This is a genomic window from Hymenobacter mellowenesis (assembly GCF_030581005.1).
Lineage (GTDB): Bacteria > Bacteroidota > Bacteroidia > Cytophagales > Hymenobacteraceae > Hymenobacter > Hymenobacter mellowenesis.
Genome location: NZ_JAUQSX010000004.1, coordinates 168,058 through 225,728, shown reverse-complemented (window position 1 = coordinate 225,728; position 57,671 = coordinate 168,058). Strand labels below are relative to the sequence as shown.

Here is a 57,671-nt window from a genome sequence, read left to right as displayed (position 1 = left end):
GCGGCCCGAAATCGCCAGCGGCTTCTCGTTCTTCACGGCCAACACGCCGGGCTATCAGCTCGACATCAACCGCGAGCAAGCCAAAAAGCTAGGCGTCTCCATCTCCGACATTGCCACCGCGCTGCGCACCTACCTCGGCTCGGCCTACGTGAACGACTTCACGCTCTACGGCCGCAACTTCCGTGTGGTGGCCCAGGCCGATAGCAGCTACCGCGGCGACATTGCCAACATCGGCCAGTACTACGTGCGCAACACCGCCGGCGCCATGGTGCCCCTGAGCAGCGTGACGAGCTACAAGCGCACCGAAAGCGCGCCCCTCATCTCGCACTACAACCTGTTCCGCTCGGCCGAAATCAACGGCAACCCCGCCCCCGGCTACAGCTCCGGCGATGCCATCAAGGCCCTGCAGGACGAGGCCGCGAAGTCCTTGCCCCAGGGCTACGGCTACGAATTTTCGGGCTTGAGCCGCGAAGAATTGCTGGCCAGCGGCCAGACTATCTACATCTTCGCGCTGTCCATTGCCTTCGTGTTCCTGTTCCTGGCCGCCCTTTATGAAAGCTGGTCTGTGCCGTTTTCGGTGCTGCTGGCGGTGCCGGTGGGCATCTTCGGGGCCATTCTGGCGCTGTTTTTCCTGCCCAAGCTCACCAACAACGTCTACGCCCAAATCGGCATGATTACGCTGATTGGCTTGTCGGCCAAAAACGCCATTCTGATTATCGAATTCGCCAAAGAGCGGGTTGACAAAGGCATGCCGCTGGTCGATGCTACGCTCGAAGCCGTGCGCCTGCGCCTGCGCCCCATCATCATGACCTCGCTGGCCTTCATCCTGGGCATTGCGCCGCTCACGTTCGCGTCCGGCGCCGGCTCCCTGGCCCGCCAGACCCTGGGCTGGACGGTGCTCGGCGGCATGCTGGCGGCCACGTCGCTGGCCATTTTCATCGTGCCGGTGCTCTACGTCATCATCACCCGCTTCGCCTACGGCAAGGAAAAACTGGCCGAGCTGGAGAAAAACTACAAACCCGACGAGGAGCACGGCGGCCACAAGGAAGAAGGCGAGAAAGGCCCCGCGCCGGAGCCCAGCCCGGCATAGCCAAAGGCATCTGTTGAGTTGAATGAGCGGGCCGAAGCATAACCAAAAGGTTGTGCTTCGGCCCGCTCGGTTTTATAAGGTGCCTAAAGAACGATGTAGGGGCGGGGCTTGCCCCCGCCCGGCTATTCACGCCGTTGCAACGGTGCCGTTCAATGACCGGGCGGGGGCAAGCCCCGCCCCTACTTCCCGCCAAAAAAGCAGGCCGGCACGCCCGCCACGCCCGGCTGCACGGCAAACACATTGCCGCTCAGCGGAAACTCCCGCAGCTGCGCCGCCGTGAGCCCGCCCCGGGCGCTGGTGATGAAAAGTGTAGCGAGCCCCGGCCCGCCGAACGCGCACGACGAGGTGAACGGCGCGGGCACCGTGATGGCCTGAAGCAGCGCGCCCGTGGCGGGGTCGTAGCGGTGCAAGGCGCCAGCGCCCCACAGCGCCACCCAGAGCATGCCCTCGGTGTCGATGGTCATGCCGTCGGGGCCGCCGGTGCCTTCGGGAATGCGGACGACGACGCGCGGGTTGGCAATGCTGCCCGTCCGGTTATCGTAGTCGAAGGCCTGCACGGCCAGCGTGGGCGTGTCGATGTAGTACATTGTAGCTTGGTCCAATGACCACGCGATGCCGTTGGAATTGGTGATGCGGCGGAGCATTACGTGCATGCTGCCGTCGGGGTCGAAACGGTAGAGGGTGCCGGCGTGGGGGCGTAGCATTAGGTCGAACGTACCTACCCAGAAGCGGCCCGCCGGGTCGCACTTGCCGTCGTTGAAGCGCAGGTACTGGTCGGTGATGGGGTCGGCTAGGCGGGTGAGGTGGCCGGTGGTCAGGTCGATTTCGTGGATGCCGGTTTGCAGGGCCACCAGGGCGTTACCGTTGCGCAGGGGCACCACCGTGCCAATGCGCTTGCCCACCGGGTAGCGGCGGTCGTCGCCTGTGGCGGGGTCAAAAACATGCAGCGCCCGGCCCTCAATATCCACCCAATACAGCCGCTCCGTCAGCGGGTTCCAGAGGGCGCCTTCGCCTAACGGCGCCTGTGCGTGCAGAATGGAAGTGGCTTGCATGGCGCGGAACGGTTACGATTTTTTCAGGCCGGCGAGATGGTGCTGCAATACGGCGGCCTGTCCGGTCAAGGTCACTCCCTCGGCCGTTTTGGTTTGCACGGGGCATTGCTTATCAACGCCCAGCGCGTGAAGCGCGGCCCCGTACAGGGCCACCAGCACTGACTCGCCGGCCAGCGTAATGCGAGCGGGCGTGTGCGCCAGCAGGTCGTGGCATTCGCTGCCAATAAGCAGGCCGCTCAGGTAGAAATAATTTTCCGGCTTACTGGCTTTCTTGAACAAGTCGTTGGTGCGAACCAGAAAGGCATTGTGCAGCAAATTGGCCTGCTGGCTGTCGTGCACGCCTTTTTCGAACCATGTGAGGTTACTTCCCTCTTCGAGTTTGCCGCCTTCTTCCACCGAAGCTGCCAGGATACTTTTGGTGGAAAGCAGCGAGAAAAACTCGCCGGTCATGTGGGTTTTCAGGCTGATGGCCTGGCCGTTTTGCACCAGCACATGCTTGGCGTGCGTGCCCGGATGCAGGAACAGCTGCTTCTCCGGCACTTTTTCGAAGCGGCAGCCTACCAGTTGCACTTCCTCGCCGCGCATTACATCATCGTCGCTTTTCACTCCCGAAATCAGCAGTACAGCGTGCTTAAAGTCCAGTGTCGGCGCCAGGATTTTGACGGCCAAATCGGAGCCGTCCGTGGAAAACGGCAGCGGCTTGTACGGCACCTCCAGCATGCCGATGGTAGACGAGGCCATGCCCGAAATCACCACCGGCACCTCATCCAGCGTGGTTTTCACGGCTTCCTCCAGCTTTTTCAGATGCTTTTGAATGATGGCCCGGTAGAACACCACGCGCTGCTCGGGCGGCTGGCCCGCTTGCTTCCAGAGCTCGGCCGTGGCGGCGTTGCCTTCCTTGGAGCTTTCCTCGGCCAGAATCTTCAGTGTCTCGCGCTCCACGAGGCGCAGGCGGAAGGAAGAAGTACCCCAGTCACAGCTGAGGAAGGTGGTGTTTAAATCCATTTGAAACAGAATTTTAGAACGTCATGTCGAGCGCAGTCGAGACATCTCGCGTGCCGATGTAATCTTTTCAGTGATTGAGTTAGTGGTAGCACGCGAGATGTCTCGGCTGCGCTCGACATGACGTTCTTTTTTCACAAAACTCCCTACCACTCCGCTACGCTGCCGTCGGTATTCCGCCACACCGGGTTGTGCCAGTTATGCCCAATGGCAGCCCGCTGTCGCACATATTCCTCGTTGATTTCAATGCCCAGCCCCGGTCCTTCCGGGATTTTACAATAGCCGTTTTCATAGAAGAAAACCGACTTATCAACCAGATAGTCGAGCAAGTCATTCTCCTTGTTGTAGTGAATACCCAGGCTTTGCTCCTGAATGAAAGCGTTGTGGCAGGTGGCGTCCACCTGCAGGCAGGCGGCCAGTGCAATGGGCCCCAGCGGGCAATGCGGCGCCGCGGCCACGTCGAAGGCTTCGGCCATGCCGATGATTTTCTTGCACTCGGTGATGCCGCCGGCGTGCGAGAGGTCGGGCTGGATGATGTCGACGTAGCCGTCAATAAAGAGCTGCTTGAAATCCCAGCGCGAAAACATCCGCTCGCCGGTGGCAATGGGGATGGAGCAATGGTTGGCGATGTCGCGCAGGGCCTCGTTGTTTTGGGGCAGCACGGGCTCCTCAATGAACATGGGGCGGTAGGCTTCGAGCTCTTTGGCCAGCACCTTGGCCATGGGCTTGTGCACGCGCCCGTGGAAATCGATGCCGATGCCCAGGCCCGGCCCACCGGCCTCGCGCACGGCCGCCACGCGGGCCAGCACGGCGTCAATCTTCACGTAGGAATCAATGTAGCCCATCTCGTCGGTGGCGTTCATTTTGATGGCCGTGAAGCCCTTGGCCACCATATCGGCCGCCGCCGCGCCCACATCGTGCGGCCGGTCGCCGCCAATCCAGGAATACACGCGCATGGTGTCGCGCGCCCGCCCGCCCAGCAGCTGGTGAATGGGCGCATTGTGGTACTTGCCCTTGATGTCCCACAGCGCCTGGTCGATGCCGGCGATGGCCGACATGAGGATGGGGCCGCCGCGATAGAAGCCGCCCCGGTACATCACCTGCCAATGGTCTTCGATGTTGAGCGGGTCCTTGCCGATGAGGTTTTCCATGAGCTCGGCCACGGCGGCGGCCACGGTAGCGGCCTTGCCCTCAATCACCGGCTCGCCCCAGCCCACGAAGCCGGTGTCGGTTTCAATTTTGAGAAACAGCCAGCGCGGCGGCACTTGGAAAAGTTCGAAGCGGGTGATTTTCATGGGGTGAGTGAGGGGATGGGAATGAATTATCGAGAACGGTCATGCTGAGCGCAGCCGAAGCATCTCTACCGCTTCGTTGTCTCGATTGGATTATTACTGCGGTAGAGATGCTTCGGCTGCGCTCAGCATGACCGTTCTTCTATCTCTTCATCTGAAAAACTACCCTTTCGCCACAACCGCCACAAATGCCCGCGCCTTTTCCGTGAGCTGCTGCAGGTATTCCTCCGTCATCGGCGGCTTGGTGTCCACCAACGAGCTTCCTAAGCCAAACGCCTTGGCCCCGGCATCGGCAAAGCCCTTGATGTTGTCGAGCGACACGCCGCCGGTGGGCATGAGCGGGATGTGCGGCAATGGCCCGGCAATGTCCCGGAAGTAGCTGGCGCCACTGGCTCCGGCCGGAAATACCTTGATGATGTCACCGCCGTATTCGTAGGCTTTCAGGATTTCGGTAGCGGTGTAGGCGCCGGGGATGCTGACGGCGCCATAGCGCTTCGTCATGCGGATGGTTTTCTTGTTGAGCGTGGGCGAGATGATGAATTTCGCCCCGGCCAGCAGGGCGGCCCGGGCCGATTCGGGGTCGAGCACGGTGCCGGCGCCTACCAGCAGTTGGCCTTCCATGGCCTGCGAGATTTCAGTGATGGAAGCCAGCGCGCCGGGCGAATTCAGGGTGACTTCCATCATGCGAACGCCGCCGGCGTGCACGGCCCGGGCTATTTTGAGCAGGTCGGCCGGCTGGGCGCCGCGCACGATGGCGACAACCTTGTTTTCGAGAATGTGAGCGAGAGGATTCATAGCGGGTTTGGAAAGGCGCGGTGTGGCGGCCCTCTGCCAACGTAGAAGCACGAATTCAGGTTAAGTTCATTTGGCGGGCCGAGTATTGAGCCGCCGCCCGTGAGCCGCAAGCCGGCCGGCACCAACACAACACACGGGGACGGATTGGAGTAAGCCCCAAGCGACAGGCCGCCGCTCCACCTCCTGCCCACGTACCCTCCTACCCTCATACCCCAAAACCATGGGTCCTCAATTCCTCTTCGCCACCGGCATCGAAAACAGCAACCCCACCATCCAGAACGGCAAGCACCGCGTGGATGAGCTGGAAAAATGCAAGCACTACCAGTACTGGCAGAAGGATTTCGACCTGGTGGAAGAGTTGGGCATCTGCTTCCTGCGCTACGGGCCGCCCATTCACACCACGTTCCTGGGGCCGGGCAAGTACGACTGGAGCTTTGCCGACGTGACGTTTCAGGACCTGCTGCGGCGCAACATCGCGCCCATCGTGGACTTGTGCCACTTCGGCGTGCCCGACTGGATTGGCAACTTCCAGAACCCCGAGTTTCCGGAGCTATTTGCGCAATATGCCCGGGCGTTTGCGCAGCGGTTTCCGTGGGTGCAGCTCTACACGCCGGTGAACGAGATGTACATCTGCGCGCAGTTTTCGGCCCGCTACGGCTGGTGGAACGAGCAGCTGAGCGGCGACCGGCCCTTCGTGAATGCCCTCAAATACATCGTGAAAGCCAACGTGCTGGCCATGCAGGCCATTCTGGAGGTGCGGCCCGATGCCATTTTCATCCAGAGCGAGTCGTCGGAATACTTCCACGCCGAAAACCCGGCCGCCATCAAACCCGCCGAAACCATGAACGCCGAGCGGTTCCTCTCCCTCGACCTCAACTATGGCAAGCGCGTGAACAGCAGCATGTACGAGTTCCTGCTGGACAACGGCATGACCCGCGAGGAGTACCACTTCTTCCTCGACAACAAGATGAAGCGGCACTGCATCATGGGCAACGACTACTATTACACCAATGAGCACCGCGTATCGGCCGACGGCAGCACCCGCGCTTCGGGCGAGATATTTGGCTATCACGTCATTACTTCGCAATACCACGACCGGTATCGCCTGCCCGTGATGCACACCGAAACCAATATCTGGCAGGGTCCGCACGGCGACGAAGCCGTGAACTGGCTCTGGAAAGAGTGGGCCAACGTGCTGCGCGTGCGCAACGACGGCGTGCCCATGGTGGGCTTCACCTGGTACTCCCTCACCGACCAGGTGGACTGGGACACCGCCCTGCGCGAAGACAACGGCCGCCTCAACCCCGTGGGCCTCTACGATTTAGACCGCAACATCCGCCCCGTGGGCACGGCCTACAAGCAGATTATCGAGGACTGGCGGCAGGTGCTGCCCTCCCAAAGCGTGTGCCTGCAGGTGCCCATCGTGATGCCCCAGGACAGCAACGACGCCTGGGCCCGCGAACAAAAACAAGTCGTGAAAGCAGCCACCGCCGACCAGTCGACCACCGCCGCGAATGCGGCGCCGGAGTCGTAGGGGCTTTGTTCTCACGTGGCGCCTCACCCCCCAGCCCCTCTCCTCAAGGAGAGGGGAGCCAGCCGTCAGAAACATATCCGGTGTCCCCTCTCACTGAGGAGAGGGGCTGGGGGGTGAGGCGCTTGGCCGCGCCGCCCCAACAATCATTCAACCCATCCCAAACCCTATGCAAACCCGTTTTACCGATAAAGTCGCCATCGTCACGGGCGGCGCGAGCGGCATTGGCTTGGCCGTGTGCAAGCGCCTGGCCGCCGAAGGCGCCCGCGTCGTTATCGCCGATTACAACCAGGCCAACCTCGACGCCGCCGTGCCCGAAGTGAAGGCTGCCGGCGCCCCCGATGCCTGGGGCAGCCTCTGCAACGTGTCGGTAGAAGAGCAGGTGGCCGCCACTGTGGCCGGCACACTGGAAAAGTTCGGCCGCCTCGACGTGGTGGTGAATAACGCCGGCCTGATGCAATTCAAGCCCTTGGAAGAGCTGACCGGCGACGATTGGCTGCGCATCTTGAACGTGGATTTGCTGGGCGCTTTTTTCTTCACCAAACAGGCGTTTCTGCACATGAAGCCGGGCGGCGCCATTGTGAATGTAGCCAGCATTCACGCCATCGAAACCAGCCCGCTGGTGGCGCCCTACGCGGCAGCGAAGGCCGCCATGCTGTCGCTCACCCGCTCGTCGGCGCTGGAAGGCAAGCCTAAAGGAATTCGTACCAACGTCATTCTACCCGGTGCCATTGATACGCCCATGCTCTGGGACAACCCTAACGTGAAGTCCGGAGTTGAGGTCATCGACAAAAACGACGTGGGCCGGCCCGAGGACGTGGCTGCCACCATCGCCTACCTGGCCTCCGACGATGCCGCCTTCGTGCAGGGCGCCGAGGTGCGCGTGGACGGCGGCCGGCTGAACCGGCTGTAGCGTGGACTCTGCGAGTCCGCGCCTGGGCGAACGTTCTGCAGTGCGCGTACTCGCAGAGTCCACGCTACGGCAATCCGGCACGGCGCTTGTAATACGGGCTTCGACACCCGTCTTTCCTGAGCTATGAAAACCTCCTCCTTCGCCGCCCTGCTGCTTTTTTCGCTGATTTCCTTTAGCGCCTCAGCCCAGTTTCGGCTGTCCGACCTGAAAGATATTCTCACTAAGCAGGCCGGCACCCGCACCACCACGAACAGCAGCGGCGTGGGCGGCCTGAGCAGCACCGAAGCCGCCAGCGGCCTCAAAGAAGCCCTGCTAATGGGCATCGGCAAGGGCGCCGACCAAGCCTCGCAAACTGACGGCTTCTACCTCAACCGCCTCATCCGTATCCCGTTCCCGCCCGATGCCCAGCGCGTGGCCACCACGTTGCGCAGCATCGGCTTGGGCAGCCAGGTCGATAAGTTCGAGCTGAGCCTGAACCGCGGCGCCGAGGACGCGGCCCGTAGCGCCAAGCCCATTTTCATCTCGGCCATCAAAAGCCTCACCTTCACGGATGTGTGGAACATCCTGACCGGCCAGAAAGACGCCGCCACGCAGTTTCTGAAGCGCACCACGTCTACGCAGCTGGTGTCGGCCTTCTCGCCCATCATGCAGAAAAGCCTCGACCAGGTGGGCGCCACCCGCTACTACACCCAACTGGCCACCACCTACAACCAGATTCCGCTGGTGCAGAAAGTGCAGCCCGACCTCAACCAGTACGCCACCGGCAAGGCTGTGGACGGCCTGTTCACGCTCATTGCGCAGGAAGAGGCCAACATCCGCGAAAACCCTGTGGCTCGCACCACCGAGCTGTTGCGCCGCGTGTTCGGCAGCCGCAGCTAGCGGAGAGAATAATTCTTAATCACGAAAAAGGCCCTCCAATGCATTCGGAGCGCCTTTTTTGTTGGGTTGCCAAACCGCTGCTAATTGCGCCTAATCTTGTCTTTTCGCCCTCCCGACGCATCTGTGGCCGGAACGGGGCTGGCCAGGCTATTGAGGTATTCTTCGAGGTTGGTGTAGCCACTGCTGCCGGTGCTGTTGCGGTCGCGCGCGTCGGCCGGGTTCAGGCCGTGGGCGGTTTCCCAGGCGTCGGGCATGCCGTCGTGGTCGGCATCGGGCGGGGCGGTGCCGCCGCGGTATTCGGGCCAGCCGCCTACGTCGGCCTGCGAGTCGATGATGCCCTGGCGCAGGCCGTAGGTGGCGCTGCCGCCTGGGCTGCTGCCGGTGGCGGTGCCGGTGCGGGTTTCTTGCACAATGCGGGCATCCACAGCGTCGCGCACGGGCAGGGTAGCGCCGGCGCCGGCCAGCACGCTCTGGTAGGCCGCCTCCGCCGTTTCGGTGGTGACGGGGGCCAGGTTGGGCGTGGCGGCGGCTTGTCGGAACCGGGCAAGATTAGCGGCAGTATTCGGGTAGTAGTGCAGCCGGATGCTGCGCCAGTTGTCGGCCGTCACGGCCCGGTGGCCGGTGTCGTAGTTGCCGGCCGCGTACACGGTGGCCACGGGCTTATCGGGCGCGGCGGGGTCGTAGGCCTGGGTGATGTCGAAGATGATGGCGGCCTTGTCGGACGGGGTGGCGGGGCCGCCTTTGTAGTAGTTGTTCACCAGGTTCAGCTCGCCGCGCCCGCCGGGGATGAGCAGCTCGTTGCCGTAGGCGGCGTGCATGTTGCCCCAATTGTAAATCACGTTGTTGCGGTAGTCGACCACGGCCGTGGTGTCGTGGGCGCGGGCGCCGTTGAAGCGGATGGCGCGGCTGTGGTGGTGAGCCACCAGGTTGTGGTGGTAGGAGGCGTACTGCCCGCCCCACACGCCGGCGTAGCCGTGGTCGCCCTTGCCGTTGAAGGAGGAGTTCAGACTCTCGCTCACCAGGCACCACTGCACGGTGGAGTACTTGTTGTCGTAGAACGTGGCCGCTTCCTCTATCGACCAGCTCATGGAGCAGTGGTCCACGATGAAGTTCTGGCTGTTTTCCAGGTTCAGGCCGTACACCCCCGCCACGTTGGCCCCCGACAAATTGCCGGGCCGCGAGCGCAGGTAGCGCACGATGATGTTGCGGCCGTGCAGCTTCACGCTGTAGTTTTTCAGGCAGATGCCGTCGCCGGGGGCCGTTTGGGCCGCAATGGTGACGTTGGAGCGCGTGGGCTTCAGCGCCGATTTCAGCTCGATGAGGCCGCCCACCCGAAACACGATGGTGATGGGCTCGCCGGGGTATTGGCTAAAGGCGTCGCGGAAACTGCCCGGGCCCGCGTCGGCCAGGGTGGTGACTTCCACCACCTGGCCCCCACGACCCCCGGTGGCAAAACGGCCGTAGCCCTCGGCCCCGGGAAACGCCACTAGCTGCGCGCGGCCGGGCGCCACCGCCGCCAGCCCCAGCCCCAAGCCAAGCGCTAAGGCGCGGAAATGAAACAAAGAATTCATAAACGAAGTGGAAAAAGCGAAGCACAAAGCGCCGCGAATAACGCACCCACAAGTTTTCGCCGCGGGCGGCGCTTCGGCCTATAGCATCTTAGCTGCTTCCTGGCCCGGGCTAACTACTTCGGTCCCGGCCGACGCTCATTCGGAGGCACAGGGCCTACGCGGCAATGGCGTATGTTTGCGGCCCCCACCCCGTAACTGTACGTCTCCTATTCGCTATGTCAAAAATTACCATTCGCAGCCTGGCCGAACTCGAAGCCCAAGCCGGGCAGGAGCTGGGCGTGTCCGAGCCGCATACCATCACGCAGGAGCAGATTAACCAGTTTGCCGCCGCCACGCTCGATTTTCAGTGGATTCATACCGACCCGGCGCGGGCGGCGGCCGAGTCGCCGTTCAAGGCCACCATTGCGCACGGCTACCTCACGGTATCGCTGCTGCCCTACCTCTGGGAGCAGATTGTGGCCATCGAAAACCTGAAAATGCAGGTGAACTACGAAATCGAAAGCCTGCGCTTCAACCAGGCCGTGACGGTGGACAGCCAGGTGCGACTGCGCGCCTCGCTGCTGTCGGTAGCCAACCTGCGCGGCATCGCCAAGGCCCGCGTGGGCGTGACACTGGAAATCGATGGCCAGAAAAAACCAGCCTATACGGGCGTGGTGACGTTTCTGTATCACTTCCAAGACTAGCGCGCAGCGGTTAAAAAGAGGGAGCGGAGTTTCGCAGAGTATGATACCTCTGCGAAACTCCGCTCCCTCTTTTTAACCGCTGCGCGAAAATCAGGCTGCCTCTTCCGGCACTTCATCGCCCGCGTACACCGGCTCCATGTCCTTTTCCTCGTCCTCTGTAAACAGCCGCGAGCGGATGAGAAACCGCACACCGAGCGGGATTTCCAGCGAGAAGCTGGCGCCGCGGCCCTTCACCACATCCACCATGAGCTGGGTGTGTTTCCAGTAGGCAAACTGGCTGGCGCTCATGAAGAAGTCGCAGCCGTGGATGCGGCCTAGCCACACGTCATTACTGCCCACCCGAAACTCGCCCTTGGCGAAGCACATGGGCGAGGAGCCGTCGCAGCACCCGCCGCTCTGGTGGAACATGAGCGGGCCGTGCTCGTCGCGGAGCAGGTCGATGGTAGCTTCGGCGGCGGTGGTGACGAGGACGCGGGGCGTGGGCATGGGTGAGATTGGGAATGAGTTACCGCTTGCGGCGAAAGGTGTAGGTGATGCCCGTCCGGTCTTCGCGCACCAGCACTTCCTGGTCGGGCGCGACGGTGCCGGAGTTGGGGCGGCTCTGCCACGTGTAGGCTAGTTGGCGGTCGGCGTCCCAGTAGCGGTGCTGGTTGCCTTTGCTGACAATGCTGTTTTGCATGGCATTGGGCATGCGGTCGGTTTTGAGCGGTTCGTCGAATGGCGTGGCCGAAGGCTGGGCTTCTGACTTTTCCGTTTTCCAGTCCGGGTTTTTGGCGCCGGGCACGGGCAAGAGCTGGGCATGGGCGGCGGAGGCGCCACCAAATAATGCGAGAAGGATGAACAAGCTTTTCATGGAGCTGGCGCAATAAGTTTTAGTCAAGACGCGCGACAAAAGAAAAGGATGCTTACATCGCAACGATTTAAATTAGAACGTCATGCTGAGCGTAGCCGAAGCACCACTACCGTGCCCTCTGTCATGCTGATGAAGGAAGCATCTACTCACGTTCCAACGTGGTAAGGTCCTTCGCTCCGCTCAGGATGACAAGTTGCGCGGTAGAGATGCTTAGGCTACGGTCAGCATGACGTGCTATTTCCCAACGTTCTGGTTATCTCAGGAAATCAGCTACATCAGCGCCTAGAAGAAGCCCAGCTTCTGCTGGCTGTAGCTGATGAGCATGTTCTTGTTTTGGCGGTAGTGGCTCAGCATCATCTTGTGGTTTTCGCGGCCGAAGCCCGAGGCTTTGTAGCCGCCGAAGGGCGCACCGGCCGGGTAGTCGTGGTAGCAGTTCACCCACACACGGCCGGCCTCGATGGCGCGGGGCACCTGGTACAGCTCGTGGGCGTCGCGCGTCCACACGCCGGCGCCGAGGCCGTAGAGCGTGTCGTTGGCAATTTCAATGGCTTCTTCTACCGTACTGAACGTGGTGACGGACACCACCGGGCCGAAGATTTCCTCCTGGAAAATCCGCATCTTGTTGTGGCCCCGGAACATGGTGGGCTGGATGTAGTAGCCCTCGCCCAGCGCGCCGTCTTCCTGGGTGTAGGCGTCGCCGCCCACCAGCACTTCGGCCCCTTCGGCCTTGCCGATTTCGAGGTAGCTCAGGATTTTCTCGAACTGGTCGTTCGAAGCCTGCGCACCCATCATCGTATTCATATCGAGTGGGTTGCCCAGCTTGATGGCTTTCACGCGCTCGATGACGCGGGCAATAAAGTCGTCGTAGATGTCTTCGTGAATAAGCATCCGCGAGGGGCAAGTGCAGATTTCGCCCTGGTTCAGGGCAAACATCACGGCGCCTTCGATGGCTTTGTCGAGGAAGTCGTCGTCGGCGTCCATCACGCTCTTGAAGAAGATGTTCGGCGACTTGCCGCCCAGCTCCATCGTCACGGGAATGAGGTTTTCGGCGGCGTACTGCATGATGAGGCGGCCGGTAGTCGTCTCACCCGTGAAGCTGGCCTTGTTGATGCGCGGCGACGAGGCCAGCGGCTTGCCGGCTTCCAGCCCGAAGCCGTTCACCACGTTGATGACCCCGGGCGGCACTAGGTCCTGAATCAGCTCCATGAGAATCATGATGCTGGCAGGGGTTTGCTCGGCGGGCTTCATCACCACGGTGCAGCCGGCGGCGATGGCGGGGGCCAGTTTCCAGGTGGCCATCAGCAGCGGGAAGTTCCAGGGAATAATCTGGCCGATGACGCCCAGCGGCTCCTGAATATTCATCGACACGGTGCTGCTGTTCAGCTCCGTCACGTTGCCTTCCTCGGCCCGAATCACGCTGGCGAAATAGCGAAAATGGTCGATGACCAGCGGCATATCCGCGTAAGTGGTTTCACGGATGGCCTTGCCATTCTCGACGCATTCCACGGCGGCGAGGTGGGCGAGGTTTTCCTCGATGCGGTTGGCGATTTTATTGAGGATGTTGCTGCGCTCGGTGGCGGAGGTTTTGCCCCAGGTTTTGAAGGCTTCGTGGGCGGCGTCGAGAGCCAAGTCGATGTCTTCCTTGGTGCTACGAGCTACTTTGGTGAAGACTTTGCCGTCGATGGGCGACGGGTTATCAAAGTACTGGCCCTTCACGGGCGCTACCCATTTGCCACCGATGAAGTTGTCGTAGTGGTTCTTGAACTGGGGGCGGGCCACCACGGTGGTGGTTTCTTCGAGAGTTTCAGCCATGGCTTTTAGATAGTGGGAATTAGGTGAAATGGAAACGATGTAAAGGTCCCCTTTTCCTTTGCCGGCCGGTTGTGGTATTGTCGCAAAGAGTGCCGAAATTGTCGCAACTTGCCATACCAACTCCGTGTTGGGAGTGTGTACTCCCTCACCAACTGCGCTTCTCCATGCCGACCCGTGTCCACTTGCCCGCCGCCGTTGCCCCGCTCGCCCTCGAACGCCTGCACTCGCTGGTCGAAAACCGCACGGTGTACAACCTGGAGGGCTTTGAGCTGAACGTATTCGAAACGCACCGCGCCGCTCACCGCGTGCCCCTGCGCCTCGAAGGCCTGGCCCTGACCACCATGCTGCGCGGCAAGAAAGTGATGCACCTGCCCGGCCGCGAAGCCTTTGACTACCTGCCCGGCGAGAGCGTAGTAGTGGACAAAGACGAGCTGATGGAAATCGACTTCCCCGAGGCCTGCCTGTGCCAGCCCACGCAGTGCCTGGCCGTGACCATTGCGCCCGATACCATCCGCCACACCGTGGATTTATTGAACGAGCGTTACCCCAAGGCCGAGCCCCACCACGCCTGGGCCATCGAAGGCCCCGAATACGCCCACCTCACCAACACGCCCGAGCTGACCGACACGCTGGGCCGCCTGGTGGCCGTGTCGCGCACTTCGGACATCAACAAAGACGTGTTGGCCGGCTTCACTTTGCAGGAGCTGCTGGTACGCCTGATGCAGACGCAGGCCCGCCAACTCATTTTCCACGACTACGCCCGGCACCTCACCACGCACCGTTTTGCGGCCGTGGTGGGCTACATCAAGGACCATCTTTCGGAAAACCTGACCATCGATAAGCTTAGCGCCCTGGCCTGCATGAGCAAGGCCACGTTCTTCCGGGTGTTCAAGCGCGAGTTTGGCATTACGCCGGTCGAGTATATCATCCGCGAGCGGCTGGGCGAAGCCAAGCGGCTGCTGCGCCACCCGCTGGCCAGCGTGGCGGAGGTGTGTTTGCGGGCCGGGTTTAATAATTTGTCGTACTTCCAGGCGCTGTTTAAGAAGTACGAGGGCGTGACGCCGGGGGCATACAAGAAGCAGCTGGCGGCGTAGACACTTTACACTGGAATGAAAAAGGCACGTCATGCTGAGCGCAGTCGAAGCATCTCTACCGCAATAAGTAAATAAATACTCTTCGCGGTAGAGATGCTTCGACTGCGCTCAGCATGACATTTTGTATTAATTCTTCACTTATACGCTGATTCACAGCAGCCCCAACTGCGCGGCCTGCCGGATAAGCAGGGCCGTATTGTTCACCCCGAACTTGGTGAGCAGGTTGCGGCGGTGGGTTTCGATGGTGAGCAGGCTCACATGCAGGTTGTCGGCGATGTGCTGGCTGGTATGGCCGTCGGCGATGGCAGCCAGCACCTCTTTTTCGCGGCGGGTGAGCAAGGGCGCGGCGGGCGCCGTGGGCGTTTCGAGCAGCAGGTGCTGCACATCGTCGCTGAAGTACTTTTTGCCGGCGTACACCTTCGTAATGGCCTCGGCCAGTTCTTCGGGCAGGGCATTCTTGAGCACGTAGCCGGCCGCGCCCGCCTGCATCATGCGCGTCACGTACAGCTTCTCGTTGAAGGTGGTGAGGGCCACAATTTTCAGATTGGGCAGCTCGGCGCTGAGCGTTTGGCACACGTCGAGGCCGCTGATGTCGGGCAGGTTGATGTCGAGCAGCAGCACATCGGGCCGCAGCTGGCGGGCGGCGGCCAGGCCCTCGGCGCCGGTGGCGGCCACGCCCACCACGGCCACGTACTCGAGGGGTTGCAACAGCGCTTTCAGGCCCTCGCGCACCATGGCGTGGTCGTCGACGATGAGAACGTGGATGGGCGACATGGCTATTCGGGCTTGAGGGTGAATTCGATGGTGACGGCGGTGCCCTGGCCGGGCTGCGACTGCACCTCCAGGGTACCGCCGAGGTAGTCGACGCGGGCTTGCAGGCTGCGCAGGCCCACGCCGGCGCTCAGGGGCCGGGCGGCGGGGTCGAAGCCCCGGCCGTCGTCCTCCACCACCACCTGCACCTGCTGCTCGTGCCGGGCGAGCTGCACGATGACCTGCCGGGCCTGCGCGTGCTTGAGCACGTTGTTGAGCAGCTCCTGCACCAAGCGGTACACCACCAGTTCGGTGCGCTGGGGCAGGCACTCGTCGAGACCAAACACGTCGCACTGCACCCGCAGCTGGCTCTGGCTTTGGGCAATGGTGTCGCAGAGGTCGCGCACGGCGGCGGGCAGGCCGAAGGTGAGCAGGGCCTCGGGCATGAGGTCGCGGGCCACGCGGCGCATCTCCCGGATGGAGCTGTCGAGGTGCTCGATGGAGCGCGTGAAAAGGTGGGCGCTTTCGGGCGTGAGCACGAGGTTGCCGCGGGCGCTGCCCAGGTAGAGCTTCACGGTGGAAAGCATGCCGCCGAGGCCGTCGTGCAGGTCGCGGGCCAGGCGGCTGCGCTCTTCTTCCTGGCCTTTGAGCATGGCCTCGGTGGCCAGCAGCTGGCGCTCCTGGTGCAGGGCGGCAATCTGGCGCGCCTGCGCCTGCTGGCGCTGGCGCTCGCGCTGCCGCCGCTGCCGCAGCACCAGGTAGGCGATAGCGCCCAGCAGCAGCAGCCCGCCCACCAAGCTGATGTAGAATAGATTGAGCGCCCGCTGGCGTTTCAGGTCGGCCTGCTGCAGCTGCTGGGTTTGGCGCAGGACGCGGATTTGCTGCGTTTTCTGGCGGGCCTGGTACTGGTTTTCGAGGGCGTTGACCTGGGTTTTGCTGGCGGTGGCGGCCAGGCTGTCCTGCAGGCGGTGGGCCTGCTGGGTGTAGCGCAGGGCCAGCGGGAAGTCGCGGGCCTGCTCCTCCAGAGTAGCCAGTGCGGCCAGGGTTTCGCTTTCGGTTTGGGGGTCGTGCGTTTGGTGGAAGTAGCGGCGGCCGGCGGCCAGGTTCTGGCGAGCGGCGGGGTAGTGGCGCAGCTGGGTTTCGGCCTGGCCCAGCGCCAGCAGCAGCTTGGCGGCCGACGCCGGGTCGGCCTTGGCGCGCATCAGGGCCAGGGCGCGCTGCAGGTCGGCGCGGGCCTGCTGGGGGCGGCCGGCGGCCTGGTGGTAGGCGCCCAGAATGGTGTAGTATTCGCCTTTGAAAGGCTCGGCCTTGCCGGCGGCTACCAGCCGGGCGGCTTTGTCGAGGTAGCTTTTGGCGGCGGGCAGCTGCTTTTCCAGCGTTAGCTGCTCGGCCATGTTCAGATACGCCACAATGAGGTAGGGCGCGAAAGGGGCCGGCTCCTGGAGCGCAATGGCGCGGCGCCAGTAATATTTGGCCTTGTCGGGTTGCTTGAGTATGCCAAAACGGCTGCCCACGTTGTAGTAAATGGCCCCCAGCAGGGCGCTGTCGCCGAGCTGGCCGGCGTAGCGCGCGCCCAGCAGGTAGGCCTGCACTTCGCCCGCAAAATTGCCCTGCTTGGCCAGCAGCGTGCCTTCGTTCACTGATATGGAAGCCAGGGTTTGGAGCACCTGGCGGCGCGGGTGCTGCCGGTAGAGCGGCGCCAGCACGGCGCGGGCGCGAGCGTTGCAGGCGGCGGCGCGGGCGTCCTGCCCCAGCAGGTTGTAGAAGGTGCCCAGGTTGAGCAGCGTCTGGGCCTCACCCAGCGCGTAGGGGCCGCGGCGGGCATAGCGCAGGGCCTGCAGCAGGTGCGCGTGGGTACGGGCCGTGTCGGTGGCCTGGTACTGGGCCGAGAGCAGCAGGCTGAACTTGGTCCGCATCGAGTCGGTGGTGGCGCGGCGCAGCTGGCGCGTCAGGCTGTCGACCAGGGCCGGGCTCTGGGCCGCGGCCGGGCCGGACCACAGGCCCGGCAGCAGGAGCAAAAGGCTGCCGCGCAGCAACAAACGAAGCATGGACCGGCGGAATAAGTGAGGCATCGGGGCAGACAAACCTAGCAGGTAGCGCGGCGGCCATTGCCATGCACCGGCAAAAATACTGGTTTACCAGTAGGCCAAAATCCCCGTTTCCGGGGAAATGAACGGGTTTTGACGGCTCTACCTTTGTCGGGCAATCCCGGACCATCTTTCCGGCGGCCTCCCTCCTTCCCATGAAAACGCTTACTTCCCTCCTGCGGGCCGGCGCGGCCGCGCTGCTGCTCGCCGCCCCGGCCCGCGCCCAAACCCCCATCGCCAACGCCTCCTTTGAAACCTGGGCCGGCACGCCCGAAAAGCCCGCCGGCTGGCTCACCACCGACGACGTGTACGCGGCCGTGTTTGGGGTGCAGGTGGCCACCGGTACCGTGCGCAAAAGCCCGGCCGCCCACAGCGGCACCTTCGCGGCGCAGCTGCAAACCACCACGGCCCAGGGCCTGGGCACCAACGCGGGCACGCTGGTGCTGGGCAGCGCCCTCAGCATCAACGCCCAGTTTGATTTTGAGAAAATTGGCCAGCCCTACACCGGCCGGCCCGCCAGTCTGCAGTTCTACTACCGCCTCAGCGGCCCCCTCACCGATTCTGCCGGGGTGGCCCTGGAGCTCACGCGCCGCGTGAACGGCCAGCGCGTGGTGGTGGGCTACGCCGGCCAGCCGGGCCGGGCCGGCTACCCGCTGCCGGCCCTGGCCGCAGCCTACACGCTGGCCACGGTACCCATTCAGTACGTCTCGAACCTGCCGCCCGACTCGGTGCGCATCAGCTTCACCTCGGGCGAAGCCGATGTGCTAACGGCGGGCACCACTTTGCTCATCGACGACGTGGCCCTGGTGGGCGGCACCCTGCCCACCCGCACCGCCCGCGCCGAAACCGCCCTGCTGGCCTACCCCAACCCCAGCCCCGACGGCCGCTTCACCCTGCAGCTGCCCGCCCCTACCGCCGCCGCCGAGGTGCGCGTGACCGATGCCCTGGGCCGCGAAGTAGCCCGCGAAGCCTGGGCCAACGCGCCGCGCCGCAGCCAGGTGCTCAACCTCCTGGCGCAGCCCGCCGGCCTCTACACGGTGCGCGTGCTGACGGCCGCCGGCCTGGCGGTGTGCCGCATCAGCATCCGCTAGCCCAACAGCTTTGCCAACGCCCCCATTCCCGGTCCGGCGTCCTCAACCCATTCATTCTTACTTTCACTGCGCTGCATGTTCCTAAAATTCTTGCTCCTACTGAGTGGTTGCCTGACGGCTTCCGTGGCCCTGGCCCAAACCGCCACTCCAACCCTCGACGCCCCCGAAGCAGCCAAGTGGCGGTTTTTCGCAGAAGCCGGTCCCAAATTCAGCCAGTTCAACAGCACCTACCACAGCACCAACGTCCTGGCTTTTGTGTCCGGCGGCTACCCGAGCGAGTATTCGCGCGAGTTTCAGGTTGATAACACCTACGCGGCCTTTGCCGGGGTGAAGGCCCTGCGCTTTCTGTCGAAGCACCTGGCGGCGTCCGGCGGCGCCGGGCTCGACATGCAGCAAATCGACTTCACCACCACCACGCGCGGCCGGTTTCCGCCCTTCCGCACCAGCCAGGGCGAGCACGTGGTGCGCCTGCTCACCCGCCTGCGCGTGGATGGCGGCCTGCACTACGCGCTGGGGCTGGGCACCGGCAGCCACCTGCTGGCGGGCCTGAGCCTGGGCCAGCAGGTGAACATGTCGCGCCAAGGCTACAGCTATTCGTTTGTGCAACCCGAGCTGAGCTTCACCCACGGCAATGTGCTGGTGTCGGCCCGCGCGTCTTTCATGCCCTACAACACCACCCTGCCCGACATAGAGGAAATCAGCCGCCGCGACGACCGCCCCGTGGTGGAGCGCAACGAGTACCGTGTGAGCGAGTTCAGCTTGTCGCTGGGTGTGAAGCTGTAGTGCGGCGCGGCCACGCCCCCCGCCGGCAAATGCCGCCGAATGCCGCCGGGCGGTTTTCACCCATTCATTGTTTTTCATGAAACGCATGCCCACCTTTTTTCTGCTTGTTTCTTTACTGATGGCGGGGGCTATGTCGGCGGGGTGTGCCCGGCGCACTTTCGAGGGGCAGGCGCTGGCCCCGGCCGCGCTGGCGGCCCACCGCACGGTGGCCATTCTGCCCTTTGCGGTGGAGCTGGAGCGGCTGCGCGACGTGGTGGCGCACCCCGGGGCCTGGGCCGATACCGCGGCCCAGCTGGCCGCCAATCCGTTGCAGCAGGCGCTGAGTGCCGAGCGCCGGCAGCTGGGCTACCAGCTGCAAGCCGCCCTCCAGGCCGAACTCATGCACCAGCAAGCGGGGCGCCCCGCCACCAGCGCCTTCCAGAACCCGGCCGAAACCAACCAGCGCCTGGCCCGCGCCGGCATCACCTACGAGAATCTTCCCACCCGCTCGATGGCCGAGCTGCGGACGGCCCTCGGCGTCGACGCCGTGCTCACGGGCCAAACCTACATGCGTCAGCTGCTGCCCGGCGGCGTGAGCATCGCCGTGTTTGTGCTCAGCAACAACGGCGCCAACCCCATGACCGACAATACGGTGCGCACCGGACTCAACATTTACGACACCCAGAGCGGCCAACTCGTGTGGCGCTTCGACCACGAGCTGCGCGGCAAGCCCAGCACCAGCCCCGTAGCGCTGGCCAAGGCCCTAGTGCGCGATATGCAGGACGGCTTTCCGTATTTTAAAAAGTAGCGCGGCGGCGGCAGGACGCGCGACGCCTGCTGGCGCAATAAGCTTTCGGGGTATCCGGGTTAAAACACCACGCTGTACGGCTCATCAGCCAGCTTTCGAACATCCTGGTGCAGCTCCACGCCTAGGATTTCGTGCACGTTGGCCCGCATGCGGTTCGACATTTGGGTGAGCGGGAGGTCGTTGCTGTCCTTGCCGAAGGGGTCTTCGATTTCGTCGCCAATCATCTCCACGCCCAGCAGGGCGTAGGCCCCGAACATGGTGATGGGCACCGTGAGCCACACATAGGTATCGAGCAGATTGAAGGGCATGGTGAGGATGAACACCGTGACGAAGCCCTTGATGAAATAGCTGTAGGAGAACGGAATAGGTGTACCTTTGATGCGCTCGCAGGCCCCGGCCACGTCGAGCAAAGCCTCGTGGTGGCGCTGGATGGTGATGAGATGCGTGGGCAGAATAACCTCTTCGCGCAGCAGCCGCTCGTAGAACTCCTGGAGCATGGCCGCCAGGCGGGAAGGCACGTGCCGCACGGTTTGCAAATGCTCAATAAAACCGGGCTCAACGGCTTCCAGCTTTTCGAAGCGGACGCCTTTGCGCAGGTGGCCGTCGAGGGCAATGGGGAAGTTGGAGAGCAGCCGGGCGAGGTAGGTGCGGGAAGCGTGGTCGTGGGCCGGGAGGCGGGCGTGGAGCAGGCCGGCCAGGTTGCGGCAGTTGTTGGTGAGGTGGCCCCAGAGGCGGCGGCCTTCGTAAAACCGGTCGTAGGCCGTGTTGGTCCGGAAGGCCAGCAGCAGGCTGAGCAGGATGCCCAGAAACGAGAAAAACTCCTTGTCGACGGGCACGTTCAGGCGCTCGAAGTGGGTGACCAGGGCCGTGACGGCGGTGGCATAGAGCCCCACGAACAGCACCCGTTTCAGCAGCAGGCGGATGATGCCGGAGGCGCGCAGGTGGCGCAGGGCCTCCCACCAATCGGAGGATTTGTAGACAATCATATCGGGAAGCGACGGCGGCTTGCGGGCCGCTGCACCGGTCAAAATTACGCCGTTCTATCGGCGCGAGCGGCGCAGCGGCGGCTGGCGGCCGGGCAGGCGGGTTATTCTTCTTTGGCGAAGCGCAGCACCTGCTCGTTCACCCGCACGAGGCTGATGCCGGTGGGCAGCGCCCGCACGTCGAGGGCGTGCGCCTGGCCGCCGGCCAGCGAATAGCGTGCCAGCAAGCGGCCCGCCAGGTCGTGGATGGTCACGGCGCACGGGCCGGCGGGCAGCCCGCTCAGGTCGAGCGTGGCGGTGCTACGGGCGGGGTTGGGGTACAGGGCAACGGGCAACGCCGCCGCGCCGCCAAACTGCACCACCCGCACCGGCGAGTACGTGGCCGTGCCATCGGTATCAACCTGGCGCAGGCGGTAGTAGAGCCGCCGGCCCACGCGGCGGGCCTGCTCATCGGCGAAAGCGTAGCGGAAACCGGCGCTGCTGGTGCCGTGGCCCGCCACGCGGCCCACCGGCCCGAACGCCTGCCCATCCACCGAGCGCTCGATTTCGAACCGGTCGTTGTGCAGCTCGGAGGCCGTGGCCCAGGCCAGTTGGGCGCTTGCCCCCGCGGCCACGGCCGTGAACTCACTCAGCGTGACCGGCAGCGGCGTGGCGGTGGCGAAGTTGACGGGCGTGGCGCTCGGCGCGTCGGCCTTGCGGTTGGCGGGCAGGGTGCCGCCGTCGGTGGAGCGGTCGGCATCGAGCACCTGGTCAGGCGAAATAAGGGTGCCGTCGGCCAGCATCTGGTAGCCCGCGTTGGGGCGCGCGGTGGCGGTGCTGGCGTAGGCCGTGTTGAATGCCTGGGCGGGCACGGCACTGGCCGACGCATACGTGACGCGGACGGTGAACGTGATGCCAACCGTTTGGCCGGCCTGCAGGGCCTGGGTGCCCAGCAACAGGCCGGTGGCATTGCCCTGGCCCGTGAAACCGGCATTGGCGGCGCTGGCGGGCAGGTCGCCGGTCAGGGCCGGGGTTTTGACAATGGCGACGCTGGTAGCGCCGGGGAAGGTGGTATTGGTACCGCCGGCCGAATACAGGAACTCGTTGACCTGCACGTTGGGCGTTTCGGCGGCGCTGGTGTTGCGCAGCCGGATGGTGTAGGGCACGTCGTAGACCGTGGGCGTGCGGCGCGTGACGGTGCCGGCGGCTTTCACCACGTCGAGGGCCTCCGCGGGGAAGGCACAGCTGGCCCCGTCGCCCTGCGAGGAGGTATTGGCCGTGCCAATGGCGGTGCTTTGGCCGGTGCTGAGATTGTAGAGGTAGAAGGTGCCGCCGTTGCCCGCGCCGTAGAGCGTGCCGGTGGCGTCGAAAAACAACGAGCCCATGTCGTCGCCGCTGCTGGCCGTGCTCAGCACGGTCACGGGCTTGCTGGCGTTGGCGCTGGCCAGGTCGATGCTGTAGAGGTCGTTGGGGTAGCGCGAGGTGTAGAGCAGGCCCGAAGCCGGGTCGAAAGCAATATCGCCGCATTTCACCGACTGGCTCAGGGCCACGGTGCTGGCCGTGAAGGCCTTCAAATCGGCCCGGTAGAGGGTACTGGTCGTGTTATTGGCCAGGTAGTAGTTGCCCTGGTTGTCGGCGGTGGCGGAGTTGAAACCCGCGCCGGTGGGCAGGCCCGGCACCTTACCCAGGTTGCGCACGCCGTCCTGGCTGAGCTGGTACAGGTTGTAGGGGCTGTTGATGCCAATGGCGTACAGATAGCCGTCCTGCCCACTGAGGGCCAAGCCGTTCACTTGCTCGCCGGTGTCGTAGAGCAGGTTGGCCGCGTAGGTAATCTGGCCGCCGGCACTGGTGCTGCGGCTCAGGCGGTAGAGCTTGGCCGTGGTGCCGGACTGGCTGATTTGGAAGAACTCGCCGGTGCATACAAAGGGCCGCCCGCCCACGCGCAGCCGGATGGTGGCCGGGCTGCTCGGCGCCCCGGCCCGGTCGTTGACGGTGTAGGCCACGTCCACGTCGCCGGTGTAGCCGCTGGCGGGCGTAAAAGTCACGTCGCCGGTGCCGGGGTCGGCCAGGAGCACGCCTTCGGGCAGGGTGCGCTGGGGTTGCACGCCGGCCTGGGCCTGGTCGAGGTCGAGGGTGGCGTAGTCGAAGCCGCTGGCGGCTACCGCGTCGTTGGCGGTAGGCCGGAAAGTGCGGGCCGTCTGGTAGGTGATGAGCACCACGTCGTCGTTGGCGAGCGGACCCACTTTCACGGTGATGGCAGCGGTGCCGGAAGCCTGACCCGCCGCGTCGAGCACGATGTAGGAGATGGAAGTGGTTGTGCCCGTGAAAGTAGCCCCCGGCGTGAAGGTGACGTTGCCGAGGTTGTCTACATCGAACCGGCCGTTGCCAGTGGTGCGCGTGATGGCCCGCACGCCGTTGCCGGCGTTGCCGTCCAGGTCCACGGTGGCGGGGTCGGGCGCGCCGGTGTCGTTGGCCGTTACGGAGAAGGTGACCGGGGTGCGGCCGGCGGTAGTGGCCTGGTCGGCCACGGCCGTGGGGCGGGCCCAGGCCGCCGGGCTCACGCCCAAAAAGAGGCCCAAAAGCAGGCCGATATTGCGTAGCTGATTCATCATATCAATAGAGCAAGAATAGCAGAAGATTAATAGCACCGAATCCGATGTCGTTACCCGCAAAGATACGCCCCTCCTATTTGCTGGGTGCAATTATGTTTTTACACGTTATTGCTATTCTTTACAATTTGAACACTTTTTATAACTAATTAAAATAAAAGTTCAATTCTGAACCTCTTTATCGAACAGTCCGGCCGGACGGGCGCACGGCTTGCCGGCACTTGCCTAACGCCCACCCGGCCACCGGTCCGCCGCAACTATCCCGGTCCCGGCTTGTTGGCAAACCGTTCTACCTGGGCAGCAACTCGCCCGCTTTTCATTTCATGCCCGAGCTTATTTCAGCCCCTGTTTCAGTGCCCTCGCCCCATCACCCGGCCCCGCTTTTGAGCAATGCGCTGGTTTGGCTCATGGCCCTCACCTGCGGGCTGGTGGTGGCCAACATCTACTACAACCAGCCGCTGCTGGCCGCCATCGGCCGTACCTTCCATAAAACCGACAGCGGGGCCAGCCTGACGGCCACGGCCACGCAGGTGGGCTACACGCTGGGCATGCTCTTCGTGGTGCCGCTCGGCGACATGCTGGAGCGCAAGCGCCTGATGCTGCTCATGCTGCTGGGCGCGGCCGGGGCCATGGCGCTGGCGGCGTGGGCGCCCACGTTTGGGCTGCTGGCGGTGGCCAGCGTGCTCATCGGCGTGCTGTCGGCGGTGCCGCAGCTGCTGGTGCCCATGGCCGCGCACCTGGCCCCCGAGGCCGAGCGGGGCCGCGTGGTGGGCCGGGTGATGAGTGGGCTGCTCATCGGCATTCTGCTCTCGCGCACCGTGAGCGGCTACGTGGGGCTGCACCTGGGCTGGCGGGCCATGTTCGAAATCGGGGCCGGGCTTATGGTGGCGCTGGTGGCCCTGCTGGCCTGGCAGCTGCCGCGCGACCAGCCCACGTTCACCGGCTCGTATGCCTCGCTGATGAAGTCGCTGGGCACGCTGGTTCGGGAGCAACCGGCCTTGCGGCGGGCGGCGCTGGTGGGCGCGTTCCTGTTCGCCGCCTTCAGCGTGTTCTGGACCACACTGGCCTTTTACCTCGAAGGCCCCCGCTTCCACTACGGCTCCGACGTGGCCGGTTTCTTTGGGCTGATTGGGGCATTTGGGGCTCTGGCCGCGCCGCTGGCCGGCAAAACGGCCGATACCCGCGGGTCTGACTATACCATCCGGCTGGGCATCTTGCTGGCGCTGGGGGCCTACGCGGTGCTGGGCTTCGGCGGGCTGTACGTGGCCGGGCTGGTGGTGGGCGTCATCGTGCTCGATGTGGGCGTGCAGGCGGCGCACATTTCCAATCAGTCGCTCATCTTCTCGCTCGTGCCCGAGGCCCGCAGCCGCCTCAACACCGTGTACATGACGGGCTACTTCACCGGCGGCTCGCTGGGCTCGGTGCTCGGCGGCCTGGCCTGGACGCATGCCGGCTGGCCGGGGGTGTGCGGGCTGGGCGCCGGGCTGGCGGGCGCGGCGTTTCTGGTGAGCCGGTTCTACGGGCGTAAGTAACCTCGGCGGCGGGCGTTACTCAGCAACGGCAGTTGCCAAGCGTGCCAGACAGGTTTTCAGGCTGGCCTGCCAGTGCGGAATGGCCAGGCCCAGCTGCGTTTTGGCCTTGGTCTTGTCCATCACCGAAAACGCCGGGCGCGTGGCCTTCGTGGGGTATTCGCTGGTGCGGATGGGCACGGTCCGAACCGTGGTGCCACTCAGCTCGAAGATGGCCGTGGCGAAGTCGTACCACGACGTCACGCCCTCGTTGCTGTAGTGGTAGAGGCCAAATGCCTGGCTCTGGCTTTCGATGATGCTCAAAATAGCCTCGGCCAAATCGATAGCGTAGGTGGGCGTGCCCACTTGGTCCCAGATGATGCGCAACTCGTCGCGCTCCTGGCCCAGCTTGAGCATGGTTTTCACGAAGTTGCCCGCGAATTCGGAGTACAGCCAGCTGGTGCGCAGAATGAAATACCGGTCCGTGAGCGTCGCAATCACCTGCTCGCCCTCCAGCTTGGTGAGGCCGTAGGCGCTGATGGGCGCGGTGTCGTCGGTTTCGGTGAGGGGCTGGTTGCCGGTGCCGGCAAACACAAAATCGGTCGAAATCTGGATGAGTACCGTGCCGTGCTCGCCGCACAGCCGGGCCAGGTTTTCCACGCCGTCGCGGTTGATGCGGCGGGCCAGCTCCAGCTCGTCTTCGGCCTTGTCCACCGCCGTATAAGCCGCACAGTTGATGACGTAAGCCGGCTGGTGTTGCTCAAACAAGGCCGTGAGCCCGGCCACGTCCAGAATATTGGCCTGCGCCTCGGGCAGAAACTCCAGACCGCCCACGTTCCGCTCCCGCGCCACGTGCGCCAAGCACTGCCCCAACTGCCCGGAGGCCCCAAAAACCAATACCTTACCCATAATCAACGCGGCTTTGCTTACTCTTTTTCGAGGCGCAAGTTAGCGTCGCCGGGCGGGCGTTTGTTGTCGATGGGGACGAAACGCTGCTCCCGGGGCTGCTTTTCGCTCAGGTATTTCCAGTAGCGCAGCGGCATGTGGCGGCGGTGCAACTTCAGGTTTTTACGCTCCGGAATGTTCACGTGGTCGAAATACGCCTGCCAGAGCAGCCGGAACAGCGGCTCCCGCTCGTCAAGCACCGTGGCCGAAATGTCGCTTGATTTGGTACCCGCCGCGTTTTCAAACTGCACCACGTCGGTGCGCGTCAGGTCATAATACAGCCCGTAGTGGCGGCGGCGGTCATAAATCAGCCAGCGCTGGTCGGCGTAGCGCTTGGTGAAGTGCGCGGCGATGAGCGGCAGCACATCCATATCCGGCTCGATGGTGGCGTGAAACAGCTCGTCCTGCGTTTTCTCGAAGCGCACGAAGGCTTCCATGCGGTGCTTCTCCCGAAACATCATCTGGCCCAGGCGCTGCACGCGGCGCACGTCGGCGTTGGCGTAGTTCTCGGCAATGTCTTGCCCGGCGCGCAAGGCCAAATCCACGTACCGGAAAATCAGCAGCTCCCGGTCCGCATCCTCGCTCAGAAACACGTGGTAGAGGCGCGTGCGGGCCTCGGGGTCCATCGTTTTCAAGAGTCCCTCCCACACGCGGGCAGCCTGTGCCTCATCGGTTTCGCGGTGGGCCAGCTGGGCAAACAGGCCGGTTTGGGCCGTGGCCTCGGGCTGAATGCTGTTGGGCGCCGCCCGCCAGTCGTACACCGTGAACAGCACCGTGAGCAGACCCTCAAACGTGCCGTCGTAGGTGTAGTCGCGCGGTGCGGCCGTGAGCAGGGGCGCGCCGGCGCGGCGCGGGGCGGCAGGCGCCAGGGCGGTGGTGGGGCGGCGGATGGGTTTCAAGGGCATGGTAGCGTGGACTCTGTGAGTCCGCGCATGACAGGCGCAGACAAACGGATGGAAACGCGGACTCGCAGAGTCCACGCTACAGTCCTTACGCCGCCTGCTGGCGCTGCTCGCCGCCCAGCTGGGCCTGGTGCCGGGCGCGGGCCTCGTCGTGCAGCTGGCGCACCAGCGGCATCAGCTCGCTGATGCGGCAGACGCAGGAAAGGCGGGAAACTTTGTCCGACGATTGCGTGGGAAGAATGGGCTGGTTTTGGCGGTGAATGACTTTCATGACAGAAAAAAAGATGTCGTTTTGGATGCCGCCCAGGCTGCTTTTCGACAGCGAAAGTTGGCCGTTGGAAAAAAGAGCGTCGTAATTCATTGCGATTAAGAAGCCTGCGCAAACAGGTCGAGTTGTTGGGTAACGAGGGCGGAGCGCACCGAGCCGGCGCCGAACAGAATCTGGCGGCGCACCTGCTGCTCGGTCAGCTCGCCGATGAGGGGCTGGTGCTCGCCCTGGCAGGTGAGGAAGTATTTGGCCCGCTTGAGCACCACGCCCAGCTGGCGCAGCGTCTCCATGTTCAGCTTGGCGAAGCGGCGGGCGGCCACGATGCGCTTGGCCGAGCGCGCGCCCACCCCCGGGATGCGCAGTATCATTTCGTACTCGGCCGTGTTCACGTCCACCGGAAACACGTGGCGGTTGCGCAGGGCCCAGGCCAGCTTGGGGTCGATTTCGAGGTCGAGGTGCGGGTGGGCGGGGTCAAGGATTTCGTCGGCCTGGAAGCCGTAGAAGCGCATCAGCCAGTCGGTCTGGTACAGGCGGTGCTCCCGGATGACCGGCGGCTGCGTCACCTGCGGCAGGCGGGCGTCATCGGTCACGGGGATGTAGCCGGAGTAGTACACGCGCTTCAGCCCGTAGCCCTGGTAGAGCGAGTCGGTGAGCTTGATAATTTGCAGGTCCGTTTCGGCACTGGCGCCCACGATGAGCTGCGTCGTCTGGCCGGCTGTGGCGAAGTTGGGCACTTTCTTGAAAAGCGCCTTTTCCTCCTTATTCTGGGCAATGCCGTCCCGAATCTGGCTCATCGGGGTCAGGATTTCCTGGTAGTTTTTCTCCGGCGCCAGCGTGGTCAGGGCCAGCTCCGACGGCAATTCGATGTTCACGCTGAGGCGGTCGGCGTACAGGCCGGCCTCGGCAATCAGCTCCTCCGAAGCGCCGGGAATGGTTTTGACGTGGATGTAGCCGTTGAACTTGTGCTCGGTGCGCAGCTTTTTCACGATGCGCACGAGACGCTCCATCGTGTAGTCGGGGCTGGAGAAAATGCCGGAACTCAGAAACAGCCCTTCGATGTAGTTGCGACGGTAGAAGTTGATAGTCAAGTCCACCACTTCATCCACGGTGAAGGCGGCGCGCTTCACGTCGTTCGAGCGGCGCGACACGCAGTAGGCGCAGTCGAAAATGCAGTGGTTGGTGAGCAGGATTTTCAGCAAGCTCACGCAGCGACCATCCTCGGTATAGCTATGGCAAATGCCCATGCCCTCGGCGTTGCCGAGGCCTTTGTTCTCGTTTTTGCGCTTGGCACCGCTGCTGCTGCACGAAGCATCGTACTTCGCGGCATCAGCTAATATGCTTAGTTTCTCTTGAATGCGCTCGTTCATGAGGAAGGACTTGCTTTCGGGCTTAAAAGTAATAAACAGCGGCCGTAATGGCACAATGATTTAAGCTAATTTTTTTGGGAATAGTTTCTTTTTTCGAGAAAATACCTCTTTTGTTTTGCACCCGGTTTTTAGTAAAACCGGCGTCGTTGGCAGCAAGTGCCTGTTTGGACAAACTGCACGAGCACCGGAATAGGATTGAAGCTTTAAATTGGTCGATGTAGGGGCGAGGCTTGCCCCCGCCCGGCTATTCGCGCCGCCTCAACGGTTCCGTTCAACGACCGGGTAGGGGCAGCCCCTGCCCCTGCCCAGTCAACCAATCCGGCCCCTTGTGCAACGTGCGCAGCCCACGACGGCTCCTTTTCGTAATTTGCAGCGTTACGCCCCATTATGAGCTTTCGAGGTTGGTTTCTGTTGCTGTTTATGCTGCTGGGTTTCGTGGCCCGGCCTGTAGCGGCGCAGACGTTTGACCCGCGCTCAGCCATTCCGCCCGACTCGCTGAAGGCGGCCGAGGAAATCCTGCCCCACCGCGCCGACTCCCTGCGCCGCCGCTTCGACGAGGAACGCATCCTCAACCGCCTCAAGGCTTACTCGCGCCGCAAAACCATCGTCGGCAAAGCCCTTTCGGGCCTGCTCAACTTCACCCAACGCCAGGAAGAGCAGGCCGGGCTCGATGCCGTGCTGCTCAACCGGCAGTTCGACCAGCACAACTTCAAGATTGTGCGCAGCATCAACATCCGCACGCTCGATGCTTTCGGCTACAGCCTGTCCGACTCGACGCGCATCCCGCGCTCGTTCTGGGAAAAGTCGGGCAACACGCTCCACATCAAAACCGCCCGCTCGCGGGTGCGGCAGGTGCTGCTGTTTCGGCCGGGCCAGCAGCTGGAGCCCCAGGCCCTGGCCGAGTCGGAGCGCCTGCTGCGCCAGACGCCCGAAATCCTGGACGCCCGCGTGCTGGTGAACGAGCACAGCAGCACCCGCGACAGCGTCGACATCACGGTGCTCACCACCGACGTGTTCAGCATCACGGCCGGCTACGAGCTGGGTTCGGCCACGGCCGGCCTCATCACCCTCGGCGACGACAACTTCCTGGGCCTGGGCCACCAGCTCGAAAACGAGTACCGCTACGGCCGCGGCCTGAGCACCGAAAACGGCGAAAACCCGCAGCAATGGTCCTACGAGGGCCGGTACACGGCGCCGTTTCGCAACTTCGTGTACGGTCAGGCTCGCTACCGCAACGAGTACAACTACCGCGCAGGCGGCGTCACGCTCAAGCGCGATTTCTACTCGCCCAGCGCCCGCTACGCCGGTGCCATCAGCTTCGACAGCTACTCTCAGAACGTGGCCCTGCGCACCCCGCCGCCCGGCCAGCCCTACATCTACTACCCGCTGCGCTCGCTGGTGCAGGATGCCTGGGTGGGCCGCTCGCTGCGCCTGCGCTCCTACGACTTAGGCTACGAAAACCCCGGCCGCGTGATTGTGGCGGCCAGGCTGCTGCGCACCCAGTTCAGCGCCGTGCCCCAGCCCGACCCCAGCACCGGCATCGAGCCGCCCGACTACCACGACGGTACCCTGATGCTGGGCACCGTGGGCTACTCCGTGCGCCGCTACTATAAGGACCGGTACTTGTTCGGCTTTGGCCGCACCGAGGACGTGCCGGCGGGCACCCTGCTCAGCCTCACCGTGGGCTACGACGTGAACCGCGTGGTGCCGCGCCGCTACTTGGCCGCGCGCGTGGCGGCGGCGGGCTTCAGCATGCGCAGCGGCTACCTGCTCGGCGCCGTGGACCTGAGCATTTTCCAGCGCATGGACCAAACCCGCGGCTGGGAACAGGGCGTGCTGAGCACCGAATTCACGTCCTTCACCAAGCTCTACCACCTCGGCAACTGGCAGTACCGGCACTTCCTGAGCAGCAAGGGCACCATCGGCATCGACCGGCGCCCCGGCGACCTGCTCCAGGGTATCACCAACGACCGGGGCCTGCGGGGCTTTTCGCCGGCCTCGCCGGTGCTGGCCACCAGCCGCTTCGTGGTGAACTACGAAACCACCTTGTTTACGCCGCTCTCGCTGCTGGGCTTCCGGCTGGCAGGCGTGGCCTTCGCCGATGCGGCCTGGGTGAGCGACCGTCCCGGCGGCGGCTCCCCGTTTGGGGGCGCGCCCTACACGGGCTTTGGCCTGGGGCTGCGCTTCCGCAACGAGTTCACGGCCCTGCGCACGTTCCAGCTGCTCATCGGCTACTACCCGCGCGGCATCGCGGCGCCCAACGGCGTCCGCATGTTCGAATCGACGCGCGAAACGGTGACGTTCACCGACTTTGGCCTCGGCTCGCCTGGCACCGCGCCGTATCAGTAAGGGGACAGGAAGTGCCGTCTGAACGACGTAGGGGCGGGGCTGGCCCCCGCCCGGCTATGCGCGCCGTTTAAACGATTTCGTTCAATGACGGGCGGGGGCCAGCCCCGCCCCTACGTTGTTCAGACAAAACAACTACTCCATTAAAAGCAAAAGCCCCGCCTCTAAATGAGGCGGGGCTTTTCGTTCACTTAAAATAAAGCACTCGTTAGCAACACACTTGATAAAATAGGTTAAAACCGAATAGCTGGAACTCACATTCCGATAGTGGTATAAAGCAGCCAGTTTTGCGGAAGCTTGCTGGCCGGGAAAAATAGGCTGGCCGTTGTCGGTGGGCCGGTTTAGCGGTCGGCGGTGAAGGCGATGGGCACGGTGCAGGCCACGCGCACGGGCTGGCCGTTTGAGCGGGCGGGCTCCCAAGGCGGCATCATCCAGACGAGGCGCAGGGCTTCGTCGTTGAGGCCGCTGCCGGGGCCACTGATGACGTGGGCGTCAACGACTTTGCCCTTGGCATCGAGAATAAAATTAACGAATACCCGGCCCGAGACACGCCGCTGCAACGCCACTTGCGGGTAGCGGATGGATTTGGCGAGGTAGGCGGTGAAGGCCTTGTCGCCGCCCACGAACTGGGGCCGCACTTCGGGGTTGATGAACACCGAATCGGGGCTGATGGTGGGTGCGGCCGGCACCATGGGGGGCACGGGCGCGGCGGCCGGCGCATTCACTACGGCCGTGTGCCGCGCCTGGGTGGAGGCGTAAGGCCCCGTTTGCGCCTGGCTATGGCCGGTGGTCAGAAACCCCAACAAGGCCATGAACGAAAAAAAGCGTAAAGAATGGGTCACAGATTGATGAGTTGAGATGAGAGATATAGGATTGACTCAGCTAAGTGCCTTCTAACTTTTAACGAAATAAAGATACAAAATGTTTTTATAAAAATTGTCTTTTCGCCAGAAAAAATCTTTTCAATCTTTAATACAAAGCAACTCTATTAGTGCACTTATATCACTTCCTTTTATCAAAAAACGGGTTTTAACCGCTTTTTAAGCACTTATTAACGATGCAAAAATACACGCTTTTATCATTTTATAAATGTCCGACAGGTTATTTTTTCGTGGTTTTCCATTTAACTATTTCAAGATTTATCAGAACCAGCATATTGCCGATACAGGGTTTGGCCTTCGTTATGAACAAGTGTGTATTTCGCAATAAATAGCAATAATCCGCTACGAGGCTGCGGATTGGCGGTGTACTGGTGGCATCTTTCCTTTGCAAAGAATCTGGCGCCGGGCCGACGCTTGTTGTTGCTTTCTTGCCTCGTGGGCAGGGCTGGCCGCTGAGTAGCTGACGGCTTGTTTCCTTTTCCAGACTCCTGTTATTTAATGAATGACCAGAAAACATCCTGGCGCTGTGCACCGGCAATTCGTGCCGCAGCCAGCTGCTGCACGGCTACCTGGCCGAAGCCCTGGGCAAATGGGCGGCGGTGTACAGCGCGGGGTGGAAATACACGGCCTCAACCCGCGCGGTGCGGGTGATGGCCGAGGATGGCGTGGACATCTCCGGCCACGCTAGCAACCACGTGGACGAGTACGCCAGCGTACCCTTCGACTGCGTTGTTACGGTGTGCGACCACGCCAACGAGGTGTGCCCGGTGTTCCCATCGTTGGCTCAGAAGCGGCACCACAACTTCCCGGACCCCGCCAGGGCGACGGGCAGCGAGGAGGAAACAATGGCGCAGTTCCGCGCAGTGCGCAACCAGGTGAAGGCCTACGCGCAGGATTTTGTGCGGGAAGCATTTTAGCCGGAAGTATCCTCGTGCGGCGCGATGACTATTCTTATTCTATGAAGTAGCCCTCAGCCCGTCATGTTGAGCGCCGCCGAGACATCTCGCGTGGGGTGGTAAACACTAACGATTGGGTTACTTCGACACGCGAGATGTCTCGGCAAGCTCGACATGACGGGCTGTAATATTGCTCCTTCCTCTCTCCTACCCTTCCTTCTCTCGTTCTATTCCCATGCACTTACTTCCCCTCATGGCCGCGCACTGGCCGGCCGTGCGCGCCATCTACGCCGAGGGCATGGCCACCGGCAATGCCACTTTCACCACCGAGCCGCCCGCGTGGGAGGCCTGGGATGCCAGCCACCTGCCCACCTGCCGCCTGGTGGCCGCCGATGCGGCGGGGCAGGTGCTGGGCTGGGCGGCGCTGTCGCCGGTGTCGGGCCGCTGCGTGTATGCGGGCGTGGCCGAGGTGAGCGTGTACGTGGGCGCTGCGGCCCGGGGGCAGGGCGTGGGGCGGGCGCTGATGAATGCGCTGGTGACCGAATCGGAGCAAAACGGCTTGTGGACGCTGCAAGCCGGTATTTTTCCCGAAAACACGGCCAGCCTGCGCCTGCACGAAGCCGTGGGCTTCCGGCCGGTGGGCCGCCGGGAGCGCATCGGCCAGCTGCACGGCCACTGGCGCAACACCCTGCTGCTGGAGCGCCGCAGCGCCGTGGTGGGCACTACTGATACTATTTTGGCCTGATGCAACCAACGCTAAGAACCTGCCTGCTGGCCGAAGTGCTGGGCACGGCCATCCTATTGATATTCGGAACGGGCGCGGCGGTGGTCGATGCCCAAACGCACGCGCTGGGGCACGGCGGCGTGGCGGCGGCTTTCGGGCTGGTGGTGTTCATCATCATCCAGAGCCTGGGCGAAACCAGCGGCGCCCACGTGAACCCGGCTGTGACGGTGGCCTTCTGGGCCATGGGGCGCTTCCCGGGGCGGCGGGTGCTGCCCTACGCGCTGGCGCAGCTGGCGGGCGCGGCCCTGGGCAGCTTTTTGGTGAAGCTCATTGCCGGGCCGGGCTCCGACCTGGGGGCCACGCTGCCGGCCCACGGCGCGGGGCAGGCGCTGGGCATCGAGGCCTTCCTCACCTTCTGGCTGATGCTGGTGATTTTCCGGGTCACGTCGGGCTCGAAGGAGGTGGGCATGCTGGCGGGGCTGGCCATCAGCGCCACGGTGGCACTGGAGGCGCTGGTGGCCGGCCCGCTCACGGGCGCGAGCATGAACCCGGCACGCTCGCTGGCTCCGGCGCTTTTTAGTGGGATTTGGACGGACTGGTGGGTGTATGTGGTGGGGCCGATGGCCGGCGCGCTGCTGGCCGTGGCGGTGGATAGGGGCTTGCAGCTGCGCCGGGCGGCGGAAACTGCATAAGCATACGCTCCGGACGCAAAACGAAGAAGTCCCGGCTACTTGCCCGGGACTTCTTCGTTTTACAGTTTTTCTACTTCCCTTCCGCCGGCTTGCCGCCCAGCAGGGCCCACGCTTCGTCCGGCACCACCTGCGGGTACCGCTCCTTGAAAAACTGAGCTGCTTTGGGAAACTTTGCTATCCGGTCTTCGAGGGCGAAGGGTATCCAGTTTTTGCCGAAATGCTCTTGCCAGAGTTCGTCGAGGAGCCAGGGTTTAGAAGTAACATTTATAATGTAGCCCGCCGGATACACTTCTTCTTCTAAAAGAGGCATTTCACGGGCAGAGTCTTGGTCGTAAGGGTGTTCTTCCCTTTTGCTCCTCTCATCTAATTCATCAGTGTCATAATTATTCACAACAACAGCCGTCCTAAGTCTATGTGGCGAATCTGTGGCAAGTAATAGTCCTGCCTTCTGCCATTCAACGAACAAATGCGGCAAGCCTCTAAAATGCCCCTCCTTCCAGAGCATTTCACTACCTACATCAATCTTTACAAAATCAGAATGATAGAGGAATTGCCTTTTTGCGGGGTAATTCCTAGTGTTTTTTGTTGGAATAAAATCAAATTTAGCACAAACACCACTGCCAAACCACCGAATCTTAGATGAGAAGACGAATGCATCTTTGCTCAAAGAAAATTTTATCGCAGAGCTAGAATAATATAGTGCATATTCTATTGGCTGACCATGTAATAACGTCTGTAATTGCAAACCATAACCTTGTTTACAACAAACAAACTCTCCAATGCCTCTTTCAATCCAAGGATGTAATGACATTTCAGCAAGCTTTGGGTCAGTTATATATTCTGGACCATTGAAGTAAATGCTTGCTAGCATTTCTTGGACCATATCACGCACAAGCTCCCTTGCAAATGGTTTATCATCATTTCTCAATTGGTTGCGTTGCAAGTTTAGTGGTAGCTTACCATCAGGGTCGATAATTGAAAGGTTTGGATAAGCCATAATGCTTTCCATATACCGTCTGCCTTGACTCCAGCGTCGGGGCGACCAATGATTTGAAGCTTCATCGGTTATACCACCACCTGCAGTGGAATCTGAGATAAATATTCCATTACATGTCAATCTTGGCGCTGGATTAAAAGTCCAGTATACATCATATGGCAGCTCAGAGCTAATCCGACGCCACCCTCCAATTTGCAAATTGACTCCTCCTCTATTAGCTTCTACAATATTCCTGTTTTTAGCATCTGAAAATTTGCGTATTAACGTCGGATAGGCAAAACAATACCAATCCCAGTTCTTAGGCCTTACTTTCGATTCCTTACTACTAACAAGCTTCTCATACTCCTCCTTAGAAACATTTACTGTAATTACTGTCCCAACTTTTAGGTCAGTATTCTTTATTAGCACTATCGTTTTATTACCCAAATTGGTCTTAAAAGCATAACCTACTGAAGCGCTAATATGCTTTGTTTTTACATCTATTGTGCTACCGATTAAAAATGCTGCTAATGCTCCTACTCCGAATCGACCTGAACGCAGAACTTTTGATTTGACGACTCCCAAATCATCTATTTCAAACATCGTTTTCCAGTGCGAATTCTGCCTATACGATGCACCAGCTCGCAAAAAATAATCTCGAATAGTTGCCTCGGCCATCCCGATACCTCGGTCTGAAATCGTCATCACCGCATAACTCTTTTCCTCATCAAACGGCCCAAGTTCCACCACAACATCTGCCTCTTGCTCCCGCCGCGACACGCCCGCATACTGAGGATTATCCAGCACAAACTGGTCGTACTCCCGCACAGCGTCAATAGAGTTCTGCATCAACTCGCGTACACCATAGCTGGGGTCGTCGCCATAGAGCGGGCCGATGAGTAGCTTTAGCAGTTCGGCCCGCGCCACGTCGAAGCGGATGCGGTCGGGCACGTAGGGCACCGTTTTGGCGAACTCGGCTACGTCGTCTAGGTTAGAGCGCACCCGACGAAAGGTGAGGCCCAGGTTTTTCAGCTTGGGTTGCAGGCTGTAGACTTCGCCAAGTACCGCCCACGAGCTATCCAGTTCCTGCTGAATGCCGGCCAACCATTCCTTCAAGCGCAGGAACACGGCTACCTCCTGCGGGTACGCGTCGATTTGAAGGGATTCGAGGTCGTCGGTTTTGTCGGTGATGATGATGTCGGAGAGGTGCGCCTTGTGTTCTACTTGCGACACCAGGCTCCGAATGTCCTTGTACTCAAACACCCGTTCCGACGTCCGGTCGCCCTGAATCTGGATGTAGTCGCCCACGCGCAGCAGGGCCATCAGGTACACCGCGTGCACGTTGCGATAGTCGCGGTGGGCGAAGGTGCCGAAGTGCGGCGTCTTTTTCAGGTAGTCGAGGCCGGAACGCAGGGGCAGGCCGTGGCTGCGGGCCACGAGGCCCGCGAGGTCGCGCCACTGTGGGGGCAGGTCGTTGAGGGTTAGGTAGGCGCCGGTAGTGCCCGGCACGCCGTACAGCGCCATCTCGTGCGCCAGCCGGGGGTGGTGCTTCCGAATGAACTCCCCAATGAGCAGGTTGTCTGTTTCGGTTAGGTTCTGCCAGTGCTCGAACGGGTCGCGGACCTGGGCCCGGGGCGCGCCGGTTTCGTCTTTGCCGAACACGTTGGCCAGCATGGCATCGTCCCAGCGCCGGGCCAGAAACATAAAATCGGCCCACGTCTGCCCCCAGCCGGCGCGGTCGAAGAACGGCAGGTGCGCGTACTGGTCCGGTCCCTTTATCAGGTTCCAAAACCCCGCTTTGGACAGATGCAGCGCACTGTCGTGCAGCAACACGGCGAGAATCAGCGCCGCCGCGTCGTCTTTGGAAAACGCGGGTTCGGCCGTTTCGGGAATGAGGTTCGCCACCGTAGCCAGCACCTGTTCGATGTGCTGAATGCCGTGGTTGGTGTAGTCCGGGAAAAAGGTCTGCTTGCTTTCATCGAACCACTTGCCGAACTCTTGCAGGGCCTTTCGTACCGCCGGCTCGTGGGTCGCATCACGGAGTCGGTCTTCTAAAAAGGCGGGCAGATTAATCTTAGCGGGCATCGGGTGCAAATGTGGTTGGATGGGTTTCCAAACTTAACACCCGAATCCCCGCTCCCGCCGCTACCCCCGCTGCACCAGCCGCGTCACCTCCTGGCTGGGGCCGATGGTGGCCACGCTGCCCGCGTTGAAGCGCAGGAAATCGGCCTCCACGCCGTCGGAGAAGATGACGCCGCCGCTGGGCATCAGCGACTCGACGTGCAGGGGCTGGCGGGCGCGCAGCCGCCCCGCCACCAGGCCGCACTGCGTGCGCTGGCTGCGGAAGGGCTCGCGCACCACAAACAGCAGCTCGTCGGGGCGCAGCGGGGGCTGCTCGGCGGCCTGGTCGTGGCCCAGGAAGTCTTCGAGGCCGGCGGCCATGTTGAAGATGGAGCTGAGCCAGCCGGTGCTGCCCGCCGGCGTGGCCACGATGATGCCCGACGAGGAATGCTCCTCGGTGGCTTCCTCAAACGTGAGGCGGTAGCGAGCCGAGACGTGCGAGGCCGCCCCGATGAACAGGTCGTTGAAGGCGAGCAGGCGTTGGCCGTCCTGCAGGGTGGCCTGGGCCAGCGGCTGGGTGCGAATGGGCACGTCGGCCCCGCGCACGAGGGCCTGCACGGCCGCCCGGCAGGTGTCGGGACGGAATGGGAGCAGCACGCCGTCGTAGCGGCTGGGGTCGGGGTTGACGGCCACCAGGGGCCGGCCGCGCACGTACTTGGCGGCGTTGGCTACCAGGCCGTCCTGCCCTACGACGACGACCACTTGGTCGTCGGCGAAGATGAAGGAGGGCAGGAATTCGCGGTCCACCACCTTGCTTTTCACCACCTGGGCCAGCTCGCGCTGCACCTGGCTTACGGCCAGGTCGAGGGCAGCCTGCTCGGCTTCGTAGTCGCTGAAGTTGCCGCCGGCGCGCTCCACCACGAAGCGGGCCTGGGCGGCGGTGTTATAGCGGGCCTTGAGCTGTTCGAGCCGGGTTTTGGCCCGCACGATGATGGCGTATTCGATTTTGGGCATGATGGGGACGGGCGGCGGCTGGTTAGTGGAATGGGAAAACCAGAACGTCATGCAGAGCGCAGCGAAGCATCTCGCGTGCTACCACTAATCTTTTTTCAACGCTTGAGTTACTACCACACGCGAGATGCTTCGCTACGCTCTGCATGACGTGCTTAGGTACCCAATACCCTACCGGCGCGTGGGCTTGGGCGCGTCCGGGGCCGGCGCAGGCGTATCGCCCAGCAGGTTATCGAGCAAATCGGGGGTGATGTTGAGGGTGCCGATTTTGCCGGCGTTTTCGGCTAGCTCGCGGAAGGCCAGGGCAATGTTGAGGCGCGGGTCGGGGTTGTTTTGCAGGGCGGTGAGAGTGCGCCAGTCCAGGTCGCGGAAGGGGCGCAGGGTGGCTTCGGTGACGTAGCCCTGAGCGTCGGCGGCCTGGCGCTGGTTGGCGGTTTGCTGGGTGAGGAGGTCGGCACGGCTGGCTTCCACGGCGATGTCGGCCTGCACCTGCAGCTCGCGCAGCTTGCGGTCGTTGGCGGCGCGCTGGAGCTGGGCTTCGGAGCGTTTCTCGTCAATCTGCTTGCGCTTTTCCTCCACCGCGATGTCGGTGTTCAGCTCGCTTTCCTTGATGCGCCGCTCCTGCTCCACGGCGAAGTTGCGGCGCTCGTAGATGGCCTGGTCGGCTTCCTGCTGCAGGCGCTCGCGGGCGTCGGCCTCCAGGGCGCGCTCCATTTCCGGGGTGGCTTTCACGGCCAGAATGTTCACACCCAGCACCTCGATGCCCAGCTGGGCCACGGCCGGCGAGCTTTGCAGCCCGGCCTGAATCTGCTCCTCAATGAACTTGTTGGAGCGGATGGCGTCCTTGAGCGTGAGGCTGTGGGCGTAAGCCGAGGTGGCGGTCTGGGCCTCATTCACGAGGCGCTGGTTGAGCTTTTCGAGGTCGTTTTTCTTGTAGATGCCCAAGCTGTTCACCGTGAAGTCGAGCAGCTCGGCCAGCTGGCGCGGGTCGCGCACGCGGTAGCTGAGCTGGCCCTGGATGGTGATGCTCTGGTAGTCGGCCGTGGTTTCGTTGAAGATGAAGGGCAGGTCGTTGGAAGCCAGCGGTACGGCCGCGATGGAGCTGTTGAAGGTGGAGTAGAAAAAGGCCAGCCCGCGCCCCTCGCGCACCACCTTGCCGTTTTTGTACTGGATAACGTAGGTTATCGAATCGAATTTGGCGTACCCAAGACCGAACATAGCGACAGGAAAAGTGGAGGCTCAAACTTACGTAAATCGGGGTTGGCGTCGCTAGATATCCCAAGTACGGCCAATTCCTAGCTCTTTCGGTACCATTGCTTTGCCCGCTGCCACGGCTGCTGAGCAGCAGTTGGCAGGGAAGAAGCGTATTCGTAGCGGCCTCCCAATGCTAACAAAACCACTGCTACCGCATCCGAGAGATAATTGGACGCACCTATACCATGCCAGGTTTCATAGCCCGTTAATCCTGCTATTGACATCAACGTGAATCCACCGCCTGCTATCTCGCTCGATACCTCAGCCATACACGCTGGGTCTTCCTCAAAATTTTCACAGGTGATTTCCTCCCCCGTTAGCTGTTTCAACTCAGTGATGACTGTTTGCAGTGAAGGGATTCCGTTCTCAAAATAAAATTTGCGCGATATTATTCCCATGGTTCAATTGTACAAGTATTCGGTGCTGCATGCAATGAAGTGCGTCTAAATAAGAAAGTACGGTGACAAAGCTTATAGTCAGCTCGCACATTTTCTCCCGATCTTTGCCCTTTCACCCCACAATACACTTGCTATGGCCAGCCTCCTCCTCGGCGATTACAACGACCTCGAAGTAGCCCGTGAAACCAGCATCGGCCTCTACCTCACCTCCGACGACGGCGACCTGCTGCTACCCGAAAAGTACGTGGAGGCTGGCACCCGCGTGGGCGACATCGTGCGCGTGTTCGTGTACCGCGACTCGGAAGACCGCCTCATTGCCACCAACCTGCGGCCCCTGGCGCTGGTCGACAGCTACGCCGCCCTCACCGTGAAGGACCACGGCCCGGCCGGCGCCTTCCTGGAATGGGGCCTGGAGAAAGACCTGCTCCTGCCCTACCGCAACCAGCGGCGTGACCTGCGCATCGGCGAGCGGGTGTTCGTGTACGTGTACCTCGACGAGGAAAGCGACCGGCTGGTGGCCTCCACCAAGTGGAAGCAGTTCCTGCAAAACACCCCCTTCCCGGGCGAACCCGGCGACGAGGTGCGCCTGCTGGTGGCCGACGAAACCGAGCTGGGCTACCCCGTCATCGTGAACGGGACGCACCAGGGGCTGCTGTTTCATAACGAAGTATTCCGGCCCCTGCGCCTGGGCGAGCAGCTGCCCGGCTTCCTGCGCCAGGTGCGGGCCGACGGCAAGCTCGACGTGCGCCTCCAGAAAGAAGGCTACGGCGAAGTAGAATCGGCCACCGACACGCTGCTCAAAGCCATCCAGGCCGCGCCCGGCGGGCGCCTGCCGCTCGGCGACAAGAGCCTGGCCGAAGACGTGTACCGCCGCGTGGGCATGAGCAAAAAGGTGTTCAAGAAGGCGCTGGGCGCGCTGTTTCGGCAGGGCCTGGTGCTGCTGGAGCCGGAAGCGACGGTGCTGAGATAGTCAGAACGTCAAATTCCCCTCTTCATCTGAGGAGGGGATGCTGGCGCGAAGCGTCAGCGGGGGTGGTTTGATTCGTTGAACCGAAGGTCAGCGTAGCTAACGACACCTGAACGAAAGCGGCCTCGTGTCGTTAGCTACGCTGGCCTTCGGTTCAACGAATCAAACCACCCCCGTTTTCGCTACGCGAAAACTTCCCTCCTTATCCAAGGAGGGGAGTGTCGTTCCACCAGTTTGCTTCCTCACCCTATGCAAAAAACCGCTTTACTCACCGGGGCCACGGGCCTGATTGGTGTTCAGTTGCTGCCGCTGCTGCTGGCCTCGGAGCGGTACGCGAAGGTGGTGGTAGTGGGGCGCAAGGCCGTGCCCATCCTCCACCCCAAGCTGGTGCAGGTGACGACTGAGCTCGATAAGCTGGAGGATGTGCGCTTCAAGCTCATTGCCGACGACGTGTATTGCTGCCTGGGCACTACCATGAAGCAGGCGGGCTCGAAAGAAGCTTTCTACAAGGTTGATTTTCTGTACGTGGTGAAGCTGGCGGCCTTGGCGGCCGGCAATTTCGCCTCGCAGTTCATGGTGGTGAGCAGCATGGGCGCCGACCCGGAAAGCCGCATTTACTACAGCCGCGTGAAGGGCGAAATGGAGGACGCCGTGCGCCAGACGCCGTTTCGGGCCATTCATATTTTCCGGCCCTCGCTGCTGCTGGGCGAGCGCAGCCAGCCCCGCCTGGGCGAGCGAATAGCGGCCGTGCTGCTGCGGGTGCTCAATCCACTGCTGCGCGGCCCGCTGCTGAAGTACCGCGCCGTGCCCGGGGCCACGGTGGCCGCCGCCATGCTGCGCGCCGCCGAGGACGATGGCGGCGGCGTGCGCGTGCACGAATCGGCGGAGCTGGCGAAGGGCTAGACTGGTTTTGAAGTTGCGGTAGCGCTGGGTGGCAGCGCGGGCTTTGGGGTTCGCGTCCCCGCGCCGTTCGGTAGTGGTTCTGGTGCACGAACGCCAAAGTTCGCGCTACTGCCCAGCGCCGCTAAAGCTGCCCTAAACTTCTGAGACAGCGGGCCCGAGCACTAAGCCAACGGGTAGAATAACGCCCGCCCCAACGGCGGAGGCGGCCACGTGCCCGGGCCAACCAGCCGGGCCTCTCCGTGCTGGCACGGAGACGAAACCGGTGAATTATCCGTGCTGGCACGGAGGCGAAAACACTGGAAAAACCGGGGCTGCTACGGATTGTCCGCGCCCTGTTCATAATCAAATTTTACCCTTGCAAAATCCTGTCATTGCAAGGGCGACAGCTGGGGTTTTGCGGGCTCTGGACGCCGGGGCTTAGTCGTGCTTTTTTTCAACCTCACTCCATTTCTGTTTGTATGAAAAACCTCTCCGCCTCCCTCCTTTTCGTGCTGCTGGCGCTGGCTGGTCAGCTGGCCTCGGCCCAGACCATTCGCCGGGTGAACAACTCGGGCATTACGGGCACCAACATTTACGCCACCATCCAAGCGGCGCACGACGCCGCCACGGCCGGCGACATCATTCAGGTAGAGCCTTCGACCACCACCTACGCTGGCTTCACCTGCACCAAGCAGCTCTCCATTGTGGGGCCCGGCTACTTCCTGGGCGAAAACCAGCCGCCGGCCCTGCAAGCCAACACCATTCCGGCCACGGTGAGCACCGTTTACTTCAATGCGGGCAGCGCGGGCTCGTCGATTGCGGGCATCAGCAGCAACGCCACCTGGTACGTGGGGGCCAATAACGTTGTCATCCAACGCTGCTACATCACGGGCTACGTCTACCTGTCGTACGGCGTGTTGACCAGCAATGCGGTGATTCGGCAGAACTACTTCTACGGCGTGCTGGAATACAGCGGCGCCAGCACCAATTCGCTTATTACCAACAACATCATGTACACCGGCGGCACCTCGCTCAGCAGCACGGGTTCGTCGGGCGAGTTCTCCAACAACTCGGTGATTGCCGGCGGCACCAGCCTCAACAACTTCACGGTGCGCAACAATTATTTCGCCACCACCTTCACGCCCACATCCAACACCAACTGGGACTACAACTTCTTCGCCCAGAGCACGCTGCCCACGCTGGGCACCGTTGGCACGCACAACACGGCCAACGTGACCGCCGCGTCCATCTTCGCGCTGGCGCCCACCGCCCCCGGCCAGTTCGATGCCTGGTACAAGCTGAAAAGCGGCTCCAACGCGGCTGTAGGGGCCGGCCAGGGCGGCGTCGACATCGGGGCCACGGGCAGCGCCACCGGCTACGGCTACCACTTCGGTGGGCTGCCGGCCATTCCGGCCATTTACCAGCTCAACCAGGCCGTGACCGGCAACACGCTGAACGTGACGCTGGGCACGCGCTCCAATAACTAAGCGGCGCCCCGGTTATGCACCGCTCCTACGATTTTCGCCCCACGCGGGGCGGCGGGCCGAGGTACTTCGGCTGGCTGCTGCCGCTGGTGCTGCTGTTGCTGCTGCTCATTGGCAGCATTGTGCGCAGCTACGGCCAGGCCACCATTGCCCGCGCCGAGTACTTCGTCGACACCGACCCCGGCTTTGGGGCGGCCACGGCGTTTGCGCTGCCGGCTACGCCGGCGGCCGATTTACCGGGCCTGTCGGCCAGCGTGCCGCTGGGCAGTCTGAGCGTGGGCTTCCACGCCCTGGGCGTGCGCAGCCAGGACGCCAACGGCGCCTGGAGCCTCACCAGCCGGCGCACGTTCTACTACGAGCCGCTGGCCAATGGCACGCTGGCCAACGTGACCAAAGCCGAGTATTTCATCGATACCGACCCCGGTTTTGCCGCTGCTACCGATGTGCCGGTGACGGCGGCTACCGACATCAGCGGCGTGGCCTTCGGCGTGAGCCTGGGCAGCCTGAGTGCGGGCTTCCACCAGCTGGGCGTGCGCTCGCGCGATGCCAACGGGCAGTGGAGCCTGACCAACCGGCGCACCTTCTACTACGAGCCGCTGGCCAACAGCACGCTGCCCAACGTCACGAAGGTGGAATACTTTATCGACACCGACCCCGGCTTTGGGATGGCGGTAGACGTGCCCGTAACGGCGGCTACCGACATCAGCGGCGTAGTATTTAACGTGAACATCAGCAGCCTGACGGCCGGGTTTCACCAGCTCGGGGTGCGCAGCCAGGATGCCAACGGCAAATGGAGCCTGACCAACCGGCGCACGTTCTACTACGAGCCGGCGGCCCTGAATACGCTGCCCAACGTCACCAAAGTCGAGTATTTCATTGATGCCGAGCCCGGTTTCGGCAGCGGCACCGACGTGCCCGTGACGGCGGCGACTGACCTCAGCGGCGTGGCCTTCGGCGTGAACCTGAGCAGCCTGAGTACCGGCTTTCACACCCTGAGCCTGCGCTCGCGCGATGCCAACGGCAAGTGGAGCCTGACCAGCGTGCGCAGCTTTTACTACGAGCCCGTGCTGGCCGCCGCGCCCAACGTAAACAAGATTGAATACTACTTCGATGCCGACCCCGGCTTTGGCGCGGGGACGAACGTGCCGGTGCCTACGCCAGCGCCGGATTTGGCCAATTTCAGCTTCGCGGCCGATGCCAGCGGGCTGGCCGACGGCGCGCACCGCATCTTCTTCCGCTCGCGCGATGCCAATGGCAAGTGGAGCCTGGTGAGCAACCGCAGCTTCCTGAAAAACGGCTGCGCCTCGTCGGCCAACTTCGCGGCGGGCCTGCCCAGCACCAACTATACGCAGGGCGGCAGCTACATTGGCACGGCCGAAAACGCCTTCAACTCGGCCCCCAGCGGCACCAACAATTTCCTGGCTTACAACGGCGCGGTGATTCAGGCCGACCTGGGCAGCACGGCCTCGCAAACCATCAGCGAGGTGCGCCTGACGGTGGCGCCCCAAACCACGACCAACTTCACGCTGCAAATCCAGACTTCGGCCAACCTGACCACCTGGACCACCGTGGACAGCTACGCGGCCACCCTCACCGGGGCGCAGACCTACAGTGTGGCCCGCACGCTGGCCACGCCGGCTACCGGCGTGCGCGGCATCCGGCTGGTGTTCGGCACCAGCACCAACGTGCTGAGCATTACCGGCGTGGGCGCATACTACTTCAACTGCGTCGGGCCCACCATCACCAGCTTCACGCCGGCCGGCGGCGGGCCAGGCACCAGCGTGGTCCTCACCGGCACTAACCTGACCGGCGCCACGGCCGTGACCTTCAACGGCACCGCCGCCCCGGGCTTCGTGGTGAATTCGGGCACCCAGATTACGGTGTCGGCCCCGGCGGGTGGCACCAGCGGCCAGATTTGCGTGACCACGCCCGGCGGCACGGCCTGCTCGGCGGCGAGCTACGTGTACCCGCCCACCATTGCCACGGGCACGGTGTCGAGTTCGGCGTTTTGCGCCAGCACACTCATTCAGGTGCCTTTCACGACCAGCATGGCCAGCTACGGCAGCGGCAACGTGTTCAATTTCCAGCTGTCGGACGCCAGCGGCAACTTCACGGCCGGCTCGCGGCTGTATGGCTCGCTCATCAGCACCAACGCCAACGGCGGGGTGCTGCGCGACTCAGTGGCGTTTCGCACGCCGGCTGGCAGCGGCTACCGGGTGCGCGTGGTGGCTTCCAACCCGAACATCATCGGGACGGACAACGGCACTAATCTAACCATTTATCCCACACCGGTGGCTGCGGCTACCAGCAACTCGCCGGTGGTTTTCAACGGCACCATTCAGCTAGCGGCGCAGCCCACGGGGCAGAGCAGCTACCAGTGGTACGTAGCCTATACCAGCGGCGGCACGGCCTACGTCGGCGCGGGCCAAGCGCTCAATCTGACCAACGCCCAACCCACGCAGAGCGGCAAGTATTATGTGTACGTGCAGAACGCCAACGGCTGCCAGGACTCGGCCAGCGTGAGGGTGCTGGTGCAGCCCAATGCCGTGCCGGTGCTCACAATGGGGCAGTTTGGCTTTAATGGCTGCGCGGGCGCCACGTTCAACATCGGCTTCGTGGTGTCGGGCAACAACTTCGCCAGCGGCAATACCATTTCGGCCCAGCTCTCGGACGCCAGCGGCTCGTTTGCCGCGCCCACGGTAATTGGGTCGGCGGCCTTCACGGGCCAGGGCGGCGGCTCGGTGGCAGCGTTGATTCCGACCAACACGCTCACCGGCAGCGGCTACCGTATCCGATTGGTGGGGTCGAGCCCGGCCGTGACCAGCACGACGGACAACGGCTCCAACATCACCATCACAACCCAGCCCACGGCCACGCCGAGCAGCAACTCGCCGGTGGCTTACAACGGTACCATTCAACTCACGGCCCAGACCGTGGCCGGCGCCTCGTACCAATGGTTTGGCCCCGGCTTCTCGTCCAACCAGCAGAACCCGACCATTGCGAACGCGACGCCCAGCAACAGCGGCACCTACACGCTCTACGTGACGGTGAACGGCTGCCAGAGCCCCGGCACTGCCACCACAGTAGTAGTGAACCCGTCGGCGCAGCCCATCCTGGCCATCTCGCAGTTCAATGGCAGCCTGTGCCCCGGCACGGGGCTGAACATCGGCTTCTCGGTGACGGGCAACGTGTTTGGCGCTGGCAACGTGATTACCGCGCAGCTTTCGGATGCCAGCGGCTCGTTTGCGGCGCCGGTGGTCATTGGCTCGGTGGCTTTCACCGGCCAGGGCGGCGGCACAGTTTCGACCATTGTGCCGCAGAACACACCGGCCGGCACCGGCTACCGGATTCGCCTCATCGCCAGCAACCCGGCCACCGTCAGCCCGGCCGACAACGGCACCAACCTGACGGTGCCGACCACGCTGGTGGCCACGGCCAGCAGCAACTCGCCCATAGCCTCGGGCGGCACCTTGCAGCTGAACGCCGGGCCCAACGGCGCGGCCACGTACCAATGGTTCGTGCAGTACACCGGCGGCGGCACCAGCTTCATCAGCAACCAGCAGAACCCGACGTTCAACAACGTGACCACGGCTTCGTCGGGCTTCTACTATGTGTATGTGACGCAGGGCGGCTGCACCGACTCGGCCAGCGTGCGCGTGCTGGTGAACCCGCCGGTGAGTACGACACTGGCCCTGGGCACGTTCTCCGGGCAGTTTTGCGCGGGCAATAACTACGCCGTCAACTACACTGTGGGTGGCGCGGGCCTGAGCAACGGCACCATCACGGCGCAGCTTTCGGATGCCAGCGGTGGCTTCGGCGCGCCGGTGGCACTGGCCAGCGTGAGCTTCAACGGCACGGGCAGCGGCAGCCTCGGCTTCACTCTACCGGCCACGACGGCAGACGGCGCGGGCTACCGCATTCGCCTAGTGAGCACCAACCCGGCGCTGACCAGCAATGACAACGGCACAAACCTGACTATTTCGAACCTGACCAACGTGGTGGCCGGCTCCAACTCGCCGGTGGCCGCGGGCGCAACCATCACCTTCAGCAGCAGCGGCGTTCCGGCCGGCGCTATCATTGGCTGGACCGGTCCGAACGGCTTCAGCAGCAGCCAGCCCAACCCCAGTCTGGCCAACGCCAACGCGGCCAACGCGGGTACCTACAGCTTCACCGCCAGCATCAATGGCTGCTCGGTGACGCGCCCGGTGCAGGTGACGGTGGGCGCGCCGGTACTGGCCATCAGCACGGGCGCGGTGAGCGGCTCGCTCTGCCCCGGCTCGGCTATTTCGGTGCCTTACAATGTGACGACGGGCAGCGTGAACGGCGGCAACACCTTCACGGTGCAGCTTTCGAACGCCAGCGGCTCGTTTGCTTCGCCGGTACTTATTGGTTCGCTGGCCAGTAATGCCAGCAGCGGCACCGTGGCGGCGGTGATTCCCACCAGCACCCCGGCCGGCAGCGGCTACCGGGTGCGCGTGGTGGCTGACAACCCGGCCGCCGTGGGCTCCGACAACGGCAGCAACCTGACCATCGGCGCGCTCACCTACGCCTGGACGGGCGGCGTGAGCACCGACTGGTTCAACGGCGCCAACTGGAGCTGTGGGCAGGTGCCCACCGCTACCAGCGTGGTGACCATACCGGGCGGCGCGAGCTTCTACCCGGTTATCACGGGCAGCACGGCGGCGCTGGCGCTGAACCTGACTATTGCCAGCGGCGCTACGTTCACCAACAATGGCATTTTCAACCTGTATGGCAACGTGACGGTGAACGGCACGGTGCTGGCCAGCAGCACGTCCAGCTGGTATTTCGCGGGTGGGATTACGCAGTTCATCTATGGCGCGAACCCGCTGCAGGTAGGCAATCTATACATCAGCAACGGCTCGACCCTGACGATGAACAACGTGCTGAACGTGTACGCCAACTGGTACAACTTCGGCACCTTCGTGGGTGGCCCGCTCTACAACGTGTACTTCAACGGCACGGGCGGCACGCAGATTATTGGCGGCACGTCCGTCACGACTTTCTACAACGCTTACGTGAACAGCGGCGCGGTAGTAAACCTGGGTTTGAACGCCGTGTTCCTGAACAACTTCGTGGTGAACGGCACGTTCTCGGCCGTGACTTACGGCGTGATATTCGGCGGCTCGGTGGCGCAGACCATCGGTGGCACGGGCAGCAGCAGCTACTACACCGTCACCATCAACAACACGGTGGGCGTGATGCTGGTGAGCAACATCACGGTGCTCGGCGACTGGATAAACAACGGCCTGTTCTCGGGCGGCACCTACTCGGTGATTTTCGCCGGCACCGTCGCCCAGATTATCGGCGGCACTCAGGTAACGAACTTCTACAACGTCACCTTCAACAACCTGATTTCCGTGACGCTGCACCAGAACATTTACGTGCTGGGCGGCTTCGTAAACACGGGCGTGTTCTACGGCTGGTACCTGAGCGGCGGCAGCACCCTGGGCTACTTCGTGCGCTTCGGCGGCACGGCGGCGCAGGTGATTACGGCCAATGTCACGACCTACTTCTACCACTTCTACGCCGACAACGCGGCGGGCGTGAGTCTGGCTACCAACATCTACATCGCGGGCAATTACTACCTCTACTCGGGCACCTTCAACCCCGGCACCTACACGGTGTACTTCAACGGCAACGAAGGGCCCGGCGTGGTGCAGACGGTGGGCGGCTACACGGCCCTCAACTTCTACGGCTGGAATGTGGTGAGCGGCGCCTACGTGCGGCTGATTCAGAACGTGACCTTGCTGGGCGGCTTCGCCAACCTGGGCACCTTCTACGGCTACAACCTGGTGGGCGGCGTGTACACGGGCTACACCTTCACCTTCGGCGGCAGCGGGGCGCAGAGCCTCACCGGCGGCGGGGTGTACGAGTTCTGGCACGTGACCTGGAACAACCTGGCGGGCATCACGCTCAACCAGAACATCAGCGTGTGGGGCAACTGGCTGAACAATGGCGGCTACCTGGCCAACGGCTACCTCGTCAATTTCATTGGCAACGTGGCCCAGACCATCGGGGGCTCGGTGCTTACCACGTTCCACCACGTCACCATCACCAACACGGTTTCGGTGAGTTTGCTGCAGGCCGTGACGGTGCTCGGCAACTGGGCCGGCACGGGCGTGTTCCTCGGCAACGGCTACCTGGTGTACTTCAACGGCACGGCGGCCCAAACCATCCTCGCCGGGCTGAATACGCGCTTCTTCGACCTGCGCTTCAACAACCCGACGACGGTGACGCTGCTCTCGAACATCTACCTGAACGGCAGCTGGACCCACGACGGTGGCTTCGTCGCCAACGGCTTCCGGGTGTTCTTCTCGGGCTCGGCTTTGCAGATTATCGGTGGAACAGTCACTTCACTATTTCACCACCTCACCATCTCACCAAATGCCAGCGTGCAGTTGGCCCGCGTGGTCACCCTGCTCGGTGACTGGACGAATGACGGCAGCTTTGCGGCCGGCACCTACACCGTCACGTTTGGCGGCACGGTGGCGCAGCTCATTGGCGGCACGCAGGTCACCAACTTCTACGGCCTGACCATGAGCAACCCGGTTTCGGTGACGCTGGCGCAGCACATCTACGTGCTGGGCGGCTTCCTGAACACGGGCGTGTTTTACGGCTACCAGGTGCTGGGGGGAGTGACCACGGGCTACTTCGTGCGCTTCGGTGGCACGGTGGCGCAGGTGGTGAATGCCAACGCCACCACCTACTTCTACCACTTCTACGCCGACAACGCGGCGGGCGTGAGCTTGCTGGCCAACGTGTACATCGCGGGCAACTACTACCTGTACTCGGGCAGCTTCAACCCCGGCACCTACACGGTATTCTTCAATGGAACCGTGTCGGGCTACGTGCAGACGGTGGGCGGCTACACCGGCCTCTCGTTCTACGGCTGGAACATCGGCAGCGCCGCCAGCGTCCGGTTGCTGCAGAACGTGACCCTGCTCGGCAACTTTGCCAACGCGGGCACTTTCTACGGCTACAACCTGGTGGGCGGCGTGTACACGGGCTACACCTTTGCCTTCGCCGGCACGGTGGCGCAAAGCCTGACCGGGGCGGGCGTGTACGACTTCTGGCACCTCACTTGGAACAACCTGGCCGGCGTCACGCTCAACCGCGACATCAGCCTGCGCGGCAACTGGCTACACCTCGGCGGCTTCGTGGCCAATGGCTACCTGGTGACGTTTGGCGGCTCGGTGCTCCAGCTCATTGGCGGCTCGGTGGCCACGGTGTTCCACCACTTCACCATTGCCACCGGCGCCACGGTGCGGCAGGACGTGGGCATTACGCTGCTCGGCGACTGGACCAACAACGGCAGCTTCCTGCCCAACTCGCTGCTGGTGTACTTCAACGGCACCGCGCTGCAAACCATCGCCGGCACGGCCCTGACCACCTTCTACGACGTGACCTTCAACAACGCGGTGAACGTGAGCCTGGGCCAGAACATCGACGTGACGCGCAACTTCGTGAACCAGGGCGGCTACTGCGGCTGCGGCTTCCGCACCCGCTTCAACGGCACGGTGGCCCAGAGCATTACCTGCACCTCGGGCCGCACGCACTTCCACGATATCACCTTTGCCAACACGGCCGGCGTGACGCTGCTCGACGGCATCTACGTGAGTGGCTTGTGGGTGAACAACGGCGGCTACCTGGCCAACAGCCAGACGGTGATTTTCGACGGCACGGCCCTGCAAACCATCGGCGGCACGGTCCTGAGCGCCTTCTACAACGTGGGCATCACCAACGCGGTGGACGTGCAGTTGCTGCGCGACATCACCGTGGCCGGCTTCTGGAACAACACCGGCCTCTTCCACGGCCAGGGCTTCGGCGTCAGCTTCAACGGCACGGCGCTGCAAACCATCACGACTACCGGAGCCACGGCCCGCAGCTACTTCCACCACATTACGTGGGCCAACCTGGTGGGCTGCGTGCTGGCCGGCGACATCTACGTGGCCGGCAACTGGCTCTGCAACGGGCCCTTCAACCCGGCCACCTACACGGTGTACTTCAACGGCACGGTGGCCCAGACCTGCGGCGGCACCCAGCAAATCCGCTTCTTCGGCCTGAGCTGCGCCAACCCCGCCGGCATCACCTACAACGGCCCGGTGTATTTGCTGGGCAACTTCGTGAACACCGGTCTGGTGAATTGCGGCGCCTTCGGCTGGTACTGCATCGGCACCGGCCCGCAGACCATCGGCGGCATCTCGACCACGCCCACGCGCTTCTACGACCTGTTCATTCAGAACGGCAGCGGCGTGACGGCCACCGACAACTGGTTCCTGACCCACGTGCTGACCCTGACCACCGGCAACCTGGCCTCCAACGGCCACCTCACCCTCACGAGCAACGCCAGCGGCACCGCCATGGTGGTGAACCCCGTGGGCGGCGGCGTGGTGACGGGCGTTTCGACCATGGAGCGCTTCATCACCGGCCTGAGCGGGGCGCCCGGCTACCGCCACTACTCCTCGCCCATGAAGCTGAGCGCCGCCGGCATCAGCACCACCGTGCAGGAGTTTGCCGACGACCTGCCGGTGTTCGAGCTGAACCCGGCCTACAACACGGCCGGCAACACGGCCACGCCGTTCCCGACCTTCTTCCAGTACGACGAAACCCGCCTCACGGCCTCCAAACCCGGTTTCGACGACGGCTGGATGGTGCCCACCGCCACCCAGGACCTGCTGCCCCTGCGCGGCTACACCGCCCAAACCCTGCCCACCACCACGGTGGACATTTCGGGCCTGCTGCAAACCGGCAACGTGAGCTACAGCCTGGGCCGCGGCAGCCTGGCCAACTCGGGCTGGCACCTGCTCGGCAACCCCTACCCCGCGCCCATGGACTGGGACGTGGCCCGCAGCACCACCGGCATGCTCAGCGGCGTGGCCGATGCCCTCTACGTGTTCGAGCCCAGCGGCCAGTACACCGGCACTTATAAGGCCTACGTGAACGGCCTCGGCCAGAACGGCGGCACCAAAGACCTGGCCGCCATGCAGGGCTTCTTCGTGCGGGCCACCGCCCCCACGGCCAGCGTGAGCCTCACCAACGCCGTGCGCGCCACCAGCTACCTCTCGCCGGTGTTCAACCGCACCACCACGGCGCCCCCGGTGCTGCGCCTCGAAGCCCGCAACCTGGCCACCGCCACCGCCGATGAAACGGTGGTGTACTTCGAGCCCGGCGCGGCCCTCGGCTTCTCGGCCCAACACGACGCCTACAAGGTGCAGCTCAACGGCAACGGCCGCCCCAGCCTCTGGAGCCAGGCCGGCGCCGAGAGCTTCGCCATCAACGGCCTGCCCGACTTGGCCACGGCCCCCGTCATCCCCCTCGGGGTGCGCGTGAGCCAGGACGGCGCCCACGAGCTGACCCTCACGGGCCTGACCGATGCGCCCGCCGGCACCCAGGTGTGGCTCGAAGACCGGGTGCTGAACCGCCGCCAGAACCTGGCCGCCAGCCCCGCCTACGCCTTCACGATGCTGGCCAACTACAGCGGCCAGCGCTTCTACCTCAACTTCGTGGCCGGCACCGTCACGGCCGTCACCACCGGCCAGCTGGCCGCCCGCACCGCCCTCTACCCCAACCCCACCACCGCCCGCGCCACCCTGGAGCTGGCCGGCCTGCGCGAGCAGGGCCCGGTGCAGGTGGAAGTGGTGAACGTGCTGGGCCAGACGGTGCGCCAGCTGAGCACCCGCCCCAAGCAGGGTTTCCTCTCCGAAACCATCGACCTCAACGGATTAGCCACCGGCGTGTACACCGTGCGCATCCACGCCCAGGAAGGCACGGTGGTGAAACGCCTGGTAAAGGAGTAGGTGCCGTAGCTTGAGTTACAAAAAAGCCTCGCCAGTGTCTGGCGAGGCTTTTTTGTAACAAATGTTTTTTCAAATCCGAGTTGCTTTTCTAGTAAGCGCAGATGATATGCGCTACATTAGCATCGCACTTAATCACAAACCGTTTTCTACAAAACTAATTGTCAAAACTTTTTTTCTTAACACTAATGAATATCTCTGAATACAAACAAGACCCCAATGAAATCGAATTTGAAAACGATGAAAACGAGCCAGCTGAAGAATCCCCTGTAGCAGACCTAGCTAAAATAGTTTCGTACAACATTGCTAACACCGTTGAAGTATTAAAACTAAAAATTGATAATGAAGAAATAAATTTAAAACCTGAATTTCAACGCGACTTTGTCTGGGACATAAATCGCGCAAGTCTTTTCATTGATTCTCTACTCACCGGATTACCCATTCCTAGCATTTTTCTTGGAAAAGACAAGGAAGACGAAAGCTATATTGTAATTGATGGACAACAGCGACTAAAGTCAGCATACTATTTTATCACAGGCAGCTTTATAAGCAACGAGAAATCCGCAATTTTCACCCTAAAGGGATTAAAGGACAGGGAATGGAATGGCAAAACATTTGCTGAGCTAGACGCAAAATACAAGCGTAGAATCAACAACGCTGTGCTAAACACAACAATCATCGAGGACATTAATTTTCGCCCTAGAGTTGTACACGACCTTTTTCATAGACTAAACACGGGTGGTGTGCCCCTGACAGACCAAGAAATCAGGAATTGTGTCTATACCGGCATATTCAACAAACAGATAATTGAACTGAATTCTTACAACAACTGGCGTATCCTTATTGGAAAACCCTTTCCAGAGCGACGCCTAAGAGATGTTGAACTTGTATTACGCTTCTTCGCGCTTTTTCATGGGTTGTCAGTTTACAAAGAATCCATGCGAGAGTTTCTTTCAACTTTTCAGGATAACAATAAAAACAACCATGATTTCATTGCTTCAAACAATGAACTGTTCAAAGCAACAGTCGATTTAATTCTGCATGAGATTGGACCTAATGCATTCAAGCTAGTCAGCACCATCAACAAATCAGTTTGTGATTCTGTGATGGTGAGTATAGCGCAAATCATAACCTCACGCAAATCTCATGCAAATCTAAAGCAGAAGCATCAGCAAATTATAGCTGATGAGACTTACAGAAAGTACGTAACATATAGCACTTCTTCGGAAGCAAACGTAACGGGCAGGATTGATTTAGCGAGAAACTATTTTCTAGGACTGAAGTAATGCCATTTAACGCTCCTGACCTCGAAACATATAAGGCTGACTTGGATAATAACATTGCAGCTATTCAAAAATTAAAGACAGACAGCCATGCAACAATAAAAATTCAGTCTTTGTTGAACATCACAGCCTACGTCTTAGCTACAAGGTTTATTGAGGGCGCTATAAAGCATATCATTTACAATTGCTGTAAAATGAGAGGTGATACAGATACACAACTCACAGCACTTTCATCAGAATTAAAAAAATTTAATAATCCAGAATTTACATTAATAAGAGATGAGATGATAGCAAAAATAAATTTTGATATTTTACAAGGCAAGACAGCAGGACTTTTTTCTGATTCAGATGTTTCATTTTTAAATGAAATTGTCAAGAATCGACATAGAAATGTTCACGCTACTTTTGACCCTGCAGATTGGTATAATAAAAACCTAAAAGACCTTAGTGACTTTCATAAAGAATATGCTGGAGTGGTAAAAATCGTTTCCTACCTTGATACTATTCATTATAATCATAGCACTTCAGCTTTTTCTCATTAACCTCAAACGCAAAGCCCCGCCAGCAACTGGCGGGGCTTTGCGTTTCTTCAGCGGCTTAGGCGGGCTTCTTCGCGTCGGGGTCGCCTTTGGGGCCGCCCCCGCCGAGGACGATGAGCTTGGTGTAGCCCTGGAAGCGCAGCCACACCTCGTGCTTGGTGGGCGAGTTTTCGTAGGCCTTGAGCTGCGTGCGCATTTCCTTGATGAGGTTGGCATTGCGGGCCAGCAGGGCGATGAGGGTTTTGCGGTCGGTGGCGCCGGCCACCACGGCGGTGCGCTGGCCGGCCTGCTTCTTCTCGAAGCGGGCCAGCTGCTTGGCGGTTTCGGCCAGGTCGTCGGCCGTGAACTCGCGCTTGGCCAGCTGGGCGGCCAGGGGCTGGGCTTCCTTCAGCAGCGCCGTTACCAGCGTGGCGAAGGTGGCATCGCCGGCCGCCGCCAGGTCGGAGCGGGAGGTGCGCACGCGCCCGGCCAGGTCTTCGTCCTTGTTGGCCTTGCTGGCGGCGTAGCCTTGCAGGGCGGCGGCCAGGCGGGGCGCCAGGGCCTTGAGCAAGGCTTTGGCGCTGGCCTTTTGCTGGGTGGCGGTGGCGCTGTCGTCGCCCATCACGGCGTCTTCCAGCAGGCGGGCTTGGGTTAGGTTGGCGGCGTGCTCATCGCGCAGGGGCGCCATGTCGTCTTCCAGGGGTTGGTAGAGGGCCTTGTCGGCTTGCAGGCCGGCGGCGGTGGCGGTGTCGCGCCGCAGTTGGGCGTCGAGCTTGTTGTTGTCCATATCGCTGAGCGTTAGGGGTAGAAGTATCTGCCAAACGTAGCGAATATTTAGGCATTGCTAAGCTTTTATTCACGCTCCGCCTGCTGCCCCTTCCCTCCCGACAACTGCCAACCGCTTCCGGACGCCCGCCAACCGCTTCCGGATGCTCGCCAACCGCTTCCGGACGCCCGCCAACCGTTTCCGGATGCTCGTCAACCGCTTCCGGATGCTCGCCAACCGCTTCGGGACTACAAACCTTCGCTCCAGACGCCCGCCAACCGCTTCGGGACCACAAACCTTCGTTCGGGACCACAAACCTTTGGTCCGGACCACAAACCTCGGCCAAGTAGTTGCCGCCCCCTACCGGATGCGGGCGCAGTTGCAATACACCCGAATGGCCCGCGAGCTGCCGCTGCTGTTGCTCACGCGCAGCAGCCACGTGGTGCTGGGCGCGCTGGGGTCCGGGGCGCTGAAGTTGACGGTGATGTCCTGCTGGGCGCTGTTGAAGTCGCGGTGGCCCCCGCCCCCGGTTACCAGGGAAGTGCCGGCAGGGCAGGTGGCGGTAAACTGGCCGTAGCTGTTGCCGCCGAGGGTGTAATCCGAGTAGCCCATAGCCAGGTCCAGGGCCAGGGTGCCGGCGAAGCGGGCGTCGCCGTTGGCGCTCAGCGCCAAGGCCTCCACGAGGTTGCCGGCGTTGGTGGTACGCAGGTTCAGGCCGATGCTGGTGCCGGCCCCGGGGCTGGGCACGCGGGCCTGCACGTAGGCCGTGCCGCTGGTGCCGCTATAGGGGGCCAGGTAGAGGTGGCCGGGCAGGTACACGCTCTGGCTGCTGCCGTTGTTGGGGTCGTCCACGAGGTAGGCGTCGCCGCCGCCGTTCACGTCGAACTTGCCCCGCGGCACGTCCGGGCCGATGCCCACGTTGCCGGTGTTGCTGATGCGCAGGCCCACACTGCCGCCGTTGCCCACCAGGAAGTAGGGGCCGAGGTCGAAGTTGGCGTTGGCCTTGGGGTTCTGCCAGGTGCCGTAGCCCACGCCGTCGGACATGAGCACCTTGCCCGTACCCTGGCTACCGTCCACGATGCGGATAACCCCACCGGCGCCCACGTAACCCGGGTGCTGGGCCAGCCCCACCCAGCGGTAGGGCCCGCCGGGCTTGCCCGCCGAAAACACGCCGCCCCAGCCTTCGGCGCGGTAGGCGTTGCCCCACACGGCGTAGTCGATGTCCTGCCCATAAGGCCCCCGGCCGTAGCCGGAAAGCATGGTCCGGCTGAAGAAGCGGTTGGATTTGCTGCGTGTAATCAGGGCCGCGCTGGGGCCTTGCACGTAGGCGCTGAGCTCCACCTGGGCCGTCGAGTCGCCCAGCGACGAGGTGCCCGCCCCGGTCAGCCGTTTGTTGTTCAGGTCGAAGGTTTGGGTGGCGGTGTGGTTGCCGAGGTTGTCGCCGGAGCGGGTTTTGTCGGGGATGTAAAGCCAGGTGTTGCTCATGGCGTACCAGAAACCCTTGCGCCCGTCGGTCTGAAACACCATCAGCCCATCGGGCGGCGCGCCAATGCCCACGCGGGTCACCGAATCCATCCGCGGAATAAGCAGGCCCTTGCCGGTGGCCGAGATGTCGAGGGCCGCCTTCGGGTCGGGGGTGGTGGTGCCGATGCCCACCGATTGGGCCGTAGCGGCCAGCGGCAGGCTGAGCAGGGACGGCAGTAGCCAGCTCCAGGCGCAGTTTTTCTTCATAGCGGTAAAAGCATGGTTATCGGACACAAGAACTGAAGCAAAAACTTCAATGACCAACCAAAAATACAAGGCATTCCCATTTCTGCCCTACTGCGGCATGAGAACGACCGCAGCCGGTAAGTCGGTGGGCCCCCACGGAGTGTGGCTCCGCTGGCAGCGGGCCCGGAAGCCGCTTTCACCGGCCGCAAGGCGGCAGGACACGGGCCCACAGCCGGTCCCGGCGCACGGCCGCTGCCAGCGCGGCCCGCGGCGCTGTTCATGCGGCCCCCAAAGCCCCGCCAGCTGCCGGCGGGGCTTTCGTTTCGCTCGCGGCTTCGGCGGCCGGCTTTGGGGCGGGGGCGCCGATGCTCCCGCCCCCGC

43 protein-coding genes (1 of these 43 running past the window's edge) are annotated in these 57,671 nt (G+C 62.4%); 20 read left to right on the top strand and 23 right to left on the bottom strand.

Features of this window, described 5'->3' with window-relative positions; all coding sequences use genetic code 11:
* A protein-coding gene (locus tag Q5H92_RS09475; RefSeq protein WP_305011274.1) for an efflux RND transporter permease subunit crosses the window boundary here: on the top strand, nucleotides 1-1,090 show its end. Its footprint begins 2,135 nt before the window's first position; 1,090 of the gene's 3,225 nt are visible here — the last part of the coding sequence; the start codon falls outside the window, past its left edge; its stop codon occupies nucleotides 1,088-1,090.
* A 179-nt stretch (nucleotides 1,091-1,269) separates the two neighbouring features.
* Here the strand turns inward: Q5H92_RS09475 and Q5H92_RS09470 are convergent, their stop codons facing one another.
* The 4 genes from Q5H92_RS09470 to Q5H92_RS09455 form a co-directional block, all read right to left on the bottom strand.
* Nucleotides 1,270-2,142, bottom strand: coding sequence for an SMP-30/gluconolactonase/LRE family protein (locus tag Q5H92_RS09470; protein ID WP_305011273.1), 873 nt, complete (start codon nucleotides 2,140-2,142; stop codon nucleotides 1,270-1,272).
* Nucleotides 2,143-2,154: 12 nt separating this feature from the next.
* Nucleotides 2,155-3,147 (bottom strand): 2-dehydro-3-deoxygalactonokinase, encoded by a 993-nt coding sequence (locus Q5H92_RS09465; RefSeq protein ID WP_305011272.1) that lies wholly within the window; start codon nucleotides 3,145-3,147, stop codon nucleotides 2,155-2,157.
* 143 nt (nucleotides 3,148-3,290) lie between these two features.
* Nucleotides 3,291-4,439 carry a galactonate dehydratase gene (dgoD, locus tag Q5H92_RS09460; protein WP_305011271.1) on the bottom strand — a complete coding sequence of 383 codons (1,149 nt, stop codon included), beginning with the start codon at nucleotides 4,437-4,439 and terminating at the stop codon, nucleotides 3,291-3,293.
* Nucleotides 4,440-4,598: 159 nt separating this feature from the next.
* Complete coding sequence (locus Q5H92_RS09455) at nucleotides 4,599-5,231, bottom strand: bifunctional 4-hydroxy-2-oxoglutarate aldolase/2-dehydro-3-deoxy-phosphogluconate aldolase (protein ID WP_305011270.1); 633 nt, start codon at nucleotides 5,229-5,231, stop codon at nucleotides 4,599-4,601.
* Nucleotides 5,232-5,451: 220 nt separating this feature from the next.
* Between Q5H92_RS09455 and Q5H92_RS09450 the strand changes: the two genes are divergently transcribed.
* From Q5H92_RS09450 to Q5H92_RS09440, 3 genes are all read left to right on the top strand, one after another.
* Nucleotides 5,452-6,765, top strand: a complete 1,314-nt coding sequence (locus Q5H92_RS09450) for a family 1 glycosylhydrolase (RefSeq protein ID WP_305011269.1) — start codon at nucleotides 5,452-5,454, stop codon at nucleotides 6,763-6,765.
* 166 nt (nucleotides 6,766-6,931) lie between these two features.
* The gene (locus Q5H92_RS09445; RefSeq protein ID WP_305011268.1) at nucleotides 6,932-7,675 is read left to right on the top strand and encodes an SDR family NAD(P)-dependent oxidoreductase; all 744 of its coding nucleotides are present in this window, start codon (nucleotides 6,932-6,934) and stop codon (nucleotides 7,673-7,675) included.
* A 123-nt stretch (nucleotides 7,676-7,798) separates the two neighbouring features.
* A complete protein-coding gene (locus tag Q5H92_RS09440; RefSeq protein WP_305011267.1) occupies nucleotides 7,799-8,554 on the top strand; it encodes a DUF4197 domain-containing protein in 756 nt (251 codons plus the stop codon).
* A gap of 80 nt (nucleotides 8,555-8,634) precedes the next feature.
* On the opposite strand, the gene Q5H92_RS09435 is transcribed toward Q5H92_RS09440, so the two are convergent.
* A complete protein-coding gene (locus tag Q5H92_RS09435; RefSeq protein ID WP_305011266.1) occupies nucleotides 8,635-10,125 on the bottom strand; it encodes a pectate lyase family protein in 1,491 nt (496 codons plus the stop codon).
* Between the two features lie 215 nt (nucleotides 10,126-10,340).
* Between Q5H92_RS09435 and Q5H92_RS09430 the strand changes: the two genes are divergently transcribed.
* A complete protein-coding gene (locus tag Q5H92_RS09430; protein WP_305011265.1) occupies nucleotides 10,341-10,808 on the top strand; it encodes a MaoC family dehydratase in 468 nt (155 codons plus the stop codon).
* Between the two features lie 90 nt (nucleotides 10,809-10,898).
* Here Q5H92_RS09430 and Q5H92_RS09425 read toward each other — a convergent pair whose 3' ends face one another.
* From Q5H92_RS09425 to Q5H92_RS09415, 3 genes are all read right to left on the bottom strand, one after another.
* Entirely contained in the window at nucleotides 10,899-11,294 is a 396-nt protein-coding gene (locus Q5H92_RS09425) for a DUF779 domain-containing protein (protein ID WP_305011264.1), read from the bottom strand.
* A gap of 19 nt (nucleotides 11,295-11,313) precedes the next feature.
* Nucleotides 11,314-11,661 carry a hypothetical protein gene (locus Q5H92_RS09420; protein ID WP_305011263.1) on the bottom strand — a complete coding sequence of 116 codons (348 nt, stop codon included), beginning with the start codon at nucleotides 11,659-11,661 and terminating at the stop codon, nucleotides 11,314-11,316.
* 282 nt (nucleotides 11,662-11,943) lie between these two features.
* Nucleotides 11,944-13,473, bottom strand: coding sequence for an aldehyde dehydrogenase family protein (locus Q5H92_RS09415; protein ID WP_305011262.1), 1,530 nt, complete (start codon nucleotides 13,471-13,473; stop codon nucleotides 11,944-11,946).
* 164 nt (nucleotides 13,474-13,637) lie between these two features.
* On the opposite strand from Q5H92_RS09415, the gene Q5H92_RS09410 reads away from it, so the two are divergent.
* On the top strand, nucleotides 13,638-14,567 hold the full coding sequence (locus tag Q5H92_RS09410; RefSeq protein ID WP_305011261.1) for a helix-turn-helix transcriptional regulator: 930 nt from the start codon (nucleotides 13,638-13,640) through the stop codon (nucleotides 14,565-14,567).
* Between the two features lie 150 nt (nucleotides 14,568-14,717).
* Here Q5H92_RS09410 and Q5H92_RS09405 read toward each other — a convergent pair whose 3' ends face one another.
* A complete protein-coding gene (locus tag Q5H92_RS09405; protein WP_305011260.1) occupies nucleotides 14,718-15,341 on the bottom strand; it encodes a response regulator in 624 nt (207 codons plus the stop codon).
* Between the two features lie 2 nt (nucleotides 15,342-15,343).
* Nucleotides 15,344-17,365 (bottom strand): sensor histidine kinase, encoded by a 2,022-nt coding sequence (locus Q5H92_RS09400; protein ID WP_305011259.1) that lies wholly within the window; start codon nucleotides 17,363-17,365, stop codon nucleotides 15,344-15,346.
* A gap of 194 nt (nucleotides 17,366-17,559) precedes the next feature.
* Between Q5H92_RS09400 and Q5H92_RS09395 the strand changes: the two genes are divergently transcribed.
* The 3 genes from Q5H92_RS09395 (at nucleotide 17,560) to Q5H92_RS09385 (ending at nucleotide 20,065) form a co-directional block, all read left to right on the top strand.
* The gene (locus Q5H92_RS09395; protein WP_305011258.1) at nucleotides 17,560-18,495 is read left to right on the top strand and encodes a T9SS type A sorting domain-containing protein; all 936 of its coding nucleotides are present in this window, start codon (nucleotides 17,560-17,562) and stop codon (nucleotides 18,493-18,495) included.
* 75 nt (nucleotides 18,496-18,570) lie between these two features.
* The gene (locus Q5H92_RS09390; RefSeq protein WP_305011257.1) at nucleotides 18,571-19,278 is read left to right on the top strand and encodes a hypothetical protein; all 708 of its coding nucleotides are present in this window, start codon (nucleotides 18,571-18,573) and stop codon (nucleotides 19,276-19,278) included.
* 85 nt (nucleotides 19,279-19,363) lie between these two features.
* On the top strand, nucleotides 19,364-20,065 hold the full coding sequence (locus tag Q5H92_RS09385; protein ID WP_305011256.1) for a hypothetical protein: 702 nt from the start codon (nucleotides 19,364-19,366) through the stop codon (nucleotides 20,063-20,065).
* Between the two features lie 59 nt (nucleotides 20,066-20,124).
* Here the strand turns inward: Q5H92_RS09385 and Q5H92_RS09380 are convergent, their stop codons facing one another.
* Together Q5H92_RS09380 and Q5H92_RS09375 are read right to left on the bottom strand one after the other, a co-directional pair.
* Nucleotides 20,125-21,051: a bestrophin family protein gene (locus Q5H92_RS09380; protein WP_305011255.1), complete on the bottom strand. Its 927-nt coding sequence runs from the start codon at nucleotides 21,049-21,051 to the stop codon at nucleotides 20,125-20,127.
* A gap of 101 nt (nucleotides 21,052-21,152) precedes the next feature.
* Nucleotides 21,153-23,639, bottom strand: coding sequence for an Ig-like domain-containing protein (locus Q5H92_RS09375; RefSeq protein ID WP_305011254.1), 2,487 nt, complete (start codon nucleotides 23,637-23,639; stop codon nucleotides 21,153-21,155).
* Between the two features lie 320 nt (nucleotides 23,640-23,959).
* On the opposite strand from Q5H92_RS09375, the gene Q5H92_RS09370 reads away from it, so the two are divergent.
* Nucleotides 23,960-25,168, top strand: a complete 1,209-nt coding sequence (locus Q5H92_RS09370; protein ID WP_305011253.1) for an MFS transporter — start codon at nucleotides 23,960-23,962, stop codon at nucleotides 25,166-25,168.
* Nucleotides 25,169-25,183: 15 nt separating this feature from the next.
* Here Q5H92_RS09370 and rfbD read toward each other — a convergent pair whose 3' ends face one another.
* The 4 genes from rfbD to Q5H92_RS09350 form a co-directional block, all read right to left on the bottom strand.
* Nucleotides 25,184-26,053: a dTDP-4-dehydrorhamnose reductase gene (gene rfbD, locus Q5H92_RS09365; protein WP_305011252.1), complete on the bottom strand. Its 870-nt coding sequence runs from the start codon at nucleotides 26,051-26,053 to the stop codon at nucleotides 25,184-25,186.
* Between the two features lie 17 nt (nucleotides 26,054-26,070).
* Nucleotides 26,071-26,994, bottom strand: a complete 924-nt coding sequence (locus Q5H92_RS09360) for a TIGR03915 family putative DNA repair protein (protein WP_305011251.1) — start codon at nucleotides 26,992-26,994, stop codon at nucleotides 26,071-26,073.
* An 85-nt stretch (nucleotides 26,995-27,079) separates the two neighbouring features.
* Nucleotides 27,080-27,262 (bottom strand): hypothetical protein, encoded by a 183-nt coding sequence (locus tag Q5H92_RS09355; protein ID WP_305011250.1) that lies wholly within the window; start codon nucleotides 27,260-27,262, stop codon nucleotides 27,080-27,082.
* Between the two features lie 95 nt (nucleotides 27,263-27,357).
* On the bottom strand, nucleotides 27,358-28,626 hold the full coding sequence (locus tag Q5H92_RS09350) for a putative DNA modification/repair radical SAM protein (protein ID WP_305011249.1): 1,269 nt from the start codon (nucleotides 28,624-28,626) through the stop codon (nucleotides 27,358-27,360).
* Between the two features lie 387 nt (nucleotides 28,627-29,013).
* Here Q5H92_RS09350 and Q5H92_RS09345 point away from each other — a divergent pair, with 387 nt between their 5' ends.
* Nucleotides 29,014-30,975 (top strand): BamA/TamA family outer membrane protein, encoded by a 1,962-nt coding sequence (locus tag Q5H92_RS09345; RefSeq protein WP_305011248.1) that lies wholly within the window; start codon nucleotides 29,014-29,016, stop codon nucleotides 30,973-30,975.
* Between the two features lie 338 nt (nucleotides 30,976-31,313).
* On the opposite strand, the gene Q5H92_RS09340 is transcribed toward Q5H92_RS09345, so the two are convergent.
* Nucleotides 31,314-31,814, bottom strand: coding sequence for an energy transducer TonB (locus tag Q5H92_RS09340; RefSeq protein ID WP_305011247.1), 501 nt, complete (start codon nucleotides 31,812-31,814; stop codon nucleotides 31,314-31,316).
* A gap of 554 nt (nucleotides 31,815-32,368) precedes the next feature.
* Here Q5H92_RS09340 and Q5H92_RS09335 point away from each other — a divergent pair.
* From Q5H92_RS09335 to Q5H92_RS09325, 3 genes are all read left to right on the top strand, one after another.
* On the top strand, nucleotides 32,369-32,770 hold the full coding sequence (locus Q5H92_RS09335) for an arsenate reductase ArsC (protein WP_305011487.1): 402 nt from the start codon (nucleotides 32,369-32,371) through the stop codon (nucleotides 32,768-32,770).
* A gap of 214 nt (nucleotides 32,771-32,984) precedes the next feature.
* Complete coding sequence (locus Q5H92_RS09330) at nucleotides 32,985-33,494, top strand: GNAT family N-acetyltransferase (protein WP_305011246.1); 510 nt, start codon at nucleotides 32,985-32,987, stop codon at nucleotides 33,492-33,494.
* The gene (locus tag Q5H92_RS09325; protein WP_305011245.1) at nucleotides 33,494-34,165 is read left to right on the top strand and encodes an MIP/aquaporin family protein; all 672 of its coding nucleotides are present in this window, start codon (nucleotides 33,494-33,496) and stop codon (nucleotides 34,163-34,165) included. The genes Q5H92_RS09330 and Q5H92_RS09325 overlap by 1 nt, the downstream gene beginning before the upstream one ends.
* Nucleotides 34,166-34,235: 70 nt before the next feature.
* On the opposite strand, the gene Q5H92_RS09320 is transcribed toward Q5H92_RS09325, so the two are convergent.
* The 4 genes from Q5H92_RS09320 to Q5H92_RS09305 all read right to left on the bottom strand — a co-directional run bounded on the left by Q5H92_RS09320 (nucleotide 34,236) and on the right by Q5H92_RS09305 (nucleotide 39,865).
* Nucleotides 34,236-37,226 (bottom strand): HD domain-containing protein, encoded by a 2,991-nt coding sequence (locus Q5H92_RS09320; RefSeq protein WP_305011244.1) that lies wholly within the window; start codon nucleotides 37,224-37,226, stop codon nucleotides 34,236-34,238.
* 60 nt (nucleotides 37,227-37,286) lie between these two features.
* The gene (locus tag Q5H92_RS09315; protein WP_305011243.1) at nucleotides 37,287-38,216 is read right to left on the bottom strand and encodes an NAD(+)/NADH kinase; all 930 of its coding nucleotides are present in this window, start codon (nucleotides 38,214-38,216) and stop codon (nucleotides 37,287-37,289) included.
* A 168-nt stretch (nucleotides 38,217-38,384) separates the two neighbouring features.
* On the bottom strand, nucleotides 38,385-39,431 hold the full coding sequence (locus tag Q5H92_RS09310; RefSeq protein WP_305011242.1) for an SPFH domain-containing protein: 1,047 nt from the start codon (nucleotides 39,429-39,431) through the stop codon (nucleotides 38,385-38,387).
* Nucleotides 39,432-39,508: 77 nt separating this feature from the next.
* Nucleotides 39,509-39,865 (bottom strand): hypothetical protein, encoded by a 357-nt coding sequence (locus Q5H92_RS09305; RefSeq protein WP_305011241.1) that lies wholly within the window; start codon nucleotides 39,863-39,865, stop codon nucleotides 39,509-39,511.
* Between the two features lie 133 nt (nucleotides 39,866-39,998).
* On the opposite strand from Q5H92_RS09305, the gene Q5H92_RS09300 reads away from it, so the two are divergent.
* The 6 genes from Q5H92_RS09300 (at nucleotide 39,999) to Q5H92_RS09275 (ending at nucleotide 54,838) form a co-directional block, all read left to right on the top strand.
* The gene (locus tag Q5H92_RS09300; RefSeq protein ID WP_305011240.1) at nucleotides 39,999-40,835 is read left to right on the top strand and encodes a CvfB family protein; all 837 of its coding nucleotides are present in this window, start codon (nucleotides 39,999-40,001) and stop codon (nucleotides 40,833-40,835) included.
* A gap of 246 nt (nucleotides 40,836-41,081) precedes the next feature.
* Nucleotides 41,082-41,735: an NAD-dependent epimerase/dehydratase family protein gene (locus Q5H92_RS09295; RefSeq protein WP_305011239.1), complete on the top strand. Its 654-nt coding sequence runs from the start codon at nucleotides 41,082-41,084 to the stop codon at nucleotides 41,733-41,735.
* A gap of 458 nt (nucleotides 41,736-42,193) precedes the next feature.
* Nucleotides 42,194-43,201, top strand: coding sequence for a right-handed parallel beta-helix repeat-containing protein (locus Q5H92_RS09290; RefSeq protein ID WP_305011238.1), 1,008 nt, complete (start codon nucleotides 42,194-42,196; stop codon nucleotides 43,199-43,201).
* Nucleotides 43,202-43,215: 14 nt separating this feature from the next.
* On the top strand, nucleotides 43,216-53,016 hold the full coding sequence (locus tag Q5H92_RS09285) for a DUF8693 domain-containing protein (protein ID WP_305011237.1): 9,801 nt from the start codon (nucleotides 43,216-43,218) through the stop codon (nucleotides 53,014-53,016).
* A gap of 185 nt (nucleotides 53,017-53,201) precedes the next feature.
* Nucleotides 53,202-54,299, top strand: coding sequence for a DUF262 domain-containing protein (locus Q5H92_RS09280; protein WP_305011236.1), 1,098 nt, complete (start codon nucleotides 53,202-53,204; stop codon nucleotides 54,297-54,299).
* Nucleotides 54,299-54,838: a hypothetical protein gene (locus tag Q5H92_RS09275; protein WP_305011235.1), complete on the top strand. Its 540-nt coding sequence runs from the start codon at nucleotides 54,299-54,301 to the stop codon at nucleotides 54,836-54,838. The genes Q5H92_RS09280 and Q5H92_RS09275 overlap by 1 nt, the downstream gene beginning before the upstream one ends.
* A 55-nt stretch (nucleotides 54,839-54,893) precedes the next feature.
* On the opposite strand, the gene Q5H92_RS09270 is transcribed toward Q5H92_RS09275, so the two are convergent.
* Nucleotides 54,894-55,601 (bottom strand): hypothetical protein, encoded by a 708-nt coding sequence (locus Q5H92_RS09270; protein WP_305011234.1) that lies wholly within the window; start codon nucleotides 55,599-55,601, stop codon nucleotides 54,894-54,896.
* Between the two features lie 339 nt (nucleotides 55,602-55,940).
* Nucleotides 55,941-57,311, bottom strand: a complete 1,371-nt coding sequence (locus tag Q5H92_RS09265) for a phage tail-like protein (RefSeq protein ID WP_305011233.1) — start codon at nucleotides 57,309-57,311, stop codon at nucleotides 55,941-55,943.
* Between the last annotated feature and the right edge of the window lie 360 nt (nucleotides 57,312-57,671).

Coding starts and splice junctions, on each gene's coding strand:
- Q5H92_RS09450 (WP_305011269.1), top strand. CDS start 5,452: ATGGGTCCTCAATTCCTCTTCGCCACCGGCATCGAAAACAGCAACCCC.
- Q5H92_RS09370 (WP_305011253.1), top strand. CDS start 23,960: ATGCCCGAGCTTATTTCAGCCCCTGTTTCAGTGCCCTCGCCCCATCAC.
- Q5H92_RS09390 (WP_305011257.1), top strand. CDS start 18,571: ATGTTCCTAAAATTCTTGCTCCTACTGAGTGGTTGCCTGACGGCTTCC.
- Q5H92_RS09405 (WP_305011260.1), bottom strand. CDS start 15,341: ATGTCGCCCATCCACGTTCTCATCGTCGACGACCACGCCATGGTGCGC.
- Q5H92_RS09455 (WP_305011270.1), bottom strand. CDS start 5,231: ATGAATCCTCTCGCTCACATTCTCGAAAACAAGGTTGTCGCCATCGTG.
- Q5H92_RS09300 (WP_305011240.1), top strand. CDS start 39,999: ATGGCCAGCCTCCTCCTCGGCGATTACAACGACCTCGAAGTAGCCCGT.
- Q5H92_RS09430 (WP_305011265.1), top strand. CDS start 10,341: ATGTCAAAAATTACCATTCGCAGCCTGGCCGAACTCGAAGCCCAAGCC.
- Q5H92_RS09295 (WP_305011239.1), top strand. CDS start 41,082: ATGCAAAAAACCGCTTTACTCACCGGGGCCACGGGCCTGATTGGTGTT.
- Q5H92_RS09415 (WP_305011262.1), bottom strand. CDS start 13,473: ATGGCTGAAACTCTCGAAGAAACCACCACCGTGGTGGCCCGCCCCCAG.
- Q5H92_RS09315 (WP_305011243.1), bottom strand. CDS start 38,216: ATGCCCAAAATCGAATACGCCATCATCGTGCGGGCCAAAACCCGGCTC.
- Q5H92_RS09440 (WP_305011267.1), top strand. CDS start 7,799: ATGAAAACCTCCTCCTTCGCCGCCCTGCTGCTTTTTTCGCTGATTTCC.
- Q5H92_RS09330 (WP_305011246.1), top strand. CDS start 32,985: ATGCACTTACTTCCCCTCATGGCCGCGCACTGGCCGGCCGTGCGCGCC.
- Q5H92_RS09425 (WP_305011264.1), bottom strand. CDS start 11,294: ATGCCCACGCCCCGCGTCCTCGTCACCACCGCCGCCGAAGCTACCATC.
- rfbD (WP_305011252.1), bottom strand. CDS start 26,053: ATGGGTAAGGTATTGGTTTTTGGGGCCTCCGGGCAGTTGGGGCAGTGC.
- dgoD (WP_305011271.1), bottom strand. CDS start 4,439: ATGAAAATCACCCGCTTCGAACTTTTCCAAGTGCCGCCGCGCTGGCTG.
- Q5H92_RS09465 (WP_305011272.1), bottom strand. CDS start 3,147: ATGGATTTAAACACCACCTTCCTCAGCTGTGACTGGGGTACTTCTTCC.
- Q5H92_RS09350 (WP_305011249.1), bottom strand. CDS start 28,626: ATGAACGAGCGCATTCAAGAGAAACTAAGCATATTAGCTGATGCCGCG.
- Q5H92_RS09290 (WP_305011238.1), top strand. CDS start 42,194: ATGAAAAACCTCTCCGCCTCCCTCCTTTTCGTGCTGCTGGCGCTGGCT.
- Q5H92_RS09400 (WP_305011259.1), bottom strand. CDS start 17,365: ATGCTTCGTTTGTTGCTGCGCGGCAGCCTTTTGCTCCTGCTGCCGGGC.
- Q5H92_RS09355 (WP_305011250.1), bottom strand. CDS start 27,262: ATGAAAGTCATTCACCGCCAAAACCAGCCCATTCTTCCCACGCAATCG.
- Q5H92_RS09385 (WP_305011256.1), top strand. CDS start 19,364: ATGCCCACCTTTTTTCTGCTTGTTTCTTTACTGATGGCGGGGGCTATG.
- Q5H92_RS09435 (WP_305011266.1), bottom strand. CDS start 10,125: ATGAATTCTTTGTTTCATTTCCGCGCCTTAGCGCTTGGCTTGGGGCTG.
- Q5H92_RS09305 (WP_305011241.1), bottom strand. CDS start 39,865: ATGGGAATAATATCGCGCAAATTTTATTTTGAGAACGGAATCCCTTCA.
- Q5H92_RS09380 (WP_305011255.1), bottom strand. CDS start 21,051: ATGATTGTCTACAAATCCTCCGATTGGTGGGAGGCCCTGCGCCACCTG.
- Q5H92_RS09445 (WP_305011268.1), top strand. CDS start 6,932: ATGCAAACCCGTTTTACCGATAAAGTCGCCATCGTCACGGGCGGCGCG.
- Q5H92_RS09270 (WP_305011234.1), bottom strand. CDS start 55,601: ATGGACAACAACAAGCTCGACGCCCAACTGCGGCGCGACACCGCCACC.
- Q5H92_RS09285 (WP_305011237.1), top strand. CDS start 43,216: ATGCACCGCTCCTACGATTTTCGCCCCACGCGGGGCGGCGGGCCGAGG.
- Q5H92_RS09275 (WP_305011235.1), top strand. CDS start 54,299: ATGCCATTTAACGCTCCTGACCTCGAAACATATAAGGCTGACTTGGAT.
- Q5H92_RS09265 (WP_305011233.1), bottom strand. CDS start 57,311: ATGAAGAAAAACTGCGCCTGGAGCTGGCTACTGCCGTCCCTGCTCAGC.
- Q5H92_RS09420 (WP_305011263.1), bottom strand. CDS start 11,661: ATGAAAAGCTTGTTCATCCTTCTCGCATTATTTGGTGGCGCCTCCGCC.
- Q5H92_RS09375 (WP_305011254.1), bottom strand. CDS start 23,639: ATGATGAATCAGCTACGCAATATCGGCCTGCTTTTGGGCCTCTTTTTG.
- Q5H92_RS09470 (WP_305011273.1), bottom strand. CDS start 2,142: ATGCAAGCCACTTCCATTCTGCACGCACAGGCGCCGTTAGGCGAAGGC.
- Q5H92_RS09320 (WP_305011244.1), bottom strand. CDS start 37,226: ATGCCCGCTAAGATTAATCTGCCCGCCTTTTTAGAAGACCGACTCCGT.
- Q5H92_RS09360 (WP_305011251.1), bottom strand. CDS start 26,994: ATGCCCTTGAAACCCATCCGCCGCCCCACCACCGCCCTGGCGCCTGCC.
- Q5H92_RS09395 (WP_305011258.1), top strand. CDS start 17,560: ATGAAAACGCTTACTTCCCTCCTGCGGGCCGGCGCGGCCGCGCTGCTG.
- Q5H92_RS09410 (WP_305011261.1), top strand. CDS start 13,638: ATGCCGACCCGTGTCCACTTGCCCGCCGCCGTTGCCCCGCTCGCCCTC.
- Q5H92_RS09310 (WP_305011242.1), bottom strand. CDS start 39,431: ATGTTCGGTCTTGGGTACGCCAAATTCGATTCGATAACCTACGTTATC.
- Q5H92_RS09345 (WP_305011248.1), top strand. CDS start 29,014: ATGAGCTTTCGAGGTTGGTTTCTGTTGCTGTTTATGCTGCTGGGTTTC.
- Q5H92_RS09325 (WP_305011245.1), top strand. CDS start 33,494: ATGCAACCAACGCTAAGAACCTGCCTGCTGGCCGAAGTGCTGGGCACG.
- Q5H92_RS09280 (WP_305011236.1), top strand. CDS start 53,202: ATGAATATCTCTGAATACAAACAAGACCCCAATGAAATCGAATTTGAA.